This is a genomic window from Zoogloea sp. (assembly GCF_023150065.1).
Taxonomy (GTDB): domain Bacteria; phylum Pseudomonadota; class Gammaproteobacteria; order Burkholderiales; family Rhodocyclaceae; genus Zoogloea.
In genome coordinates this window covers 1-50,256 of the sequence record NZ_JAKLLN010000029.1, presented here as the reverse complement: position 1 = coordinate 50,256, position 50,256 = coordinate 1, and the positions used below count along the sequence as shown (strand labels likewise).

Below are 50,256 nucleotides of genomic sequence, written 5' to 3'. Positions count from 1 at the left end.
CGCCCGGTGCGGACCCGCATGCCGGGTGGTGTGGGAGGGGAACGGTCAGATTATCTGACCGCCCCTATCCCGATGTCTGGCACGGGCAAAAAACCGATCCAGATCAAGGAACGGGGCAGGGTGAAGCGGCAAACTAACGATACCCGACAAATTCAGTCGGACTTTACCGAGCCCCAGGAGCCGTCATGCAAACCATCCACGTCTGCAACCACACCACCCCCGAAGCCATCTACCCCTTCGATGCCCGCGGCATTGCCAAGCGCTTCCGCCACGCCGCCATCTTTGGCGCCCTCGATGCCCTGGTGCCGGGTGAAGTGATGCAGTTCTGCAATGACCACGACCCCCTGCCGCTGCTGGGCCAGCTGCAGCAGCGTTATGGCGAGAAGGTGAGCATCACCTACCGCCAGCGTGAGCCGGGCGCCATCGTCATCGACTTCGCCCGGGTGGCCTGATCCGGCTACAGGCGGTCGTTGCGCACGTAGGCCAGCGCCTCGTGCCGGAACAGTACCGCCGTGATGTGGGGGCGGCTGATCACACCGGTCAGCCGCCCCTGCCCGTTTACCACCGGCAGCAGGGCTTGTCCGCTGCCCGACAGGATCTCGGCGGCCACCGCGATGCCTTCGTCTTCGCCGAGCACGCGGAGCCCGTGGCGCGGGGTCTGCATGATCTGCCCGACCACCTCGGGCTTGTCGCTCGACGGGCCGGGCGTGGGGCGCAGCAGGCGGCGGACGTTCTCACCCACCCGAGGTCCGTCGGCGGGCGCCACATGGCGAAGGAAGTCCTCCAGGCCCAGCAGCCCCTCGACGCGGCCCGACCGGTCCACCACCGGCAGCGCACTGGCGCCGTGGATGCGCATCAGGCGCCAGGCCTCGTTGAGATCGGTGGCGAAGCTCAGGCTGGCGGGGGCGGGTTCGGCGATGGCGCCGCAGGTGAGCAGCACGTGGCGGTGAAAGGCATGGCGGGCCGCCCGGCCGAAGACCTCGGTCAGGTCGTCTTCGCTCACGTCCAGGTAGGTGTCCATCTCCTGCAGCGCGGCGGCCAGGTCGGGCTGGCTGATCCCCGACGTGGGCGGACGGGGCTGGCCGGGCTGGGGCACCGGCGGTGAGCACAGGGGGTAGCGTCGGCCGGGCAGGGCGTTGTTGACGGCGGTGGCGGCGATGAGCATGGCCAGCACGTTCCAGCCGACCGCGGCCAGCCCGGTGGCCGCATCCTGGCCCTGCAGCGCGTGGGCGGCCATGACCAGGGCCATGGCGCCGCCGGGCGGGTGAATGCAGCGCAGCCAGCCCATGATGCCGACCGACAGGCCTACGGCCAGACCGGCCGCGAGAAAGGGGGAGCCGATCCAGGTGCCGCAGGCCAGGCCCGTGAGTGCCGGCAGCAGCAGTCCGCCGGCCACCGACCAAGGCTGGGCGAGGGGCGAGTGCGGTAAGGTGAACAGGATGACGGCGGTGGCGCCAAGGGGCGCCAGGGCACGCCTGGCCTCCGGGCTGACGGGCGCCACAAACAGCACGGCCTCGTAGATCAGCAGGCCGGCCAGGGCCGCCAGGGCGCTGCGCAGGCGCTCGGCGCGGGACAGCGGGGCCGCGTCCGCGATCAGGTAGCGGCGGGCAAAGCGGGTCAGGGGCGTACGCAGACCGTCCATCGGGAGGGGCTTCCGGAAGCTCGGGCCGGCACTCTAGGCATGGACCGCGGCGTCGCGCCTTGATCCGTGATTGCCTGGCATGAACAAATTGAAAGGGTGAGGGCAGTGCTGATTTATCTGGGATGTTGCGCGGTGCTGGCTTTCGCGCTGGCGATCGGGCTGGCCCTGCAGGGAGCGGCGCCGGCCGCGGCGGCCCACGCGGCCTTTGCGGTAGGGGCGATGCCCCTGGTGTTTGCCGCCATGGGCCACTTCGTGCCGGTACTGACCCGCAGCGGGGGCGCCCGGGGGATGGTGCATCGGCTTCCCCTGGTGATGCAGGCGGCCGGCCTGCTGGCGCTGGGCGCCCTGGGGGGCTGGCTGCCTGGCTGGGCACTGCACGGTGCGGTGAGCCTTGGCGTGGTGGCTACGGTGGCCTTTCTGGCCTGGGTGCTGGGCAAGGGGCGCAAGGCCCTGGGGAGGCCCCATCCCGGCCTGAGCTGGTATGTGGCGGCCCTGGGCTGCCTGATCCTGGCCCTCGTGGTCGTCGGGGTCGGGCTGGTGTGGCCGCCGGCCTATCGCCTGGCGCGGCTGGCGCACCTGCACCTCAACACCCTCGGTTTCATCGGCCTGAGCGCCATCGGCACCCTGCATGTGCTGATGCCCACCGCGCTGGCCCGTCCCGACCCCCTGGCCGCCACGCGCCTGACCCGGCAGTTGCCGTGGATGCTGGCGGGCATTGCCGGCGCCGCGCTGGCCGGTGGGCTGCCCTGGCTGGGCGTGCCGGCGGCGGCGCTGATCGGCGGGGTGGTGATGGCGACGGTGGCCGGCTGGTGGCGCACCCATGGCGGGGCGCGGTTGGCGGGCGATGGCGTGTCGGCCTCGCTGCTGGTGGCCACCCTTGGTCTGGTTAGCCTGTGCGTTGCCGGTGCTGCGCATGGGCTGGGTTTGATGCCGGGCCGCCTGGCCGTGGCGGGCTTCTTTGCCGGCTTCCTGCTGCCTCTGGTGACGGGGGCGCTGTCCCAGTTGCTGCCGGTGTGGCGCCACCCCGGCCCGATCACGCCGGCCCGCACGACGCTGCGCGAGCGCCTGGCCCGGCACGGGCGCATCCGGGCGGTCCTGTTTCTGATCGGCGGGCTGCTTCTGCTGGCGGGGCAGGGCCTGGGAGCAGCCCCGGCGGCATTGGGCGTGGCCCTGTTTGCGCTGTCCCTGATGAGTGGGCTGCTGGCCCGGGCACCCGGGCCGGATTGAGCGGGGCCGCGACCCGGCCGCCAAGGGGAGGGGCGCCTGTGCTATCTTCCAAGGCTTTCCGTTTTCAACTCGGCGAGAACCATGCGCTACATCTCCACCCGCGGCCAGTCTGCCCCCCAATCCTTCTGTGACATCCTCCTTGGCGGTCTGGCGCCGGACGGTGGCCTCTACCTGCCGGAGCGCTACCCGCAGATCAGCCGCGCCGAGCTGGATGCCTGGCGCACCCTGTCCTACGCCGAGCTGGCTTTCGCCATCCTGTCGAAGTTCATCGATGACATCCCGGCCGCCGACCTGAAGGCCATCTGCGACAAGACCTACACCGCCGAGGTGTACGGCTATGTGCGCGACGGGGCCAAGGCCTCTGACATCACCCCGGTGCACTGGCTGGAGCCGGGCAAGCTCGGTCTGCTGGAGCTGTCCAACGGCCCGACCCTGGCCTTCAAGGACATGGCCATGCAGCTCCTGGGCAACCTCTTCGAGTACGTGCTCGACAAGCGCGGCGAGCAGATCAACATCCTCGGTGCCACCTCGGGCGACACCGGCTCGGCGGCCGAGTACGCCATGCGCGGCAAGCACGGCGTGCGGGTCTTCATGCTCTCGCCCCATGGCCGCATGAGCGCCTTCCAGCGCGCCCAGATGTATTCCCTGCAGGACGACAACATCTTCAACATCGCCGTGCGCGGCATGTTCGACGACGCCCAGGATGTGGTGAAGGCGGTCTCCAACGACCACGCCTACAAGGCCAAGTACAAGATCGGTGCGGTCAATTCCATCAACTGGGGCCGTGTGGCCGCCCAGGTGGTGTACTACTTCAAGGGTTACTTTGCCGGCACCGGCAGCAACGATGAGAAGCTGGACTTCGTGGTGCCGTCGGGCAACTTCGGCAACATCTGCGCCGGCCACATTGCCCGCCAGATGGGCCTGCCCGTGGGCCGCCTGATCCTCGCCACCAACGAGAACGACGTGCTGGACGAGTTCTTCCGCACCGGCGTGTATCGCCCCCGCAACACCGCCGAGACCCACGCTACCTCCAGCCCGTCCATGGACATCTCCAAGGCCTCCAACTTCGAGCGCTTCGTCTTCGACCTGGTGGGTCGCGACGGCGCCAAGGTGCGCGAGCTGTGGAGCAAGGTAGACGCGGGCGGCGCCTTCGATCTGTCCGGCTCCGCCGAGTTTGCGGGCATCGGACAGTATGGTTTCACGTCTGGCAGCAGCAACCACGCCGACCGTCTGGCCACCATCCGCCGCGCCGACACGGACTACGCCACGGTTGTCGACACCCACACCGCCGACGGCCTCAAGGTGGCCCTGGAGCAGCGTGACCCCACCGTGACCACCCTGGTGCTGGAAACCGCCCAGCCGGCCAAGTTCGAGGAGACCATCGTCGAGGCCCTGGGCCGCAAGCCGGCGCGCCCGGCCGGCCTGGAGAACATCGAGGCGTTGCCCCAGCGCGTCGAAGTGATGGATGTGGACGCCGACGCCATCAAGGCCCTGATCGCCCGGGTGGTTGATGCGGGCTGATGCCTGAACGCGCTTCCCCATGAAAAATGGCCCCGGATGTCCGGGGCCATTTTTTTGGTCGGGCTCGCCTTACCAGGTGTAGCGGGCGTTCACCCCAGCCATCCAGTTGCGGCCCGGGGCGGGCTCGTAGTAGCGGCCATTGGCGTCGCCGACCACCACCGAGCCCACGTAGTTGCGGTCGAAGACGTTGTCGAGGCGGGCAAACTCGGTGAAGCGCCAGGCGCCGGCCTGCTGCTGGGCGGTGAGGCGCAGGTTGGCGATGAAGTAGGAGGGCGCCGGCAGCTGGCCGTTGGTGTCCTCCACGTACATCTTGCTGCGATACACGCCTTCCACCGTGCCGGTGATGGACGGGGCGATCTTCCAGGCCAGGTCGCCGAACACGGTGGTGCGGGGGATGCCGGGCATCAGCTTGCCGGCGGAGACCAGGGTGTTGGTGTTGCCGGTGCGGAAGTCCTCGTCGTAAATGGCGCGCAGGTGAGACACGGCGAAGCGGCTTGTCAGATTGCGCTGCCAGGCGGTGTCGAAGGACGCCTCGACGCCCTGGCGCAGGGTCTTGCCGGCATTCTTGTAGCTGGTGCGGCCACCGGTGGCCGCATCCACCACCAACTCGTCCTCGGTGTTGATCTGGAAGAAGGCCAGGTTGAGGCGGCTGTTGTTGCCGACGAAGGCCTTGGCGCCGATCTCGTAGTGTTCGCTCTTCGAGGGGTTGAGGCCGAAGTTGAAGCTGCCACCGCTGCCCGAGTAGAACATCTCGTTGAGGGTCGGCGTCTCGAAGCCGCGGCCCGCGCTGGCGTAGAGATTGACGGCCGGGTTGAGCTTGTACACCACGCCCAGCACCGGCGTCGTCTTGCTGTAGTCCTTGCGGCCACTGTCGTCGCCATTGACGCCAACGATGTACTGGTCATCCACCTTGAACTTCACCTGGCTGTGGCGCACGCCAGCGGTGAGCGCCCAGTTGCCCCGCGCCCATTCGGTCTGCACGTAGGGGTCGAGGCTCTCGACGCTGTCGGTCTCGTTGCGGCGCAGGCGGCCCTTGACGCCCAGGGTGGTGCCGACGAAGTTCTCGTAGCCCTTGCGCACGTCGGTGCTGGTGTCCAGGTCTACGCCGAAGGTGGTGGTCAGCCGGCCGCCGGCCAGGTCGCCCACGGCAATGTAGCGGGCGCCGATACCGTAGAAGCTGCGGTCGAAGTCGATGATGCCGCCGGAGTGGCGGGCATTGGCCTGCACGTTGAAGGGGATGGACTGGTACTGGATCACGCTGCGCTGGCCGCTGTAGGCCGACAGTTGCAGGGTGTCGCGGCCGATGCGGCGCTCGTAGGCGACGCCGGCCTGCAGGTGGTCGATGCTCTTGCGGGTGTCGTAGGCGAGGGCTGAGCTGTCCACCGCCTTCGGGTTGGCCTTGTAGGCGTTCCAGGACAGGCCGAGGGGATCTTGGGTGTTGTGCTGCCACATGCCGCTGATGGTGAAGGTCAGTTTGCTGACGTCGTCGGGCTTGCCGGTGAGCTTGAGGAAGGCCTGGTCGCGGGTGGCGGCGGAGTGGTCGCGGTAGCCGTTGGTGTCGAAGCGGGAGGCATTGAAGACATAGCCCAGTCCGCCGGCCTTTCCCTGGGCGCCCAGATCGGCCTTGGTGGTGCCATAGCTGCCGGCGGCAAAGCCGCCCTCCACGCTGGGGCGGTCTTCCGGTTCGCGGGTGAACAGCTGGATCACGCCGCCCGAGTGGTTGCCATACACGGCGGAGTAGGGGCCGCGCAGCACTTCCATGCGTTCGGCCACGTCCAGGTTGAAGGTGGCAGCCTGGCCCTGGCCGTCGGGCATGCTGGCCGGGATGCCGTCGGCGATCAGCTTGACGCCGCGCACGCCGAAGGCCGAGCGGGCACCGAAGCCGCGGGTGGAGATCTGCAGGTCCTGGGCGTAGTTCTGGCGGTTGTTGGCCACCACGCCGGGCACTGCGATGAGGGCTTCGGAGGCATTCACCCGGGGCTGGCCGGCGCTGATCTGCTCCCGGTCGAGCACGTCGATGGCGGCGGGCAGGTCGAAGCTGGCGGCTTCGGCGCGGCTGCCGGTGACCACCACCGGGTTGAGGGTGAGCTTGGCGTCGTCGGCGGCCTGGGCCAGACTGGCGCCACCCAGGGCGGCTGCGAGGGCGATGACGAGGGGGCGGGGGGTGAAGCGGGGCGGCATGATTCGTGTCTCCGATGTCTTGTTCTGGTCCGGGAGGTGGCCGGAGCGGGCTCGAAGATACCCGCTGCCGGGGGCCGGCGCCTCAAGAAAATCGTGATTTTCCGGGGCGGGGTGCTTCCCCGGGGTGGGGCTGCGGAGCGGGCCTGTATACTCGGCGCATTGATCGAAGCGTTCATCCCGCATGTTTTCGCCATCCCGGATCCGGATTGTCGTGCCGCGCCCCTGGGGCCATGCCCTGGCGGCCGTGCTCCTGCTGCTCGGTGCCATGCCCCTGCTGGCCCAGACGCCCCTGACCCTGCAGCTCAAATGGAGCCACGGTTTCCAGTTTGCGGGCTATTACGCGGCCCAGGAAAAGGGTTTCTATCGGGAGGCCGGCTTCGAAGTGAAGCTGCTGGAGGCGCGGCCCGGGCTGAACGTGGTGGCCGAGGTGAGCTCGGGTCGGGCGGATTTCGGTGTGGGCACCAGCGGATTGCTGATGGCCCGCCAGGCCGGCGAGCCCGTCGTCGTGCTGGCGGCCATCTTCCAGCATTCGCCGCTGGTGTTGATTGCCCGCCAGGATGCCTACCTCCAGTCGATCCACGATCTGGTGGGGCGGCGGGTGATGATCGAGCCGGGTTCGGACGAGTTGCTGGCCTATCTGCGCCGTGAGCGCATTCCCCTGGACAGCCTCACCCGCGTGGAGCACAGCTTCGAGCCGGAAGATCTGATCTCCGGGAAGGTGGATGCGATTTCCGCGTATTCGTCCAACGAGCCCTACGCCCTCGACAAGGCGGGGATGAACTACCACGTGTTCACGCCCCGCTCGGCGGGCATCGATTTCTACGGTGACAATCTGTTCACCTCGGAGAACCGGGTCAAGTACAGCCCGGAGCTGGTGCGGGCCTTCCGGGAGGCCAGCCTGCGGGGCTGGCGTTATGCCATGGACCACCCGGAGGAGGTGGCGGCGTTGATCCATTCCCGCTACTCCGACGCGCAGCCCCTGGATTTCTATCTCTTCGAAGCCCGCCGGATGGTGCCGCTGGTGCGCCCCGACCTGGTGGAGATCGGCTACATGAACCCGGGGCGCTGGCAGCACATCGTCGATACCTACGGAGACATGGGCATGCTCCCGCGGGATTTCGATTTCCGCGGCTTTCTGTATGCCGAAGGCGGCGCGGGTGATTCCGAGGGGCTGCGCCTTTACCTCGCCGCGGCCCTCGGGGGGCTGGCGCTGGTCATTGCCGTGGCCACCTATATCCACCGCATCAATCGCCAGCTGCACCGCAGCGTGGCGGAGGCACGGCTGGCCGCCGGGGAGTTGCAGGCCAGCGAGGAGAAGTACCGGGTCCTCACCGAAACCATGAAGGACGTGGTGTGGACCGCAGATGCCGACACCCTGCGTTTCACCTATGTCAGCCCGTCCATCGAGCGCCTGCGTGGCTACACCGTGGCCGAAGTGCTGGGCAGCCCCATCGAGAGTGCGGTCAAGCCCAGCGAGCGGAACACCCTGCGCAGCCTCGTGCGTCAACGCAGCCGCGCCTTCCGGGCCGATCCGGATGGGCCGCCGCATTTCTACACGGAAGTCTACGAGCAGCCCTGCAAGGACGGGAGCAGCGTGTGGACCGAGGTGGTGACCACCTACGGCCTCCACCCCCGCAGCGGCATCCTGGAGGTACATGGGGTGACCCGGGACATCACCGAGCGGCGTGCCAGCCAGGAACGCATCACGCACATGGCCGAGCATGACCTGCTCACCGACCTGCCCAACCGGGCGCTGGTCACCGATCGCCTGAGCCTGGCCCTTGCCACTGCCCGGCGCAATCGCCATCGGGTGGCGCTGTTGTACATCGACCTGGACCGCTTCAAACCGATCAATGACACCTACGGGCATGCGGTGGGCGATCTGCTGCTCCAGGAGGCCGCTGCGCGCATGCGTGCCTGTGTGCGGGAGTCCGACACGGTAGGGCGGTTTGGTGGTGACGAATTCGTGGTGCTGCTGCCCGTGGTGGAGGGCGCTGTGGATGCCCTGCGGGTCGCCGAGAAGATCCGGGCCGCCCTGGGGGAGCCTTTCCTGCTGGCCGGCCTGTGCCTCGAGGTCTCGTCGAGCATCGGTGTGGCCCTCTACCCCGAGGATGGCCGGGATCAGGAAGCCCTGCTGCTGAGCGCCGACCGCATCATGTATGAGGCCAAGCGCGAGGGGCGTGACCGGGTGAGCATGTCCGCGGCGGGGTGAGTCCGACAGTCGTCTTTCAGTGTTTAACAACATTTGAAAGTATGCCTCCGGGCTTGCTGTAGCCTTGCCGGGCGTGAACACTCGAATGGAATCCTCCTCATGTCTCCAGTGATCGGGCGCTTGTCCGCCATGCTTTGCTCCGTGCTGATTCTCGGAGCCTGTGCCACCCCACCCGCCAAGACTCCACCCGTGAAGCTGGCGGTCGGCCAGACCGAGCGTGGCGTGCTTGTGTGGTTGCCGGACAACGTGCTGTTCGACTTCGGCAAGGCCACCCTCGACCCGGTCCGCTCGCCCCCCTACCTGGATCGGGTGGCCCTGCTGCTGAAGGAAAAGACCACCAAGTCGGTGTCCCTCGAGGGGCATACCGACTCCATCGGTTCCGAGAACGCCAACCTTGTGTTGTCCGTTGCCCGCGCCACCGCCGTGCGTCAGGCCCTGCTGGAGCGCCAGGTGGCGGAGGGCCGGATCACCGCCGTCGGTTACGGTCTGGCAAAACCGATCGCCCCGAACGATTCGGAGGCCGGGCGGCGCCTCAACCGGCGCGTCGAGATCATCATCCTCGACGAGAAGGTGGACAACCTGACCCGCGGCGAGCCGGCCGGGCTCTTCGAGGAGGCCTTCGGCAAGCTCAAGGCCGAGCTGGACAGCCTGCTCCAGGCCCGCGGCAAGGCTCCCCAATGAGCCACGACGCACTGTCTGCGCGCCGCAGGGCCCTGGTGCTGGGTGGCCTTGCCGCCGTGGCCGCACCCCTGGCGGCAGCGCCGGGTGAGCGGGGGGCGCCGCGCAAGCCGCGGCTGGCCGTGGTGCTGGGCGGCGGGTCGGCCCGCGGCTTTGCCCACATCGGGGTGGTGAAGGGGCTCGAGGCCCACGGCATCCGGCCCGATCTGATCGTCGGGTGCAGCGCAGGCAGCCTGGTGGGTGCGTTCTGGGCTGCCGGCTTCAGCGGTGACCGGATGGAAGAGCTGGCCCTGAGGGTGCGTGACAGCGAGATCATCGACGTGGTGCAGGGCCATGCGCCGCGGGGCATGGTGACCGGGCAGAGCCTGCAGAACTTTGTGAACCAGGCTTTGCGCGGGCGCAGCATCGAGAGCTTCCCGACCCCCTTCGCCGCCGTCGCCACGCGCTACCCGACAGGCGATCTGGCGGTGCTGCGCAGCGGTGACGCGGGCTTCGCGGTCCGGGCGTCGTGCAGCATTCCAGGGGTGTTCGTGCCAGCAGCCCAGGGCGCGCAGGAGTACCTGGACGGCGGGCTGGTCAGCCCGGTGCCGGTGCGGACCGCCCGCCAGCTGGGGGCCGACGTGGTGGTGGCGGTGGATGTGGGTGGGGCCGATCCGGCAGGCGACCAGACGGGGGGCTTGTTCGAGCTGCTCCAGCGCTCCTTCGAGATCATGAGCCACGCCCTGCGCACCAACGAGGTGGCCACTGCTGACATCGCCGTCCGCCCGGATGTGGGGCGGATCTCCAGTACCGACTTTGCCTCGCGCAAGGTCTTCATTGCTGCCGGTTTTCTGGCCGCCCAGCGGCTCGGGCCGGTGATCCTGGAGCGCCTGGCCGCCGGGCCGCGGCGGCGCGGCTGATTCCGCCCCTGGCAGGGGCGAGCTGTCGCCGATCAAGGCGGCGGCAGGGCCGGCGGGGCTAGCATGGTGGCGGTCGATACCGCCCCATTCTCCTGCGCAGTGCTGCCATGACTCTTTCTGCCAAGCCCCTGTGGCTCGTCGGGTTCCGGCCCTTCTTCATCCTCGCCTGCGCGGCCGGGGCGCTCCTGCCCATGCTCTGGGCCCTGGTCTTTTCCGGGGTGCTGCCCGCGCCGGCGGGGCGCTTCAGCCCGGTGCAATGGCATGCCCACGAGATGTTCTTCGGCTTTGGCTGGGCCGTGCTGGGCGGCTTCCTGCTGACTGCCACCAAAAACTGGGTGCAGGTCCGGGGCTACCATGGCGCAGCCCTGGTCGGGCTGGCACTGGCTTGGTGTGTCGAGCGCATCGGCATGGCCTGGGGTGGTGGGTGGCCGACGGCCCTGTTCTGGGCATCCAACCTCGTCTTCCTCGGCAGCATCGTCGTCATGCTGCTGGTCACGCTGCTGCGTTACCGCCACCAGGACAGCTTTGCCGACAACTACTTTTTTCTCCTGGTGCTGCCGGCCTTCCTGGCCGCCAAGCTGCTGCTGCTCTCCGATGCCCATTTTGCTGCCGGCGCGAGCATGAGCCTCGGCCTGTTCCGCATGGCCTTTCTGGTCATGCTGGAGCGCACCCTGACCCAGTTCATGAAGGGGGTGTTCCAGGTGGACATCCTGCGCCGGCCACGGCTGGATCTGGCGATCAAGCTGAGCGCCGCCTGTCTCGTCTTCCAGGCATGGATACCTCCCGCGCTGGCCTTGGCCGTGCTGGTGATTCTCGCGGCCCTGCTGCTCTACCGGTTTGCCTGGTGGCGGCCCGATCTGGGCTTCCGCCGTCTGGAACTGGCGGTGATGTACCTGGGCTACCTGGCCATCGTGGCCCAGCTGCTGCTGGAGGTCCTGGCCCTGGTGGGCCTGCGGGGCTGGACCGGCAGCCTGCCGATGCACGTATTCACCTTCGGTGCGATGGGCCTGATCATCCCGGCCATGCTGGTGCGCATCTCCCTCGGGCATACCGGGCGCAAGGTGGTGTTCGACCGTGGCGACCGGCTGGTGATCCGGATCATGCTGCTGGCCTTTCTGGTGCGCATCGTGCTGCCCCAGGTGTTCCCCGCGGCCTATCCCCACTGGATCCATCTGGCGGCCCTGGCGTGGACGGCCGCCTTCGCCATCCTCGGCTTCCGGCTGATCCCCCGCCTGCTGGCGCCCCGGGTGGATGGGCGGGAGCACTGAGGCGCGAATCGGGCCCGGGGCTCATCGGGCCGATCGGCATATCGCGGGTCAAGGAAAGTGCCCCCCGGCGGGTGATAGGGTGCATCGATGAGCCTGCATTCCCTGGAGGAGCCTTCCGTGCACTACCCCCCGTTTTTTGACGCCGTGCCCCGCGTGCGGGTGCGTGACCCCCTTGCCGAGTTCCTCGGCGCTGTCGACGGTGGTGTCATTGAATACCGCTATCTCGATGCCGTGCGTCTTGCCGGGCATTCCTGTCCGACCGTGGCGGGGGCTTACGGGCTGACCCGGCTGGCCCTCGGTGCCCTGTACGGCGCAGCCATGGCGGAGCGGGGGGGCGTGCAGGTGACGCTGCGTGACGAGGCCCCGGCCGGGGTGGCGGGGGTGGTGGCCAGTGTCGCCTCCCTGCTCACCGGCGCGTGTGGCGATACCGGCTTCAAGGGCCTGGCCGGCCGTTTCGAGCGGCGCGGCCTGCTGGCCTTCGGTGTCGAGCAGGCCTGGGAACTGCGCTTCACCCGGCGCGACGACGGCAGCTCGGTGGATGCGGCGGTCAACCTGCGTGCGGTGCCGGCGGATCCGCAGATGATGCCGCTGATGCAGCGTTGTCTGGCGGGTGCCGCGGACGAGGAGGAGACGCAGCTGTTCCGCAGCCTGTGGCAGGACCGGGTGCGCCGTATCCTGCTCGAGCACGGGGATGACCCGGAAGTATTCGTCATTCGCCACATCGACTGATCAGGAGGCTCCATGTCACCCAAACCCTCTGATGCGGATCTTCCCCCGCAGCCGGGCTGCTCTTCACCACCCTGTTATGCGGCGGAGTTTCCCGGCTATTTCGGTGAGGGCGCCGAGCCGCCCGATCCGGCCGTGATCGATGGCCTGAATGCCCTGCTGGAAGCCGAACGTGCCGGCGCCAAGGTGCTGGCCATCCTGCGGGACGGGCTGGACGCCCGCTCGCCCCAGCGCCTGCTGCTGGAACGCCTGCAGAAGGATGAAGGGGCCAACGCGGTGCGCCTCTACAAGACCATCCGCCGGCTGGGGGGCGTGGCCTCCCACGACACCGGCGCCTTCGTGCAGAAGACCCTCGCCGTCGATGGGCTTGCCGCACGCCTGGTCTTCCTCAACAAGGGGCAGGCCTGGGTGGTCAGGAAGATCGACGAGGTCTTGCCCGGGCTGAAGGACGAGGCGGCCCGGGAGATGCTCGTCGAAATGCGTGTGTCGCACCTGGACAACATTGCCGCCTGCGAAGCCCTGCTTGCCAGTGGCTGAGGGCGGGTGCGCAGCGCCGGGCATTGATCTGGCTCAAGCCTGAAAAAGACTCTGTAGCGCCTGGAATGCAGGCCTTCTGTGCCCTCCGGACCCCCGCCCCGGGTGAGTAAATGGCGTCTGGATCACAGGCAGGAGAGGAAGTGATGGATCTCGCAGCAAGCGCCGTCCCGGTGGAGGCGCCCACCGTACCGGGCAACCGGGGAATCTGGGTCGGCATCCTGTGCGAACTGAGCGAGTTTGCGCTGATGTTCCTGGCCTGGGCGTGGTTCCGCCACGTGCACCCCGATGACTTCCACGCCGGTCCGGCCATGCTCAACGCGGGAGCGGGCATTGCCAACACGGTGGTCATGCTGACCAGCGGCTACCTGGCGGTGCGGGCCGTGCTGGCCATCCGGCGCGGGGATGGGATCGCGGCGCGCAACTGGCTGATCGCGACCCTGTGCGGCGGACTGGCTTTTCTGCTGATCAAGGCTTTCGAGTTCCGGTGGAACATCGAGCATGGCGTGGTGGGCACCGGGAACAGCTTCGTGGCCATGTACTACTACCTGACCTTCAATCACCTCGTCCATGTGGTGTGGGGCTGCCTGGGCCTGATCTGGGCCATCCTGCGGGCGCAGTTTGGTGCCTACAGCGCGGCGGACCATGAGGGGCTTGAAGCGGCGGTGCTGTACTGGCATGCCACCGACCTGGCCTGGATCGTCATCTTTCCCCTGCTGTATGTGCTGCACTGAAGGCGTGTCATGACGAAGATCGATGAAAACCGGGCGACGGTGGTGTGGCTGGGCCTGCTGGCGCTGACCCTCGGAAGTGCCTGGCTCGGGGAGGGGGCTCTGCCGGCAGGCCTCACGGCGGCGGTGGTGGCCGTGATCGTCGGGCTCAAGGGGATGTTGGTGATCCGCCATTACATGGGCCTGGCAGAGCCCGGTTCCCGCCTGCGCATGGCGATGCGCCTGTACTTTGTGGTGGTGCCCGCGCTGATCCTCGTTTCGGCGGCGCAGGGGGCTTGAAGAAGCGGCTTGCGGCGCACAAGAACGGTGCGGCTCCCCGGGTTTCCGGAGGGCCTTCGGGCTGCAGTATTACCCCATTCTGGTGCATCACAAAAACATTCGACGCGCGCGAATTGCCTTGCTATTGTGTGTATGCGCGGACCTCCTCACGGCCGCCTTTATTTCATGGAGCGCGTCAATTGGGTACTAAGCTTTACGTGGGCAATCTGGCCTACAGCGTGGATAAGAGTCGTCTGGAAGAAATTTTTGGCGAGTTCGGCACCGTGGCTTCTGCCCAGGTGATCATGGACCGCGAAACCGGCCGCTCCAAGGGTTTCGGCTTTGTCGAAATGGGTTCCGATCAAGAGGCGCAGAGCGCCATCTCTGCCCTCAACGGCAAGAGCTTTGACGGTCGCAACCTGACCGTCAACGAAGCACGTCCCCAGGAGCCCCGTAGCGGCGGCTTCGGCGGTGGCGGCGGCCGTCGTGGTCCGGGCGGTGGCGGTGGTGGTGGCGGGTTCGGCGGCGGTGGTCGTCGCGGCCCCGGCGGTGGGGGCGGTGGCGGTGGTTTTGGCGGTGGCGGCGGAAACCGTTACTGAGCGTTTCTCCAGCCCGTGTCTGTCGGGCTGACTCCTCCGTTTCAAGTCAGTGCCGGTGACCCTGCGGGTCGCCGGTCGCTGTCTGTTCAGCATTCCCTAGTTGAATCCCTTTTTTATTCCGGCATGACGGGAAGGTGATCTTGGCCAAGACCAATTATTCGTTCGAGAAGCGCCAGCGGGAACTGGAGAAGAAGCGCAAGCAGGAGGAGAAACGCCTGCGCAAGCTTGAAGGCAAGGGAGCATCTGACGAGGACGAGGCGGAGGCCGAGCTTCCGGACTCCTCGCCAGCAACCGGAGATGACTCCGGCACGGCAGCGTAAGCCGCTTCGGCTGACCGGGCCGCGGCCCGGACAAGGATTTCACAAGGCCCCGTCTTCGGGGCCTTGTTGCGTATGGAGCCGATGAGCACGGGCCCTGGCCCCGCCTCAGGCAGGGTCGAAATGCTCCAGCATCAGCTGGATGCTGGCGACGCCGTTGTACTCATTGACGGCCAGGCGGAAGGCCGCGTGGATGGTCTGGGCCGCCGGCTCCGCGTGGTTGAACTGGATCGCGTCGATGCGGGTGTTGCCCTTGCGCAGTTGCAGCTTGAGGTGCTTGTCCTTGAGGATACGCTGGTTCTCCACCCGGAAGGTGTCGTCGAACACCGGTGCCGAGAAGCCCTGACCCCAGATCTCCCGCTCCAGCAGGCGGGCGGTTTCCAGGTTGTAGAGACTGTCCTCCAGCGGGCCGTCGGTTTCGAGGCTGCGGGTCAGGTCGGCGGGGTCGATCAGGCCTTGCACGACACTCTCGAACAGGGCTTCAAAGCGTCCAAGGTCGTCCTCCCGGATGGTCAGCCCGGCCGCCATGGCGTGGCCCCCGAACTTGAGGATCAGCTCCGGTGCCTGCTTGGTTACCAGATCGAGGGCATCCCGCAGATGCAGACCGGGGATGGAGCGGCCCGAGCCCTTGAGTTCTCCCTCGCTGCCCCGGGCAAAGGCGATGGTGGGGCGATGGAACTTCTCCTTGATCCGCCCGGCCAGGATGCCGATGACCCCCTGGTGCCATTCGGCCTCGAAGAGCACCAGGGTTGAGCGGGCTCCCGGGTCGATGGCGTCCAGCTCGGCCATGGCGCCTTCCTGCATGTCGGCTTCGATGGCCCGACGCTCCCGGTTGAGCTTGTCGAGCTCCTGGGCGATGTTCAGGGCGCGACCCATGTCGTCGGTGATCAGGCATTCGATGCCCAGGGACATGTCCGCCAGCCGGCCGGCGGCGTTGAGGCGGGGGCCGAGGGCAAAGCCCATGTCGAAGGTGGTGGCCCGGCTGGCGTCGCGGCCGGCCGCCGCAAACAGGGCACGCACGCCGGGTTGCATACGGTCGGCGCGCATGCGCTGCAGCCCCTGGGAGACCAGGATGCGGTTGTTGTGGTCGAGCTTGACCACGTCTGCCACCGTTCCCAGGGCGACCAGATCGAGCAGGTCCGCCAGATTAGGCTCGGTCTTGCCTTCGAAGGCGCCCCGGTCGCGCAACTCGGCGCGCAGGGCCAGCATGGTGTAGAACATGACGCCGACGCCGGCCAGGGCCTTGCTCGGGAAGGGGCAGCCGGGCTGGTTGGGATTGACGATCACATCGGCCTCGGGCAGCTCGTCGCCGGGCAGGTGGTGGTCGGTGATGACGGTGGCGATGCCGTGCTCCCGCGCGGCAGCCACGCCTTCGACGCTGGCGATGCCGTTGTCCACGGTGATCAGCAGGTCGGGCTCCATGCCGGCAGCGAGCTCGACGATGGCCGGGGTGAGGCCGTAGCCGTACTCGAAGCGGTTGGGGACCAGGTAGCCGACCTCGGCCCCGAAAGCCCGCAGGGCGCGCACGCCGACGGCACAGGCGGTGGCGCCGTCGCAATCGTAGTCGGCGACGATGACCATGCGCGCACCTGCCTCGATGGCGTCGGCCAGGATCTGTGCAGCGTCATGCACGCCCTTCAGCTGGGCGGGGGGCAGCAAGGCCTTCAGGCTGTAGTCGAGCTGCTCGCGATTGTCGATGCCGCGGGCCGCATAGATGCGAGCCAGCAGGGGGTGGGTGCCGGCGTCGAGCAGGCGGCTGACGGCGCGGCCGGGGACCGGGCGGGGCAGGATGCGGGTCATGGGGTGCTTGATTTGGGTTGAGGGGCGGTCGCCAGCAGGGCGTCGAGGGGCTGGGGTTTGCGCCAGAACTTCCACAGGCCGGAGGCGGCGATGTCGGCTTCGAGCAGGTGTCTGTCGTCGGGTACCCGGATGCGCACGCCGTCGAGGCGGCGGGCCTTCAGGTCGGCGAGCAGGGGCGCGAACCAGTGGGTCTCGAGCTGCCGGAGTTCGTGCAGCCAGGCGTCCCGATCGTGGTGCAGGGCAGGGCGCTGCAAGGCGTCGAGCAGGGCCAGGGTCGGGCCGGTGGGCGTGGTGTAAGTGCTGCATGCCGCGGGCGTCAGCCCGGCCAGGCGGGCCAGGCCGACGGCGTAGGGCTGGCCCGCCTGCAGCCGGGTGATCCGCGGCGTGCATGGGGCCTGGGCCGGGCCGCCACCCCACAACCAGATGCCGTTGATCTTGCGCTGGCCGGCTTCTTCCCGAGCGGCATTCACCGGGTGGCTGTACAGCCACACCTCGATCTCGTTGGACAGGCGTGCCCACGGGCGGATGTCCTCGCCTTCGGGCAGAAACAGCTGCACCGGGCGGCCATTGACGTCTGCCAGGGGGTGAAAACGCGGGGCGGGCTGCTCGGCCAGGTGCAGGTACCAGCGGTCCGGGGCCGGGGCCTCGAAGTGTCCGATGTCGGCAAAGGTGTCGTTGAGCCCGGCCATGAGGATGTCGGCCTCCTGCCGGGTGATGGCCAGCCCGCTGGCGTCGGCGAGGAGCAGGGTGTCCCGGGCAAAGTGCAGGTGCACCGGGTCGCAGCACAGCCAGTGGCCGCCGGCTGCCATGTCGGGGCCTTCTTCACCACTGCGGCGCAGCAAGGCGTGGGAGACGCTGCCGTTGAGGCCGAGGGCTTCGGCCAGCAGCGCGTCGGTGCTGGTCGGTCCGGTCCAGCGGCTGCGTGCGAAGCCGAGCAGGGTGGCCAGCGCCGGCAGGGGCTGGGCATGGGCAGGGTGTTGGCCGGGAGCGGCGGCGAGCCAGCTCAGGCCGGGAATGATCAACTCGAGTTGCATCGGGAAAAGCCGGGTTGGCCCACCCGTGGATGGTGGAATGGCCATCTGACCGGGGGGCGCGTGGGTGCCATAGGTGATGTTGTTCGGGGCGTCCGCCTGAGGGTGCCTGTCCGCTCGGGAGATAAGCTGCCGAGGGGGAGCGACATTCTAGTGGAGTGCCGCAGGCCTGCGGGGCCGGGCTGCACCCTGGCGTGCACGGCCCTTGGCGGACGGCATTTCCCTACGGAGCGGTGATCCATCTGGCGGCAAAGGCGCTGGAGCACTGACGTGCCTGGGTCGCACCCAGATTGCGGGTTTCGCTGAAGCGGCATTGGGGGGCCACGTCGCCGCCGAGGAATTCTTCGGTGGCGCTGCGCAGGCCGCGGGCGTCCGGATGGGTGGCCGAGATGGCTCCCGTGGGTGCAAAACCACCGCGGTACGGGGTTCTCGGTCCGTCGGTCAGCAAAAAGAGCAGGCGGCTACCTGCCAACGATTTGCGGCCCTCAGGGGGCAGGAGGCTGATCCGGGCGCCGGGTTCCAGGCGGGTGTCGGGGCTGTACTGGTTGGGGTAGAGCAGGCTCAGGCCGCCGTCGCCGGCCATCAGCACATACAGATGCCCGGGGCGGTCACTGGTGATCTGCATCGGCGTGCCTGCAGCCGTGGCGCGGCCTGCGGGGCGGGCATCGAAGCGCCGACGCTGGTCACGCTGGGCGTGGATGGCCTCCAGGCTGCGTCGGGGGGCATCGGTGCCGGTGGGGTCGGAGGTCCATGAGAAGGGGGCGGGAATCAGCGCCGGATTGCCGGCGAGAGCCAGCTGCTGTTCACCCGGTTTGCGGTCCAGGAGCGGCTGGGCGCAGCGGCGCAGGGCGTCGCCGTCGGCCAGGCCGCTGTTGCCCGGTGTCGGCGCCCGGCCTTCGAGGCAGGCCAGCAGGGCCTGGGTGGCCAGACCGCCATTGCCGTCTTCGAAGGCCGCCCGGTTGCGCGGGGCCGCCAGCAGGATCTGGACATTGGCAGGCAGCGGCGTGCCAGCCTGGCCGAAGCTCTCGCTGCTGCAGGCGCCGTCGGCAACGGGCTGGCGGCTGAAGCGGCTATGCACCGCGGTGGTGGGCTTGCGCTCGTCGCCGCGGCCGGCATCGATGACGACGAAGACCTTGTCGGTCCGGGCCGCCAGGCCCTGCAGGTAGCGGTGCAGTTCTGTGGCGGTGAACAATTGCTTGTCGTCGCTGAGAATGGCGTCGCCGCAGTCTGCGCCGCTTCTCGGGCGGGCGCCGAAGGCCGCGATGTGGATGAACACCCGGTCCTGATCACCGATCCGTGCGTCGAGTTCGGCCAGGGCCTGGCGCAGGCCGTCCAGGCTGAGGGCGGCAAGGTAGCGGGTGTTGGTGTCGGGGACGCCCATCAGCGCGGCAATGCGGCCGGCACTGCTGGCATCGGCCTTGGGGTCAGAAGGTGTCAGGCTGAGGATCAGGGCGTGGTTGCTGGCCCTGGCCGCGCTGCGCGGTAGGGCGGCGGAGCTGCCGCTGCGCAGCGGGGAGGACGGGGCCGGGGAGGCACTGTTTTCGGGTGGTGCGCTGCCCAGGTCGGTGCTGTCCCGTTGAATCCAGCCGGTACGGTTGCCGGAGATCTCCACCCGTACCCACTCGCCGCGCACTTCCAGCACCTGGACGCTGCTGCGCCGGTGCACCTCGGCGATGCCGAAGGCGAAGGACGAGGGGGTATCGCGGAGCTTGTCGGGCCGGGTCATGAGCGCCGTTTGGGCGCTTGCCAGGGCGGGCAGGGCGAGAAGCAGGGCGGCAAGGGTGGCTCGAAGCATGGTCAGGTTCCTGGCGGGGCGGGCGGGGGCCATTGCCGCAAGGCCATCCCGGCGCATGCGGCATGGGATTGTAAGCCCGGCGCAGGGCAGGATACCCAGTCCTTGCCAACTCCGGCACAATGCGCCCTCGCGCCGTGTGCCGGCGTTTCCGGTTTCGTGCTGATGTCCTATGAATTTCTCGTCGGCCTGCGCTATACCCGCTCCAAGCGGCAGGCGCAGGGCCGCAATCGTTTCATCTCCTTTATTTCAATGGTGTCCATGCTGGGGATCGCCCTGGGTGTGGCGGCGCTGATCGTCGTCCTGTCGGTGATGAACGGCTTCCAGAAAGAGCTGCGCACCCGCATCCTGGGGGTGGCGTCCCACGTCCAGGTGAGCGGGTTCGACGGGGAGCTGAGCAACTGGCAGCGGGTTGCCGACGATGCCGCCAAGCACCCGCAGGTGCGTTTTGCCGCGCCCTTCGTGCAGGCCCAGGGCATGTTGTCCTATGACCAGACGGTGCGTGGCACGCTGATCCGCGGCGTCGTGCCCGACGCGGAAGACAAGGTGGCAGATTTCGCCCAGCACATGCGCTTCGGGCGGCTCGGTGACCTGCGTGCCGGCGAGTTCGGCATCGTCCTGGGGGCCGATCTGGCCCGGGCGCTGCGGGTGTCCATGAACGACAAGGTCACGCTCATCGCCCCCCAGGGCCTGGTGACGCCGGCGGCCATCCTGCCGCGCCTCAAGCAGTTCCGGGTGGTGGGCATCTTTGAAGTGGGGATGTACGAGTACGACTCCAGCCTCGCCCTGGTGCATCTCAACGACGCCCAGACGCTCTATCGCATGGAGGACCGGGTGTCCGGCGTGCGCCTCAAGCTCGACGATCTCTTCGAGGCGCCCCGGGTGGCGCGGGAGCTGACGGCCTTTGTGGATGCGGATGCGGTGGTGTCGGACTGGACCCGCAGTCACGCCAATTTCTTCCGGGCCGTGCAGATCGAGAAGAACGTGATGTTCATCATCCTGCTGCTGATCGTGGCCGTGGCGGCCTTCAACATCGTGTCCACCCTGGTGATGGCGGTGCAGGACAAGCAGGCCGATATCGCCATCCTGCGCACCCTGGGGGCCAGCCCCGGCTCCATCATGGGGATCTTCGTGATCCAGGGGGCCCTGATCGGCTTCATCGGGCTGGCACTGGGGGTGCTGGGCGGCGTCAGCCTGGCCCTCAACATCGACGTGGTGGTGCCGGCCATCGAGCGGGCCCTGGGCATCCAGTTTCTGGCCAAGGATGTTTACTACATCTCCGATCTGCCCTCCGAGCTGCAATGGGCGGACGTGATCACCATCACCAGCGTGTCCTTCGTGCTGACCCTGGTGGCCACCCTGTATCCGAGCTGGCGGGCGTCGCGCCTCAATCCGGCGGAGGCCCTGCGCTATGAGTGATGTGACGATGCGAGCGCCGGTGATCGAGTGTCACGGCCTGTCCAAGTCCTTTCGCGAGGGCGACGACGCGGTCCAGGTGCTGAGCAATGTGTCCCTGGCCGTGGCCCGGGGAGAGCGGGTGGCCGTGGTGGGCTCGTCCGGGTCTGGCAAGAGCACCCTGCTGCACCTGCTGGGCGGGCTTGATGCGCCCTCGGCCGGGGGCGTGAAGCTGCTCGGCAAGGACTTCTCGACCATCTCCGATGCGGAGCGCGGCCGGCTGCGCAACGAGTCGCTGGGTTTCGTGTACCAGTTTCACCATCTGCTGGCCGAGTTCTCGGCCCTTGAAAACGTGGCGATGCCGCTCTTCGTGCGGCGCCTGAAGAAGGACGAGGCCCTGGCCCGGGCGGCGGAGACCCTCAAGGCGGTCGGGCTGGGCCACCGCCTGAGCCATACGCCGGGCGAGCTGTCGGGCGGCGAGCGCCAGCGCGCCGCCATCGCCCGGGCGCTGGTCACCCGGCCGGCCTGCGTGCTGGCCGACGAGCCCACCGGCAACCTGGACCGGCAAACGGCGGAGAAGGTCTTCGCCCTGATGCTGGAGCTGGCCGAGGAGCAGGGCACGAGCTTCGTGATCGTCACCCATGACCCGCTGCTCGCCGCCCGCACCAGCCGGGTTCTGAATCTGCGTGACGGGGTGTTGTCGGCGGGAGACTGAGGGGCAGCCCGGCTGTGTTGCCGGGCGCGGGCCGGATTTCGGGTTTCCCTTAAGTTTGCAGGCGCCGGGGCCGATAGGTGGTCAGTAGCGAGAATCACGACCACGACCTTGTCGGAGCCTCTATGAAAACCCTTTTCTTACCTGCCGTCGCCATGCTCAACCGCATGCGCTACCCGGCAAAGTTCTCCCTTCTCGGCGTGATTGCCCTTCTCGTGGTCGGCTTCCTGCTGACTCAGCTGACCTTGTCGCTGCGTTCCAGCATCACGTTCACCGAGAGCGAACTCGTTTCGATCCAGCGGGTGCCCCGGCTGCTCAAGGTGCTGGAACTGACCCAGCAGCACCGGGGCTTGTCGTCCGGGGTGCTCAACGGTAATGAGGAGTTGCGGCCGCGCCTGCAGAAGAAGACCGACGAGCTGGTGGAGGCGATGAAGGCCGCCGACGAGGTGCTGCAGGCCGATGTCGCTCCGAGTGCGAGCCGACGCTGGACCGAGGTGCGCAGCGGCTGGGAGACCCTGCTCGGCAAAGGCCTGCAGATGGCCCCGCGGGACAACCTGGTGGCGCACACCGGGCTGATCCGCAAGATCGTGCTGGCCCTGCACGATCTGGGTGACGATGGAAACCTGACCCTCGACCCATCGGCTGATACCTACTACCTCATCGACAACACCCTGCGCCGTGTGCCCGACGTGTCGGAGCGCCTCGGGCGCCTGCGTGCCATGGGGACTGGCGCCCTTGCCGCAAAGGCGGTGGATGACCAGCGGCGCTTCGACCTCAGCTCCCAGCTGGGCGAGTTGAACATGGCGGTGCTGGATCTCAACGAGAACTTCGAGCGGGCCGCCGCTGCCAACGCCAACATCCGTCCGACCCTGGATGCCCTGGGCAAGGATTTCAACACCTCCACCTCGCAGGTGGTCGATCAGCTGCAGAACCATGTCCTCAAGGGCGATCTCGAGATGGCGCCGCCGGCCTACTTCGACATGGTCACCAAGACCATCGATCTGGTGTTCTCCAAGACCTACGGCACCCTGATTCCCGAAGCCACCTCCCTGCTCGAGAAGCGGCTCGGCAAACTGAAGCAGGATTTTTACGTTGCCGCGGCGCTCTCCGGTTTGTCCCTGCTGGCGTTGCTCTACCTGTCAGTGGGTTTCTGCATCGCGGTGATGCAGTCAGTGCAGGAGCTGCGGGCCGGCGCCCAGGAGCTGGCTGCCGGTAACCTGCGCAGCCGCATCGACTTTTCGGCGTGGGATGAACTGAGGCAGGTTTCCGACCAGTTCAACCAGATGGCCCAGTCCTTCTCCGATGTGATCGCCAAGGTCCAGTCCGGGGCCAATGACGTGGCCGGGGCTGCGGTTTCCCTGTCCAGCTCGGCCGCCATGGTCTCGAGCGGGTCCGATCAGCAGAGCTCGGCGGCCTCCAGCATGGCGGCGGCGGTGGAGGAGATGACTGTCGGGATCGAGGAGATTGCCTCCAGCGCGTCGTCCGCAGAAGGCATCTCGTCCGAGTCCGGGCGGCTGTCCAGCGATGGCGGTGCGGTTGTGGCGCGCACGGTGGAGGAGATGGAGCGCATCGCCACCTCGGTGCGCGAGTCCGCTTCCGTGATCCAGGATCTGGGCGACCAGTCGGTGCGGATCTCGACCATCGTCAACTCCATCAAGGAGATTGCCGATCAGACTAATCTCCTGGCCCTGAATGCGGCCATCGAAGCGGCCCGGGCCGGCGAGACGGGGCGTGGCTTTGCCGTGGTGGCCGACGAGGTGCGCAAGCTGGCCGAGCGTACCGCCAAGGCCACGGACGAGATCACCAGCATGGTGATGGCCATCCAGAAGGGCACCAGCCGCGCGGTCGATACCATGCAGGACGGGGTGACCCGGGTTCAGGAGGGCGTGGTGCTGGCGGGGCAGGCCGGCAGCTCGATGGACCAGATCCGCGAAGGCGCCACCCACGTGGTGCGGGCGGTCACCGATATTTCTGCGGCCCTCCGGGAGCAGGGGGCGGCCAGCACGGATATCGCCCGCAACGTCGAGCGCATTGCCCAGATGGCGGAGCAGAACTCCAATGCGGTGCGGGAGACGGCAGGGACGGCCCGCCGGCTGGAGAACCTGGCCCAGCAGCTGCGCTCGGAAGTGTCCCACTTCCGCATCTGAGCCATTCTTCGCCGAAAAAACAAAACCGGAAGCCCAGGCTTCCGGTTTTGCTTTTTATGGCTTCTTCAGCGGCGTCGGCGCCGGTGCCAGTGGTGGATCAGGTAGGTCCGCCAGGCAAGCCGGGTGAGCAGGTAGCCGGCAAGGGCGAGGCCCGAGGCCAGTACGATCAGGCCCAGGGCCAGGGGGCGGCCAAGATCGGCCATCCAGGTTCCGAGGGCAGAAATCCAGTTCAGCAGATCGCCACCAGCCCATTCGGGCGGGGGCGTGAAGCCCACCGTGCCGGCGCCCAGCAGCCCTTCGCCGATGGAGAAGGCCAGGATGTAGAGCGGGACGATGGTGAAGGGGTTGGTGTAGAGAGTGGTGAACAGGGCCAGGGGCAGGTTGACCCGGAGCGCCATGCAGGCCAGCGCCGCGCCGAGCATCTGGAAAGGGCCGGGGATCAGGCCGCAGAACAGGCCGATGGCAACGGCGCCGGCGGCCGAGTGGCGGTTCAGGTGCCATAGCCGAGGGTGGAGCAGGGTCGTGCCGAAGGGCGCGAGCCAGCGGTTGGCGGCAAGCGACGTGGGGTCGGGCAGGTAGCGTTTCAGCAGTCGTCGCATGGGCGGTGGGAGTGGGGCAGCCGGAGGCGCCAAGGCTGCGTGGATTCTAACCGAGGCCGGGGGCCTTGGTGATTCGGGCCGCTCGGGCTAGATTTCGCGCCATGCGGATTATGTGTTTGGGATTTTTGTTGGGCGTCCTGCTGTGCCAGACGGGCGCCAGCCTGCCTGCGGGTGGGGCACAGCTTGCGGCGGCGGCCGGGGCGATGCTTACCCTTGGCCTGGCCAGGGCGGCGCGTCCCTGCTCCGGTGCCACGATGCGCCGGGCCCTGCTGGCGCTGATGCTGCTCGGGGCTCTCCTGGCTGGTTGGGGCTACGCCGCCTGGCGTGCCGACCTGCGGCTGGCTGACAGCCTGCCGGCCGAGTGGGAAGGGCGCGACGTGGCGCTGACCGGTGTCGTGGCATCCCTGCCCCAGGACTTCGAGCGGGGCGTGCGTTTCGATTTTCATGTGGAAGACAGTGCGGCCCCGGTGCCTCCGGTGATCTCCCTGGCCTGGTACCGGGGTTTTCGGGACGGGGAGATGCACACTCTGCCCGGGATACATGCGGGTGAGCGCTGGGCGCTCACCGTGCGCCTGAAGCGCCCCCACGGCAACGTCAATCCCCATGGCTTTGACTACGAGGGCTGGTTGCTGCAGCAGGGCGTCCGGGCCACGGGCTATGTGCGGCCGGCGGAGGGCAACCTGCGTATCACGGCCCGGGTGCCGGGCCTGATGTACGCCATCGAGCGTGTCCGTGAGGCGGTGCGTGAGCGCTTTCGCCAGGCACTGCCCGACGGGCCCTATGCCGGAGTTCTGGTGGCCCTGGCGGTGGGGGATCAGCGTTCCATCCCGGCCGGGCAATGGCGGCTCTTTGCCCGCACCGGCATCTCCCACCTGGTGGCCATCAGCGGCATGCACGTCACCATGGTGGCGGCCCTGTTTGCCACCCTGGCGGGGTGGGGCTGGCGCCGCACACCGGCCCTGGCCCTGCGTTGGCCGGCCCAGCAGGCGGGCGTGCTGGTGGGGTTCTGCGTGGCGCTGATTTACTGCCTGCTGGCGGGGTGGGGCGTGCCTGCCCAGCGCACCCTCTACATGCTGGGCTGTGTGGCTCTGGCCCTGGTGCTGCGCCGGGATACGGCCCCCAGCCGGGTGCTGGCCCTGGCGCTGGGGGTGGTGCTGGTGCTCGATCCCTGGGCGGCCACGGCTGCCGGCTTCTGGCTGTCCTTCGGGGCGGTGGCCTTGCTGTTTCTGGTCAGCACCGGGCGGATCGGGCCGGAAGGGCGTCTGGTGGGTGTGCTGCGCACCCAGTGGGCGGTCACCCTCGGCCTGGTCCCGGCCTTGCTGGTGCTCTTCCAGCAGTTCTCGCTGGTTTCGCCCCTGGCCAACGCGATTGCGATTCCGCTGGTGAGCTTCATCGTCACGCCCCTGGCGCTGCTTTTTGCGCTGCTGCCCCTGCAGATCCTTGCCGATCTGGCCCATGGCAGTTTTGCGCTGACCATGGTCCCCGTGAGCTGGTTGGGGAGCCTGCCTTGGGCGGCCTGGCATCAGGCCGCGCCGCCGCCGGCCCTGGCCGTGACGGCCACCCTGGGTTGCCTGTGGGCCCTGCTGCCCAGGGGCACGCCGGCCCGCTGGCTGGGGCTGGCGACGCTGATCCCGCTGGTGCTGTGGACTCCGCCGCGTCCCCTGGCCGGTGAGGCCCGGGTCACCGTGCTGGATGTGGGGCAGGGCCTCGCCGTGCATGTGCAGACGGCCACCCATGATCTGCTCTACGACACCGGGCCGGCCTTCTCGGCGGACGCCAACAGCGGCGAGCGCATTCTGCTGCCGTATCTGCGGGCCACCGGGGTGCGGCGATTGCAGGCGCTGGTGGTGACGCATCAGGACAATGACCACGCCGGGGGCGCCGAGGCTGTGCTGGACGGCATTCCGGTGGATCAGGTGCGCAGCTCCCTGCCGGAGAATCATCCCGTGCGCCTGATTGCCGGCGTGCGGGATGTGCCCTGCGCCGCGGGGCAGGCCTGGGTGTGGGATGGCGTCCGCTTCGACATGCTGCATCCCGCGCCCGGTGCCGTGGCCGGCAAGACCAATGACCAGGCCTGCGTGCTGCGGGTGGAGGCTGCAGGCCGGCGCCTGCTGCTGACCTCGGACATCGAGGCTGTTTCCGAGGCCGGTCTGCTGCAGCGGGACGCAGCGGCCCTCGCCAGCGACGTGCTGGTGGTGCCCCATCATGGCAGCCGGACTTCGTCCACGGCGGCCTTCATCGCCGCCACTTCGCCGCGCTGGGTGGTGTTTCCGGTGGGCTACCGCAACCGTTTCCGGCACCCCAACCCCGAGGTGTGGGCCCGCTGGGCGGCCAGTGGTGCGGGCATGCTGCGCACGGATGAAGCCGGGGCGGTCAGCTTCGAGCTGGGCGGCGCCGGGCTGCTGCCCGAGGCGGAGCGGGGCCGGCAGCCGCGCTATTGGCACGGGCGCTGAGGCTTTAGGGGTGGTCGGTGGATGCTATCCTTGGCCCGTTCCCTTCAAGTGCCCTGCCATGAGCTTTCCTGACAGCCTTCGCCAGACTTCTTCCAGTACGCCGGCCTCCAGCCTGTTGCCTCGGCAGCACAGCGTCCAGTGCATCGGTGCCCATGGCCTGCACCGCATGGCCTACACGGAATGGGGCGATCCGGCCAATCCCCGGGTGCTGGTATGCGCCCATGGCCTGACCCGCAACGGCCGGGATTTCGACGACCTGGCCCGGGCCATGGCGCCCCATTACCGGGTCGTCTGCCCCGACGTGGTGGGGCGTGGGCGCAGCCCCTGGTTGCCGGTGAAGGACGACTACCAGCTGCCCACCTATGTGGCTGACATGGTCACGCTGATCGCCCGGCTGGGTGTGGATAGCGTGCACTGGGTGGGCACCTCCATGGGCGGCCTGATCGGCATGCTGCTGGCCAGCCTGCCCGATACCCCGATCCGCCGGCTGGTGCTCAACGACGTGGGGCCGCTGGTCACCCTCAGCTCCATTCAGCGCATCGGCCAGTACGTGGGGCAGGCTCCGGTGTTTCCCAGTCCGGAGGCGGCGGAGGCCTACATCCGCGCGGTCAGCGTGCCCTTCGGGCGCCTGACGGATGCCCAGTGGCGGCACCTCACCGAGTTTTCGATCAAGGAGGCGGAGGGTGGCTGGGTGATGCGCTACGACCCGGGCATCGCCGAGCCCTTCCGCAAGTCGCCCCTCGTTGAGGACGTGGATCTGTGGCAGGTGTATGACGCCATTGCCTGCCCGACCCTGGTGGTCCGAGGTGCCGAGTCCGATCTGCTGCTTCCCGAGACGGCGGCCGAGATGAGCGCCAGGGGCCCCCGGGCGCGGCTCGTCGAGGTGCCGGAGGTGGGGCATGCCCCGGTGTTGATGGATCCGGCACAGATCGCGCCGATCCATGACTTCCTTCTGGAGGCGGGCTGATGCAGGGGGCCTGGCTGACGGCCTTTACGGCCGTGGATTGGCTTGCCCTGATCTGGTTCCTGGTGTGCTGGTTTGGCTACGGCTGGGTGGTGGAGCATGGCCCCGGCGGCACCATGCGCGGCCTGCTCGGGGCCAGCCACTGGTTTCGTGAGGAGTGGGGGCGCCAGCTGCTGCGGCGCGAGGTGCGGGTGGCGGATTCGGCCCTGATCGGCAACCTGATGCAGAACGTGTCCTTCTACGCCAACACCACGATCTACGTGATCGCCGGCCTGCTGGCCCTGCTCGGTACCATGGACAAGCTGATCGATGTGGCGTCCGACCTGCCCTTTGCCCGGCATGTGTCGCGGGAGGTGTGGGAGGTGAAGCTGATCCTCTTGCTGCTGGTCTTCGTGGTGGCCTACTTCAAGTTCACCTGGGCCCTGCGCCAGTTCAACATGCTGTCCATCCTGATCGGTGCGGCGCCGCCGCCGGGTGAAGGCACCGAGGAGGATGCCCAGCGTTTCGCCAAGGTGAACTCCCTTGCCGGTGACGAGTTCAACCGGGGGATCCGGGCTTATTACTTCGGCCTCGCGGCGGTGTTCTGGTTTGTCCAGCCGTGGGCCTTCGCGGCGGTGACCACCCTGATCGTGCTGGTGCTCTACCGCCGGGATTTCATGTCCCAGACCTACGCCGCGATGCGGCGCTAGTCATTCGTCCTGCTGGAGCTTGACCGACACCGAGTTGATGCAATAGCGCAGCCCGGTGGGGGCGGGGCCATCCTCGAAGACGTGGCCCAGGTGGGCGCCACATTCCCGGCACAGCACCTCGGTGCGCACCATGAAGTGGCTGCGGTCCTCGGCTTCTTCAACGTTCTCGGGGGCCGCTGCGCTGTGAAAGCTCGGCCAGCCGCAGCCCGAGTCGAACTTGTGGGCCGACGAGAACAGGTCGGCGCCACAGCATGTGCACACATACTTCCCAGGCTCGGAGCAATCCCAGTAGCGCCCGGTGAAAGCGCGCTCGGTGCCCTTCTGGCGGGTCACTGCGTATTCCTCGGGCGTCAGCAGGGCACGCCATTCGGCATCACTTTTCTGGATCTTGCGGGGCATGAAGGTTCTCCAGGGCGGGCGGGGCGAGCCCCGCCCGGTTGCTTCAGTGCAGGTGCTTGGGCATCTGCTCGGCCTGCTCTTCCGGCAGTTCGGCGTGCACCGCCTCGCCCTCGGGGGAGGGGTACATGGGGGCGCCGCAGTCGTCGCAGTATTCCATCGGAAACTCGTTGTCGAGGATCAGGATGTCGGTGATGCCGCAGGCCTGCAGGGTGGCTTCGATCTGGCCGAGGGTCTCGCTGCTTTCGTCCTCGGCGCCCAGCAGGGGCCACACCACGCCATGCACCACGTCGCTCTGGCCGCTCAGGGTGAAGCCGATGCGGAACTCCTCCACCTGGCGCTCGAAGAAGGGCGCCACCACGGCCCGGACCCCGGCAGCGGGGGTATCGAGGGTGGTGCTCAGGAAGGCCACCGAGGCCTGGATCGAGTAGGGGCGGGAGGCCTTGTCGGCTTCGCGGCTGGCCGCAAAGTAGGCGTTGGGCAGCACCACTTCAAAGGCGCAGCCGGTGAGCAGCGGGGCCACGCAGGCGCCGCCCTGGGCGCGCCACTGTTCCAGGGCCTGGTCACGGCTGCAGTCTTCTTCCTGCCAGCGGAAGATGGGGGCGCCCTTGGGCACCATCACCGCGCCCAGCAGGTAACGGTTGTCGGAGAGGAACTGGGCGGTTTCCGGCAGGTTGTCGGTCTTGATGTGCAGGTCGGTGTCGGCTTCGGCGGCCTTGCCCAGGTGGGTGGCGAAGTCGGCCGTGGCGCAGTAGCCCTGGGGCAGCTGATCCGGGCTGAACAGGAAGTCGGCGAGGGCCAGCTTGACCCCGGTGGCCAGTACGTGGGCCTTGAGATGGACCCGCAGGTTGGCCATCACGGCGGCGGCGATGGGGGCGGCCGGAATGCGGTAGCGCGACCAGGCCATCACCGGTGCGGCGATCAGCAGCACGTCGTGCTGATCGTCCGACTTGAGGGCGCCTTCGGCCCGCGACTCGATCATGTCGGCGAGTTCGTCGTAGGCGTGGACGCTGGAAGTAGCCGAGCTGAGGTGGTCGAGGGCGGTGGTGAGGGCTTCTTCATCCTCGGCCCGCAGCAGGCCATCCACGGCGTCGGCCAGGCGCTGGTCCCAGAAGTGATCTTCGGCGCGGCTGCTGGAGTCGGCCAGGCCATTGGCGAGCCACAGGAGTTGTTCGGCGTCGCGCGGCAGTCCGCCGCGGCGCCCGAGTCGGTTGCGTTTCATCGGGGCTCTCCTTGTTATATGAATTGGACAGGGCAGGGAGGATGGTGATTCCGTACTTCAGTACGAGGCGGGATCGAGCCGCACTTCCTGCAGGATGATGGTGGAGATCTCTTCGATGGACTTGGCGGTGGAGTCCAGCCACTTGATGCCTTCGCGCTTCATCATGCGCTGGGCGGCCTCGATTTCGTGCAGGCAGTTGTCGATGGAGGCGTAGCGGCTGTTGGGGCGGCGTTCCTGGCGGATCTGGGACAGGCGGTCGGGGCCGATGGTGAGGCCGAAGAGCTTGCTGCGGTGACGGGTCAGCTCGACTGGCAGCTTGTTGCGCTCGAAGTCTTCGGGGATCAGCGGGTAGTTGGCGGCCTTGATGCCGAACTGCATGGCCAGGTACAGGCTGGTCGGGGTCTTGCCGGAGCGGCTCACGCCCACCAGGATCACGTCGGCCTCTTCGAGGTCGGCGTGGGAGACGCCGTCATCGTGGGCCAGGGTGAAGTTGATGGCCTCGATGCGCCGCTTGTAGTCCTGGCTTTCGGCAATGCCGTGGAAGCGCCCGGCGGTGTGGGTGGAGCGCTGGCCCAGCTCACTCTCCAGGGGTTCGATGAACTTCTCGAACAGATCGAGGAAGAGCGCGTCCGCCTCGCGCAGGGCGGCTACCGCCAGCGGGTCGACAAGGGTATTGAAGACGATCGGCCGGATGCCGCTCTCGATGGCCGCGTCCTTGATGCGCAGGGCGCAATCGTGGGCCTTTTCGGGGGTGTCCACGAAGGGCAGGCGGTGGTGGCGGAAGCGGGTTTCCGGAAACTGGGCGAGAAGACTGTGACCAAGGGTCTCGGCGGTGATGCCTGTGCCGTCGGAGATGAAGAAAACGGGGCGGGTCTGGGTCATGGAAGTGCCAACAGGGGAAAGGACATGAGCGCCGGACCCATCCAGCAGGGCCGACGCCGCATCTTATCCCATTCCGGCGATCCGGCCGCCAACAGGCTGACCCGACCGGAAAAACCGGCTCGCGTGGCGCTTCGTGATCGAGTCGGCAGGGCCGGAAAGCCCCGGCGCGTTAGGATAAACCCTGCATGCGGCAGGGCAGCAAATCGCTTTACAATGCGCTCCAACAAAAATATTCACATGCCGCTTTCGACCCTTTTTTCCCTTTTCTCCCAGGAAGATCCCCATGTCCCGTAACGTCATTCCCTTCCAAGAACTCCGCATGACCGATGTGGAGCAGGTTGGTGGAAAGAACGCCTCGCTCGGCGAGATGATCAGCCAGCTGCCCGCCAGCGTGCGCGTGCCCGGCGGCTTTGCCACCACGGCCGATGCCTACCGCGAGTTCCTCGCCTATCAAGGCCTGGCCGAGCGCATCAGCGGCGCCCTCGAGAGCCTGGATGTGGATGACGTGGTGGCCCTGGCCCGCACCGGCGCCCAGATCCGCCAGTGGATCGTGGACACCCCCTTCCCGCCGGCCCTCGAAGCCGAGATCAAGACTGCCTACGAGAAGCTCACCGCCGAAGGCGAAGGCAGCTTCGCCGTGCGCTCCTCCGCCACCGCCGAAGATCTGCCCGACGCTTCCTTCGCCGGCCAGCAGGAATCCTTCCTGAACATCCATGGCTACGAGAACATCCTCCACGCCATCAAGGAAGTGTTCGCATCCCTGTACAACGACCGCGCCATCGCCTACCGCGTGCACAAGGGCTTCACCCACGCTGAAGTCGCCCTGTCCGCCGGCGTGCAGCGCATGGTCCGCTCCGACATCGGCGCCTCCGGCGTGATGTTCACCATGGACACCGAGTCCGGCTTCGACGGCGTGGTCTTCATCACCGCCTCCTACGGCCTCGGCGAGACCGTGGTGCAGGGCGCGGTGAACCCCGACGAGTTCTACGTCCACAAGGCCACCCTGGCCCAGGGCAAGCCCGCCGTGATCCGCCGCAACCTCGGCTCCAAGCTCATCAAGATGGTCTTCGCCGAGAAGAAGGAAGCCGGCAAGTCCACCCGCACCATCGACGTGGCCGAAGCCGAGCGCAATGTTTACTCCCTGACCGACGCCGACGTGCTCGAGCTGGGCCGCTACGCCATGATCATCGAGAAGCACTACGGCCGCCCGATGGACATCGAGTGGGGCAAGAGCGGCGACGACGGCAAGCTCTACATCCTCCAGGCCCGCCCGGAAACCGTGAAGAGCCAGCAGTCCGGCCACGTCATGGAGAAGTACCGCCTCAAGCAGTACAGCAAGTCCCTCACCCACGGCCGCGCCATCGGCCAGAAAATCGGCGCCGGCCAGGTCCGCGTGGTCAAGGACGCCTCCGAGATGGACCGCGTCAAGGCCGGCGACATCCTCGTCACCGACATGACCGACCCCAACTGGGAACCGGTGATGAAGCGCGCCTCCGCCATCGTCACCAACCGCGGCGGCCGTACCTGCCACGCCGCCATCATCGCCCGTGAGCTGGGCATCCCCGCCATCGTCGGTTGCGGCAACGCCACCGAAGTGCTGGAAGAGAACGACGAAGTCACCGTGTCCTGTGCCGAAGGCGACACCGGCTACGTGTACCGCGGCAAGCTGGAGTTCGAAGTCGTCACCACCGACATGGGCAACCTGCCCGACATCCCGGTGAAGATCATGATGAACGTGGGCAACCCGGAGCTCGCCTTCGAATTCGCCCAGATCCCCAATGGCGGCGTCGGTCTGGCCCGTCTGGAGTTCGTCATCAACAACATGATCGGCATCCACCCCAAGGCCATCCTCGAGATCGGCCAGGTGCCGGCCAGCCTGCGTGCCGAGATCACCCGCCGCTCCCGCGGCTACGCCACCCCCAAGCAGTTCTTCATCGAGAAGCTGGTGGAAGGCGTCGCCACCATCGCCGCGGCCTTCTACCCGAAGCCCGTGATCGTGCGCCTGTCCGACTTCAAGTCCAACGAGTACCGCAAGCTGCTGGGCGGCGAGATCTACGAGCCGGAAGAAGAAAACCCCATGCTGGGCTTCCGTGGCGCCTCCCGCTACATCTCCCACAGCTTCCGTGACTGCTTCGAGCTCGAATGCGCCGCCATGAAGAAGGTGCGCAACGAGCTGGGCCTGACCAACGTGCAGCTGATGGTGCCCTTCGTGCGCAACCTGGACGAAGCCAAGGGCGTGGTCGACCTGCTGGCCGAGCACGGTCTCAAGCAGGGCGAGAACGACCTCAAGCTCATCATGATGTGCGAGATCCCCTCCAACGCCCTGCTGGCCGAGCAGTTCCTGCAGCACTTCGACGGCTTCTCCATCGGCTCCAACGACCTGACCCAGCTCACCCTGGGCCTGGACCGCGACTCCGGCCTGGTGGCCCACGCCTTCGACGAACGCGACCCGGCCGTGAAGATGCTGCTGTCCATGGCCATCAGCGGTGCCAACAAGCTGGGCAAGTACGTGGGCATCTGCGGCCAGGGCCCCTCCGACCACGCCGACTTCGCAGAATGGCTGATGGACGAAGGCATCCAGACCATCTCCCTCAACCCGGACACCGTGGTGGATACCTGGCTGAAGCTGGCGGCCCATAGCAAGGGCGAGTGATCCCGCTTCTGCGCTGAGCAGCAAATAAGGCCGGCCCGTCGAAAGACGGGCCGGTTTTGTTTTTGGGGTTGGCGGCGTGGATGCCGGGGGGCTTTCTGGCATAGTCTGTGCCGTCGTCATTGTTTGTCTTGCCGCCGCCATGTCACCCCGCAAGCTCCGTAAGCAGGTCTACGTATCGTCCACCTTTTCCGATCTGGAGCAGCACCGGGCTCACCTGAAGCTCGCGCTGGAGAAGGCCGGCTACGACGTGGAGTGCATGGAGCGCTACTCCGCCTTCGATACCCGGCCGGCGGACAAGTGTCTGGCCGACGTGGCTGCCTGCGATGTGTATGTGGTGCTGGTGGCCCTGCGCTACGGCCATATCCCCGCGGACGACAACCCGGCTGGCAAGTCGATCACCGAGATGGAGTACGACAAGGCGGTTGAAACGACACGCCCTAAGCTCGCCTTCGTGCTCGACATCGACGACGAAGACTTCGGCTGGCCGCTCAAGCGCTGCGACAAGGACTGTCAGGACGCCAACTCAAACATCGCCCGTTTCCGCGAGCGGGTCGGCAACGAACTCGGCCGGGCACTCTTCACCACCCAGGAAAGTCTTGCTACCGCGGTCCTTCAGGCCCTGCGCCAGCAGGAGATTACGGAGATGCCCGCCGGCGAGCGCGACCAGGCTCAGATCCGCGAGGCCTACCTCGACTGGTTGCGCCGCGAGTGCGACAGCGTAGAACTCCTCGGGCTTGACCTGAAGGAAAGCCGCAACGTTGGCCTTGGCCACGTCTATGTACCGGCGGTGACCAACGCGGACGTGAAGGGCAACCGCAAGGGTATCAACCTGGACAAAGGCCCCTTCCTGCTGCTCGACAATCTGGGGCGCAGTCCGCTCTACGTGCCCGGTGCCGCGGGCTCGGGCAAGTCCACCTTCTGCCGCTGGCTGGCCCTGGTTGTCGCCGAGGGGCGGGTTCCCGTGCACCGGCAGATCGCCGTCGATGAAGAGAAGTTCGCCGAGACGCTGCCGGATGCGCTCGCCGGGCGGCTGCCGCTGCTGGTCCGCCTGCGGGACTGGGCCAGCCACGGGGAGTTTCTTGCCGGTCGTGGCCGCTGGACCCGCGCGCAACTGGAAGCCAGCTTCGCCGGTTGGCTCGATAAGACCCGCCCCGGCGAACTCACGGGGGAAACCTTCCGGGCCGAGCTCAAGGCGGGCCGCTGCCTGCTGATCCTCGACGGCGTGGACGAAGTGCCCGAAAGCCGGGGCGACGATCTTCCCCGGCGCAACCTGCTCACTGGCCTTGCCGACGCTTTGCCGGCGTGGCGCAAGGCCGGCAACTGGCTTCTCCTAACCAGCCGCCCCTATGGGCTCGAAGCGGAGGATCAGCGCCGGCTTGGCCTGCCCATAGCTGAACTTGCCGATCTGCCGTATCCACTGCTGCGGCTTTTCGTACGTCGCTGGTTCGATGCTGCCGATCCCGCCAATGCTGAGGCCAAGTCCGACGGGCTATTGACGCACCTCGCCCAGCGGGACGATCTGGCCGAGATGCGAGCTAACCCCATGCTGCTCACCGCCCTGTGCGTGAAATACGACGAAGGCCGGCGCCTGCCCCAGGATTTCTACGCCCTCTACGACGCGGTGGTGCGACAGGTGCTCTACAAGCGTTGCGACACCGAGAGCGAACGGGATCAGGCCCGCAACCGGCTGGCGGCCATCGCTCTGGGCATGCACCGCGGCGAATCAGCTACGCCCAGGCAGACACCCGAGGCCGAGGTGACGGTTGAAGAGGTGGACCGCATCCTCGCAACGCTGGCGGAGGTGGATTGGGTCAGCGAATCCGGTGCGGCCGATGCGGGCGCCAAGCGTGAGTTGCTGCTGTCCGACTCTGGCCTGCTCCTGCCCCGCGACAACCGGCGTGCGGCCTTCTATCACCTGAGTTTCCAGGAGTTCCTGGCCGCCGAGCGCATCCGGACCTTGTGCGAATTGCCCGAGAGCATCCTCGCCCGCTACGCCGGTACCCCCGCCTGGCGGCGTACCCTGCGTTTCCTGTTCTGTGCCATCGTCGAGCGGGACAAGGCCGAACGGGCCGTCACCGCCTGGCAAAGTCTGCTTCCCGCCCTCGAACCCGTGGCCCTGGAGGCCAATCCAGCGCCGGCCCTGGTGCTTGCCGACAGCCTGGAGATCATCCATGCCAAGGGTTGGTCGCTGAACGAGGTCTCCAAAGCGCCGCTGCTTCGCGCCTGCGATCACGCCCTGCATCATCTACCGCCCGACATACGTGCCCAACTCTGGCTGACCCGGGGGCGCCTCGGTCTGGATGACCGCCCCGGCGTCGGATTGCGCTCCGATGGCTTGCCGGACATTGCCTGGGAAGCCTGTGAAGCGGGGGACTTTCTGTACGGCAGCGCAAAAGAGAAGCGCACGCTGACAACACCCTTCCACATCGCCCGCTACCCCGTCACCCACCGCCAGTTCCAGGCCTTCATCGACGCCGGGGGCTATGGGCAGGATGAGTGGTGGGCTGGCTTGGCAGAGCGGCCCGAGGTGACCCCGGCCGGGTGGTCCGAATCCAATGCCCCTCGTGAGAGCGTCTCTTGGTACGAAGCGACGGCTTTCTGTCGCTGGCTGGATGCACAACTCAGGGCTGCGGGTTTGCTTCCGGCGGGCTGGCGGGTGAGGTTGCCGACGGAGGAACGGTGGGAGCGGGCGGCGCGTGGCACCTATGGCCGGGAATATCCCTGGGAAGGGGATTTTCGTTCGGGGCTGGCGAACATCGACGAAACCCGGGGTGATGTCGGCCCCTGCAATCTGGGCCGTACATCTCCGGTAGGCCTCTACCCCGAAGGGAAGGCTCCGAGCGATACGCTGGACATGGCCGGCAATGTCTGGGAATGGTGCAGCGATGAGTTCGCTAAGCCGGAGATGTTTGGCCATGTGGGCGAGCGCCCGAGGGTTTTGTGTGGTGGTTCCTGCTTCGACGGCATGCACGGCTGCGGTGCAGCCCAACGTGGCGGGGCCGCCCCCGACTTACGCAGCCGCATTCTGGGTTTTCGGGTGTGTTGCGCAGCCCCCATCGATTGAGCCAGCCCGGATTATGTCATTTCCGTGGCCTCTGCTCGTTCCATCTGGCCCGCAGTAAGATGCGAGCGGGCTTGCCGCCCCACGACAACACACCCGGAGACCCCCATGACCCGTCTTGCCGCTTTCACCCTCGTCGCCCTTGCCCTCCCTTCCATCACCCACGCCATCTGCCCGACCGACCTGGAAGCCGCCGCCGTTGCCGCCGCCATCGTGGCCCGGCAGCCGGTGCCGTTGCCGGCGGGGGAGATGAGTATGGCGGATGGGCTGTGCGGGCAGGGCAAGGTGGTGCGCTTTCTGGGGCAGGCCTTTGGGCCGGTGGTGGGCTACAAGGTGGGGCTGACCAACCCGGCGGTGCAGAAGCGCTTCAAGCATGACGCGCCCCTGCGCGGCACGCTGTTTGCCAGCATGCTGGTGCAGGACGGAGCCGAGCTGTCGGCGGCCTTTGGCACGCGGCCGGTGATGGAGGCCGATCTGCTGGTGGAGGTGGGCGACCCGGTGGCCCTGGCCTGGGCGCAGACACCTGTGGAAGCGCTGAAGGCGCTCAGGACCTACACGCCCTTCATCGAGCTGCCGGACCTGATGGTGGACGATCCGGCGAAGCTGGGCGGGCCGATGCTGGCCATGATCAACGTGGGAGCGCGGGCCGGGGTGGTGGGCAGGGCGGTGCCGGTGAAGGCCACGCCCGGGCTGGCCGAGGCCTTTGCGGCGATGACGGTGACGATGAGCGATGACGGCGGTGCGGTGCTGGATTCGGGCAAGGGCAGCGCGACCCTGGGAAACCCGCTCAATGCGGCGATCTGGCTGGCGCGGGATCTCGCGGCGGCGGGGACTCCGCTGCAGAGGGGCGACCGCCTTTCCCTGGGCTCCTTTACCAAGCTGGTGCCGCCCAAGCCTGGCCTGAGCGTGCGGGTGACCTACGAGGGCCTGCCCGGCAACCCTTCGGTGGGGGTGCGCTTCCGCTGAGCGAGAAAAAGCCCCGGCCGGAGCCGGGGCGCAGGGGCCCCCGGGAGCGGGGGCCGGGAAGGGACTGTTGTTTTACTTGGACAGATCGATGGCGTAGACGCCCAGGCCCTTGCCGCTGCCGTCGTCGTCCTTCACCACGCTGATATTGCCGAGGCCCAGGGTCTGGGCCACGCCGAGCCTGCCGCTGGCCGACTTGAAGGTGACTGGGCCGGTGGTGCTGACCTTGGTGAAGCGCCAGCTGCGGGCGGCGCCGTCGGCGGCGAGGGTCAGGTTCTTGCGGGCCTTGATGTACTCGATGAGCACGTCCCGGTTGGCGTCGGGGGAGGCGTAGATCACGTTGCTGCCGTCCAGACCCGGGAAGCTGCCGCCGCCGGAGCCCCGGTAGTTGTTGGTGGCCACGATGAACTCGGCGGCCGGGTCGATGGCGGCGCCCTTGTAGGTGAGGTTGCGGATGCGGCTGCCCTTGGCCTGGGTCACGTCGATCTCGTAGCTCAGGTCGGCCGAGGTAAACATGTCGAAGTTGTAGCCCGGGAAGCTGGAGATCAGGCCCTGCTCGGTGCTGAGGCTGGGGTCGATCTGGTTGAAGCGTTCGGCGGCCTTTTCCAGCCAGGCCTTGATGCCGGCGCCGTTCACCTTCACCGCATAGACGGTGTTGGGGTAGAGGTAGAGGTCGGCGGCGTTGTTGATGGCGATGTTGCCGGCTGCCACGTCGGTGAAGTCTGACCCACCGGCAAAGCCGCTCTTGAAGGGGGCGCTCACCGACAGCACCGGCAGGCTGGCGTAGGCGGGCAGGTTGGCGGCCACGTACTTGCGCACGTAGTCGGCCTGGGCGGCATTGACCACCTGGATGGCGGACACGTCACCCACATCGGCAAAGTAGCTGGACAGGGCGAAGTCCGACTGGCCGATGGGCGTCTTCACATAATCGATGGCGGCGTTGTGTTCGGTCTGCACGGCGGCGGTGATGCTGGCGTCGGCGGCCACGTAGGTGCGGGCAGTAGCGTCGAGCAGGGTCTTGCGCAGGCTGACCTGGGTCTTGCTGGTGTCGATGGTCCACTTGCCGTTCTTCACCACCAGGTTGAAGTGGATGACGCCCAGGGCCTTGCCCCAGTAGCTGGGCATCACCGCGGGGATGCCGTGGAGGGTGCCCTTCACCTTGTCGACGCCGGTGGCGTTGCAGTCGGTGGTGGCGCAGCCGGCGTTGGGAAATTCGCTGTGGGAGTGGCCCATCAGGATGCCGTCGATGCCGGCCACCTTGGCCAGGTGGTAGTTGGCGTTCTCCATGGTGGCCGAGTAGGCCCGGGCGTCGAAGCCCCCGTGGGAGGCGGCGATGACCAGGTCGGCACCTTCGGCACGGGCCATGGGCACGTACTTCTGGGCGGCTTCGACCACGCCCTGCACATCCACCTTGCCGTCGAGCCAGCGCTTGTCCCAGGACAGGATGGGGGGCGGGGTGAAGCCGATGACGGCGATCTTGACGGTGCTTTCGATGTCCTTGCCGTCCTTGTCCTTGCCCTTGATCTTCCGTTCCAGGATCACATACGGTTTGTAGAGGGTCTGGCCGTCCTTGCGGCTGGTGACGTTGGACAGTACGAGGGGGAAGGCCGGGCCGACGCAGCTGGGCTGGCTGGCCACCGCGGCCATGCCATCCACGTTGAACTTGCTGCCCGTCACCTGGGCCAGGTAGGGCAGGCCGTAGTTGAACTCGTGGTTGCCCAGGGTGCCGGCGTCGTAGCCGATGCTGTCCATGGCCTTGTAGGTGGCCAGCTTCTGGCTGCAGCTCACGGGATTCACCAGGGCCTGGTAGTCGGCCAGGGCGGTGCCCTGAATGGTGTCGCCGTTGTCGATGAGGACCGTGTTGAGGTAGTCCTGCCGGGCCTGACGGATCAGGGTAGCGGTGCGCTCGAAGCCGATGGACTTGTCCTCGGCAAGCTTGAAGTAGTCGTAGCTGACGATGTTGGCGTGGAGGTCGGTGGTCTCCAGGATGGTCAACGGGGCGGTGGCGGATTCGGGGGGCGTGCGGTCATCGCTGCCACTGCCGGCGCAGCCGTGGAGGACGAGGGCGGAGGCGAACAGGGCGCCGATGGCGCGCAGGGGCAGGCGCGGCGTGTGGGGTGCGTGGGTCATGGTCGGGTAGGGGCGGATTGACGTCGGCGCACGGTAACGCCCGGGCATGACAGCGCGTTGAAGGGTGAGTGACGCTGACATGGCGCCGGGATGGCGGCGAAGTGGCGGTGAAGTGGTGGTGCCTTCGGCAGGCTCGCGGAGCGGCACGCTTTCGATTAGATTGAAGTGGTGACCCGTCGTGGAGTGGCCGATGACTTCCCCCGAACTTCTGGATCCCGAGCTGGCGGCCTTCATCACCGGCAACCTGTCCCTGCAGCTGGCGGCGACGGATGCGGCGGGTCTGGCCACGGTGGTGCGCTGCGTGGGGTGCCGGGTGTCGGCCGACCGGCGCCGGGTGACCCTGCTGATGCCCCGCTCCCAGGCAACGCCGGTGCTGGCGGGGATTGCCGCCAACGGGCGGGTGGCGGTGGTCTTCAATGAGCCCTCGAGCTATCGCACCCTGCAGCTCAAGGGGCGCGACGCCCGCATTGAGGCCCCGCTGCCGGAAGATGCGGACGCCCTGCAGCCCTATGCGGCGGGCTTTGCCCGACGCCTGGCGCCGCTGCAGGTGCCCGAGCCCTATGTGCGCACCCTGGTCAGCTGTTCGCCGGAGGATCTGGTGGCGGTGAGTTTCACCCCCCTTGAGGCCTACGCCCAGACGCCGGGGCCCCACGCTGGCCGGCGCCTGGCCCCGGGGGAGTCCGGCGCATGAGCCAACCCCTGAGCCTGGACCGCCTGCGCCCCTGCCTGGAGGGCATCGTGCCATCCGGCATCGCCACCTGCGGGGTGGATGGCATGCCCAACATCACCTACGTGTCGCAGCTGATGTACGTGGACCCGGAGCATGTGGCCCTGTCCTTCCAGTTCTTCAACAAGACCCGGGAGAACATCCTCGCCAACCCGGTGGCGACGGTGCTGATGATGGACCCGGACACCGCCGCCCGTTACCGGCTGACCCTGCGTTACCTGCGCACAGAGACGGCCGGGCCGCTGTTCGAGCGCATGAAGGCCAAGCTGGCGGGGATTGCCTCCCACGAAGGCATGAGCGCCGTGTTCCGGCTGCTGGGGGCGGACGTCTATCGGGTGCAGGCCATCGAGGCGGTGCCGGGGCGGGAGCTGCCGCCCGTCGAGGAGGGGCCGGCCTTGCTGCCGGCGCTGCGACGCAGCGTGGATGCCCTGGCCGCCTGCCCGAGTCAGGAGAGCCTGATTGACTGCTTCTGCACCTGCCTGGAGCGCCACTTCGACATCCGCCACCAGATGCTGCTGATGGCAGATGTCCCCGCGGCACGTCTTTATATCGTGGCGAGCCGTGGTTATGCCCAGCCGGGTACCGGCGCGGAGGTGCCGTTTGGCGTGGGGGTGATCGGGGTGGCGGCCCGTGAGCAGGTGCCGATCCGCATCATGTTTCCGGCCAGCGATTACGCCTACAGCCGCATGTTGCGGGACCAGGCCGCCGCCAGTGAGCTGGCCGGGCAGCTGGAAACCCGCATCCCCTTGCCCGGCCTGGCCGAGCCCGCAAGCCAGCTGGCAGTGCCGGTGATGGCGGGAGGCCGTCTGGTGGCCGTGGCCTATGTGGAGAGCCGCCAGGAATGCCACTTCGGCTACGACCTGGAGGATGCCCTGGTGGCGCTGGCGGCGACCCTGGGCCTGTCGATGGCGGCCAGCCTGTGTGCCGAGGCAGCGGAGGAGCCGGTGGAGGTCCGGGGGGCGCCACCGTCCGCCATGCCGGCCGGCGAGCCGGTGCAGGTGCGCTACTTCAACCGGGACGGCAGCGTCTTTCTGGGGGACGACTACCTCATCAAGGGGGTGGCCGGGGTGATCCTGTGGCGCCTCCTCGGGGATCATCAGCGGACAGGGCGCAGCGAGTTCTCCAACCGGGAGCTGCGTCTCGACCCGGCCCTGCGCCTGCCGGACGTGTGCGACAACCTGGAGGCGCGCCTCATTTTGCTGCAGCGTCGCCTGCAGGAGCGCTGTGGCTGGCTGGGCATCGAGAAGACTGGACGCGGGCGCTTCCGGCTGGTGCTGGCGCGCCCGGTGATCCTGCTGGCGGAGGAGCCCGCCTGAGCGGCCCGGCATCAAAGGTCAGCGCTGGCTGGTCTTCTGGGTAGTGGGGGGCTGGGGCACAAAGACAAAGTGCGGGGTCGGAATCGCCTGCCCCGGGGCCAGCGCGGCGGGGGCTGCCTCGCCCGCGGGGCCGAGGGCGCGCAGATAGCGGTAGATGGCACTCAGGTCGTCCCGGGTCATGGCCTGCAGTGCGCTCCAGGGCATGGGGGGCAGGCCGTTGCCCCGGGCCCGGGTGAGCCAGGCCTCCTCGTCCTGGCTGGCGGCCGTCAGGCGCAGGTTGCCGGGGTAGCTTACGCCCCAGGGGCCGCTGAAGCCGATGGCTGCGCCGGTGAGGCGGGTGGACTCCGGGATCTTGTCGCCGTGCTGGGCGTAGCCGGGCGTGTGGCAGTCGTTGCAGCCGCCAATGGCAATCAGGTAGCGGCCACGGGCCATCGGGTCGGTGTCGGCACTGTGGCCGGGGGCGGACTGGAGCAGGGCGGCGAGCAGGGCTGCCTGAAGGGCGAGGGTGCGGGGCATGGTGTTTCTCCGTGAGGGTTGATGTCCTCAGCGTAATGGGCGGGCCGCAGTCGCGTTCTTAAGAGTCTCGTCGGGAAATCCTAAATAAATGCTAAGGGGGGCCGGAACGATCTGTTTTGGGGTGGGTCTGACCGGCCGATGCCGTGGGTGATGGATGCGCTGCAACACGAAAGGAGTTCAGGGTGAATCTGGAGTGGTGGCACTGGATCGTGCTGGGCGTGGCACTGGTGGTGGCCGAACTGGCCGTGCCAGCCTTCTTCATCATCTGGTTTGGCCTCGGCGCCCTGTTGGTGGGGCTGGCCCTGCTGGTGCTGCCATCGCTTGGGGCGACCGCGCAGGTGGTGCTGTGGATCCTGGCCTCGGTGGCCATGGTGGTGCTGTGGTTCCGGGTGTTCCGGCGTGGTGATCACAAGACCCGCGTCGGTCAGTCGGATGGCGAGGCGATTGGCGAGATCGGCCTGATGGCCAAGGCGGCGGCGCCCTTCGAGCGGGGCCGGGTGCGCTTCCAGAAGCCCTTGCTGGGCTCGGAGGAGTGGGCCTGCGTTGTCGATGAGGCCATCCCGGCGGGCGAGCGGGTGCGGGTGGTGGTGGTGGAAGGCAGTTTCCTGAAGGTTGAACGGATCTGATCCAGGTACAAGGAGCGCGTGATGAGTGATGCAATGGTAGTGGTGCTGGCCATCCTGATCTTCGTGGTGGTGACGATCGCCAAGGGGGTGCGCATCGTGCCCCAGGGCGAGGAGTGGATCGTGGAGCGGCTGGGCAAGTATTTCGGGACGCTGAAGCCGGGCCTCAACATCATCATCCCTTACCTGGACAAGGTGGCTTACAAGCTGGTGACCAAGGACATCATCCTGGATGTGCAGGAGCAGGAGGTGATTACCCGGGACAACGCGGTGATCCTGACCAACGCCATCGCCTTCGTGAAGGTGACCGACCCGGTCAAGGCGGTGTATGGCGTCACCGATTTCTCGGAGGCGATCCGCAACATGATCATGACCACCTTGCGCTCCATCGTGGGCGAGATGGAACTGGACGAGGCCCTGTCGAACCGGGACAAGATCAAGGCCCGCCTGCGGGAGAGCATCGCCGACGAGGCGGTGGACTGGGGGCTGACCGTGAAATCGGTGGAGATCCAGGACATCCGCCCGTCGGATTCGATGCAGAAGGCCATGGAGCAGCAAGCCTCCGCCGAGCGGGAGCGCAAGGCCGTGGTGACCCGGGCCGAGGGGGCCAAGCAGGCGGCCATCCTGGAGGCCGAGGCGCGGCTGGAGTCGTCCAAGCGCGACGCCAATGCCCAGGTGATGCTGGCCGAAGCGTCCGCCGAAGCGATCCGCCGGGTGACGGCGGCGGTGGGTACCGAGACGGCGCCGATGCTCTTTCTGCTGGGTGAAAAGTACATTGCCTCCCTGGAGCGCATGGGCTCCACCGATAACGCCAAGATCGTGGTGCTGCCGGCCGACCTGCAGGAGGCGGTGCGCGGGCTGATCGGGGGTGCAACCCGTCGCTGAGGTGATGAGGGTTGGGGCGGGGGCCTGCTCATCGGGGCTTCGTCATCGGGGCCTGTCCATGTAGGATAAGCGCCCATGTTTGCCTACATCGTCCGACGACTGCTTTACGCGCCGCTCATCCTGCTCGGCGTCAATCTGCTTACCTTTGCCCTGTTCTTCGTGGTCAATACCCCGGAGGACATGGCGCGCATGCAACTGGGCGCCAAGCGGGTGACGCCGGAGGCCATCGAGCGCTGGAAGGTGGAGCGGGGCTACGACAAGCCGCTGCTGTTCAATGCGGCGGCGCCGGGGGCGTCCAGCCTTACGGATACCATCTTCTTCGAGAAGTCCCTGCGCATGTTCGCCTTCGATTTCGGCCGTGCCGACGACGGGCGAGACATCGCCACCGAAATCCGTACCCGCATGGGCCCGTCCCTGGCCATCGCGCTGCCGACCTTCGCGCTGGGCCTGATAGTCACGGTTTCCTTTGCCTTGCTGCTGGTGTTCTTTCGCGGTACCTATCTCGACTTCCAGGGGGTGGTGCTGTGCGTGGCGATGATGTCGATCTCCAGCCTGTTCTACATCATTGGCGGTCAATGGCTGGTGTCGAAGATCTGGCACCTGGTGCCCATCTCGGGCTACGGTGGGGGGCTGGATGCATCCCGCTTCCTGGTGCTGCCGGTGGTGATCGGCGTGATTGCGGGCATCGGTGGCAGCGCCCGCTGGTACCGCACGATCTTTCTGGAGGAGGCCGGCAAGGACTACGTGCGCACGGCGCGGGCCAAGGGCTTGTCCGAACTGCAGGCCCTGTTCCGGCATGTGCTTAAGAACGGCATGATCCCCATCCTCACCGGGGTGGTGGTGGTGATCCCGTCCCTGTTCATGGGTAGCCTGATCACCGAGTCGTTCTTCGGCATTCCCGGCCTCGGCAGCTACACCATCGACGCGATCAACGCCCAGGATTTCCCGGTGGTGCGGGCGATGGTCTTCATTGGTTCGCTGCTCTACATCCTTGGGCTGATCCTGACGGATCTCTCTTATACCCTGGTCGATCCGCGGGTGAAGCTGGAATGATTGACGTGCAACCCGTGTTCCTGTGGACCGATCTGCTCCTGTTCGGCCTGATCACCTGCATTGCGCTGGCGGCCTGGAGCGCGCGGCGCAGCGAGCCCATGCGCGCCGCTTGGCGCCGGGTGGGGGAGAGCGCCGTCGGCATGACCTCCCTGACCATCCTGCTGCTGTTCCTGGTGGTGGGGCTTGTGGACAGCCTGCATTACCGGCCCTACCTGCCGCCGGCGAAGGACGACAAGGTGGTGGCCGGCCGTGGGCCGCTCTCGACAGAGGTGCGGAGCGCCCTCGATGCCCTTGCCGAGCCCCTGCGCACCCGCACCGAGAAAACCTATTCCGCGCCCCTGGCCTATGTGCTCTTTGCCAAGCAGACCATCGAGAAGGCCGATGGTACCCAGCAGCGGGAGTTTCCCCGCCTGAAGTTCGGCGGCAGCGGTCTCCAGTATCCCGAGGAAGATCACACGGGCGATGTGCTGGGTCGGATTGGACTGGGCCTTGCCCTGGCGGCCGGGGCGTGGGGTGTGCTGGCCGGCGCGCTGGTGCAGGGCGTGGCCATGTCGCGGCAGGTGCCCTTTGGCGCGGCCTGGCGGGCCGTGTGGCGTGGCAAGGGTGGCTTGGCCTGGCGGGCGGTGCTGGTCACGCTGGGGCTGGTCTTCCTGTTCGCCGGGCCTGTTGCCGTGCTGGCGGGCGAATATCACGTGTTCGGCACGGACAAGGTGGGGCAGGACGTGCTCTTCCTCACCCTGAAGAGCATCCGTACGGCCTTGGTCATCGGGACGCTCACCACCCTGGTGACACTGCCCCTGGCGGTGGCTTTGGGGATCATGGCGGGTTACCTCGGCGGGTGGGTGGATGACCTCATCCAGTATGTATATACCGTGCTCAACTCCATTCCCGGTGTGTTGCTGATTGCGGCTGCGGTATTGATGATGCAGGTGGTGATCGACACCCATCCCCACTGGTTCGAGACGGCCGCTGAGCGCTCCGACGCCCGCCTGCTGGCCCTGTGCCTGATCCTCGGCATGACCAGCTGGACCGGTCTGTGCCGCCTGCTGCGGGGTGAAACCCTGAAGCTGCGGGAGCTGGAGTATGTGCAGGCAGCCCGGGCTTTCGGTGTGTCCACGGCCCGCATCCTGAGCCGGCATGTGTTGCCCAATTTGATGCACCTGGTGCTGATCGCGCTGGTGATGGACTTCTCGGGCCTGGTGCTGGCCGAGGCGGTGTTGTCCTACGTGGGGATCGGCGTTGATCCGAATACGGTGAGCTTCGGTACCATGATCAACGCCGCCCGCATGGAGCTGGCGCGCGAGCCGATGGTGTGGTGGAGTCTGATGTCGGCCTTCATCTTCATGTTCGTGCTCGTGCTGGCAGCAAACCTATTTGCCGACGTGGTGCGCGACGCCTTCGATCCACGGGCCAGCTGATTGCCGTCAGGGTTTGCGTTTGCGGGCCCGCCGCTGACCTTGGGGCTTGGCGGGGGCGAGCAGGGCCAGCTCGACGCCCAGCCGGTCGGTGATGGCTGAGGGGTCCGGCAGCATGGCCAGGTCGGCAAGCACGCCAATCCGGCAGCTCTCGCCCTGATCGATGATGCTCATCGTTACGCCAAGGTCTCCCGGTGCCGGGCTCCAGTACATTTCCTCGATGATCCTCGCACCGCAGAGCGTGTGCGGGTCGGGTGCAGCGGGAACCCGATAGAGCAGGGCGCTGGTCTTGCTGGCCAGCAGTTTCAGGGTCTGAAGCTGGACGGCCCGGGGTGTCTGGCCCATCAGGCTGAACAGGCCGAGGGCGCGCTGTGCCTCGTAGGCGTCGTTGAAGCTGCGGATCCGACGATCGATCTCCAGCAGCCGGGCGTCAGGTGCGTCGAGGCCGATCGGCAACTCCAGGGGAATCAGCCCGCTGCGATTTCCAAGAACATCGTCAGACGCTTCGTTGCGCAGGTTGACGGGCATCAGCGTGCGCAACTCGCTGCCCCGGGCTGTCGCCTCCTTGCCCAGGCAGTGATGAATCGCGCCGGCCAGTGCCGCCAGGATCACCGCATCTATCGTCGTCTGATGTGCCCGGGCGACCGCGCTGATGTCGGCGAAGGGTAAGGGGGCGCTCCAGCTGGCCCGTTTGTATCCGCTGGCCTGCCCCTTGAGTGGCGAGGCGCTATCGTCCGGCAGGCTGTTGAGCTTGCTGATCTCGAGGGCCAGCGCGGTGCTGGCGCAGGCGTAATCGAAGACCCGCTGCGGATTGAACAGCAGGCCCCAGTATCTGCCCCAGAACGCCCCGGAGAGCTTGATCCCTTCAATGACCGCCCGGGTGAGGGGGGCATACAGCTGATCGAGGAGTCCCTCGGGCCGGAGTCCGCTGTTATCGGGTCGGGCGGTGTCATCGCGCGCGGTAGCCATTGCGCGGAGCAGGCCGGTGATGGCAATGGCGTCCGCAAGCCCCTGATGTATGCGGGCGATGAGTGCGCTGCCCCCTTGGTAGTCTTCGACCAGATGAAACTGCCAAAGGGGCCTGCCTTGATCGAGCGGGCAGGTTGCCAGGGTGCCAACGAGCGTTTCGAGGGCCTCGTGCTGCGCTCCAGGGGGCAGGCTCGTGCTGACAAGGTGCTGTTGCATGTCCACCGGGCAGCTTTCCCAGACGGCGCCAACCCTGTCGTGCAGCACTCGCTGACTGAATCGTGGCAGGGGCAGCAGGCAGTTCTGCAGTTGCGACTCCAGCTGCTGCCTGTTCACCGGCGTTTGCGTGATCATCAGCCCCACCAGCTGCATGGGGCTGCTTGCCTGTTCGATCTGGAACCACACGGTGTCCAAGGTGGCGACGCGTTCCACTGTACTCATGGTGTTTCCTTCCGCGGATGTCCACATGAGGATGCCTGACGTCTTCTTCGGAATCCTGCTGCTTTTCTGAAGCCGTCGCGCAGGCCTGATCTGGCCCGTCCATTAAAGACAGCACGGTGTCGTGCCGTTAGCTGAGGTCTGATCTCGGTAAGCCGACCCGCCCTCGATTGTGGACAAAGCCTCGATGAACATGTTGGCCAGCACTGCCCAAGACGAGTTTGTTGTCTTCCACGATGAGGAGGCGTTACGGCCCATTCCGGATGCTGTCGCGGCGTGGAAAGTGCTTGTCGTGGATGACGATCCGGAAGTTCATCAGGCGACCACCTTTGCGCTCAAGGGGCTGCTCGTCTGCGGCAGACCGCTGGTGCTGCTTCATGCCCGGTCGGCGGAAGAGGCTATGGTGTGCTTGGGGGGCACTGCGGATGTGGCGGTGGTCTTTCTTGATGTCGTGATGGAAAACCACGATTCCGGCCTCGCGCTTGTGCCACGCATCCGGAAGGAGCTTGGCCTGGTCGATACCCGGATCATCCTGAGGACAGGGCAGCCCGGTTACGCCCCGGAGCTGAACGTGATCCGCGATTACGACATCAACGACTATCGGACCAAATCCGAGCTGACCCACACCCGGCTGATCACCACCCTGACAACGGCGATCCGATCCTACGATCAGATCCGGACCCTCAACGATGCCCGCCGAGGCCTCGAGATGCTGGTGGAGACGGGGAATCAGCTCTTCATTCCGCGGGACTCCCGCTCGTTTGCCGAGGCTGCCCTCGGGCACATCGAGGGACTGTTTGGCCACAGGGTGGATGCGGCCTTTTGTGGCCCGGTGTCGGGAAGCAGCGGAGACGGTGAGCAGGAGACCCTCGGCATCCTTGCCGCGACGGGTGCGTTGTCCGGGTTGCTTGGGTACGGCTTCGATGCGCTCGGAGAGCAGCCTCTGGCTGCAGCCCTGCGCAAGGCTCGGGCGCAGCGGGCACATGTCTTCGATGCGGGTTCGGTGTGCCTCTATCTGGGTCGGATGCATGGCAAGGAGGCGCTGGTCTATCTCGATCTTCCAGGGAACGGGGTCGGACCACTGGTGCGTCAACTGATCGAAATCCTGTGCGCCAATCTCCGGGTGAGCTTCGAAAATGTCGTCCTCTTTGAACGCCTTCATTTCTTTGCCTATTTTGATCCCCTGACGAAACTGCCCAACCGGACGCGATTCCTCGATCGTCTGGATGAAGGGCTTGCTGGCTTTGCCGGCGAGCGCTGGACGGTGGGAATCATCGATATCGTGAGGTTCTCGGAGCTGAATGACGCCCTCGGGCATCGCAGCGGCGATCTGCTGCTTACGGAGGTCACACGCAGGTTGAAAGCCCGCCTGGGGGCCGAGGCGCTCGTTGCCCGGGTTGCCGGGGACGCGTTTGGAATCTGCTGGCGTCCTGATGATGAAGAGACGTCGGCGGTGCTGGATGTGTTCTCCGCGCCCTTCGTCGTGCGCGGGCATGCGGTACCCATGCGTGCCCGTGCCGGGTTTGTCCACGCTGCATCCCTTCCTGGCGGGGCGGTGGAGCTGCTGAAACGGGCCAACCTGGCGCTGAGTCATGCCAAACTCGAGGGCGATCAGCACTGGCGCTTCTTCAACTCCGAGATGGAGGCCAACACCCAGAGTCGGGTGCAACTTCTCAATGAACTGCGTTCGGCACTGCACTTGCGCAAGGGGCTGGAACTCCACTACCAGCCCCAGGTATCCCCGAAGACCGGGCGTATCGTGGGTTGTGAGGCGCTCATCCGTTGGGTAAAGCCCCAGGGCGAAAGCGTGGCGCCGGATGTATTCATTCCCCTGGCGGAATACACCGGGCTGATTGTCGAGATCGGCGACTGGGTGTTCTCAGAGGCCTGCAGGCAGATTGTCCAGTGGGATCGGAGCGGGCTGCCGGCCTTCCGTGTCGGTATCAACATCTCCGCGGCCCAGTTCCGGGAGGCTGACTTTGTCACAAAGGTCTCCAGCGTCATTGCGCGCTCAGGTGTCGATCCTGCACGTCTCGAGCTTGAAATCACGGAATCGGTCGCCATGGAGGATCCTGATTCCGTTGCCAGGCAATTGAGGGAGTTGAAGGCGCTCGGATTGAAAGTGGCCGTGGATGATTTCGGATGTGGCTTTTCGTCCCTGGGCAGTCTCAACCGCCTGCCATTCGATCGAATCAAGATTGATCGGGCCTTCGTGCGGGAGCTGACGCCGACCACATCCCAGGACTGCATTGCCCGACTCATTGTCAAGCTTGCGAAGAGCCTTGGCCTGGAAGTGATCGCAGAAGGGGTGGAAACCATCGAGCAGGCGCGCCTGCTCGAAGACATGGGATGCAAGGAGATGCAGGGCTATCTCTATGGACGGCCGATGTCGGCAGAGGCCTTGGAGGGCTGGATCAATCGTGATGCGGCAAGTGAAGACAGGGGGTGGGCGTGACGTTCAGGATTTATTTTCTTAATCTTGTTGACACGTGGTGATTGTTCTTTATAATTCGGCCTCTCTTCGCTGCGGCGCACGATGAAGTGCTTCGGAGCGGTGAAGAGGGTGGTTGGAGCAGGTAGTTGATGTAGAGCTCTGATTGCGGCGTTAAGCGGTTTTGTTTCGGTGTTGGATTTC

Annotated in this window: 41 protein-coding genes; 29 read left to right on the top strand and 12 right to left on the bottom strand. The window is 67.0% G+C overall.

From position 1 onward, the window contains the following. Positions 1-185: 185 nt before the first annotated feature. Entirely contained in the window at positions 186-452 is a 267-nt protein-coding gene (locus tag L6Q67_RS21545; RefSeq protein WP_296574725.1) for a DUF2249 domain-containing protein, read from the top strand. Between the two features lie 5 nt (positions 453-457). Here L6Q67_RS21545 and L6Q67_RS21540 read toward each other — a convergent pair whose 3' ends face one another. Next, complete coding sequence (locus tag L6Q67_RS21540) at positions 458-1,642, bottom strand: HPP family protein (protein WP_296574723.1); 1,185 nt, start codon at positions 1,640-1,642, stop codon at positions 458-460. Between the two features lie 105 nt (positions 1,643-1,747). Here L6Q67_RS21540 and L6Q67_RS21535 point away from each other — a divergent pair, with 105 nt between their 5' ends. Both L6Q67_RS21535 and thrC read left to right on the top strand, forming a co-directional pair. Then, positions 1,748-2,869 carry a hypothetical protein gene (locus tag L6Q67_RS21535; protein WP_296574720.1) on the top strand — a complete coding sequence of 374 codons (1,122 nt, stop codon included), beginning with the start codon at positions 1,748-1,750 and terminating at the stop codon, positions 2,867-2,869. An 81-nt stretch (positions 2,870-2,950) separates the two neighbouring features. Next, the gene (gene thrC / locus L6Q67_RS21530; protein ID WP_296574717.1) at positions 2,951-4,390 is read left to right on the top strand and encodes a threonine synthase; all 1,440 of its coding nucleotides are present in this window, start codon (positions 2,951-2,953) and stop codon (positions 4,388-4,390) included. Positions 4,391-4,459: 69 nt separating this feature from the next. On the opposite strand, the gene L6Q67_RS21525 is transcribed toward thrC, so the two are convergent. Continuing rightward, a complete protein-coding gene (locus tag L6Q67_RS21525; RefSeq protein WP_296574714.1) occupies positions 4,460-6,571 on the bottom strand; it encodes a TonB-dependent receptor in 2,112 nt (703 codons plus the stop codon). Between the two features lie 211 nt (positions 6,572-6,782). Here L6Q67_RS21525 and L6Q67_RS21520 point away from each other — a divergent pair, with 211 nt between their 5' ends. The 10 genes from L6Q67_RS21520 (at position 6,783) to L6Q67_RS21475 (ending at position 14,796) form a co-directional block, all read left to right on the top strand. Beyond that, a complete protein-coding gene (locus L6Q67_RS21520) occupies positions 6,783-8,783 on the top strand; it encodes an ABC transporter substrate-binding protein (protein ID WP_296574711.1) in 2,001 nt (666 codons plus the stop codon). 99 nt (positions 8,784-8,882) lie between these two features. Continuing rightward, positions 8,883-9,464 carry an OmpA family protein gene (locus tag L6Q67_RS21515; RefSeq protein WP_296574704.1) on the top strand — a complete coding sequence of 194 codons (582 nt, stop codon included), beginning with the start codon at positions 8,883-8,885 and terminating at the stop codon, positions 9,462-9,464. After that, positions 9,461-10,360 carry a patatin-like phospholipase family protein gene (locus tag L6Q67_RS21510; RefSeq protein WP_296574702.1) on the top strand — a complete coding sequence of 300 codons (900 nt, stop codon included), beginning with the start codon at positions 9,461-9,463 and terminating at the stop codon, positions 10,358-10,360. Before L6Q67_RS21515 ends, L6Q67_RS21510 begins: the two co-directional genes overlap by 4 nt. A gap of 107 nt (positions 10,361-10,467) precedes the next feature. Beyond that, positions 10,468-11,628, top strand: a complete 1,161-nt coding sequence (locus L6Q67_RS21505) for an NnrS family protein (RefSeq protein ID WP_296574700.1) — start codon at positions 10,468-10,470, stop codon at positions 11,626-11,628. Positions 11,629-11,745: 117 nt separating this feature from the next. After that, positions 11,746-12,357, top strand: a complete 612-nt coding sequence (locus L6Q67_RS21500; RefSeq protein ID WP_296574698.1) for a hypothetical protein — start codon at positions 11,746-11,748, stop codon at positions 12,355-12,357. A 12-nt stretch (positions 12,358-12,369) separates the two neighbouring features. Continuing rightward, on the top strand, positions 12,370-12,891 hold the full coding sequence (locus L6Q67_RS21495) for a DUF6306 domain-containing protein (RefSeq protein WP_296574695.1): 522 nt from the start codon (positions 12,370-12,372) through the stop codon (positions 12,889-12,891). Between the two features lie 143 nt (positions 12,892-13,034). Beyond that, positions 13,035-13,622, top strand: a complete 588-nt coding sequence (locus L6Q67_RS21490) for a cytochrome c oxidase subunit 3 family protein (RefSeq protein ID WP_296574693.1) — start codon at positions 13,035-13,037, stop codon at positions 13,620-13,622. Positions 13,623-13,631: 9 nt separating this feature from the next. Then, complete coding sequence (locus L6Q67_RS21485; RefSeq protein ID WP_296574690.1) at positions 13,632-13,898, top strand: cytochrome C oxidase subunit IV family protein; 267 nt, start codon at positions 13,632-13,634, stop codon at positions 13,896-13,898. Positions 13,899-14,077: 179 nt separating this feature from the next. Next, a complete protein-coding gene (locus tag L6Q67_RS21480) occupies positions 14,078-14,476 on the top strand; it encodes an RNA-binding protein (protein WP_296574687.1) in 399 nt (132 codons plus the stop codon). A 140-nt stretch (positions 14,477-14,616) separates the two neighbouring features. Next, a complete protein-coding gene (locus L6Q67_RS21475; protein WP_296574684.1) occupies positions 14,617-14,796 on the top strand; it encodes a hypothetical protein in 180 nt (59 codons plus the stop codon). Positions 14,797-14,901: 105 nt separating this feature from the next. Here L6Q67_RS21475 and recJ read toward each other — a convergent pair whose 3' ends face one another. From recJ to L6Q67_RS21460, 3 genes are all read right to left on the bottom strand, one after another. Then, positions 14,902-16,593, bottom strand: coding sequence for a single-stranded-DNA-specific exonuclease RecJ (recJ, locus tag L6Q67_RS21470; protein WP_296574681.1), 1,692 nt, complete (start codon positions 16,591-16,593; stop codon positions 14,902-14,904). Beyond that, positions 16,590-17,627, bottom strand: a complete 1,038-nt coding sequence (locus tag L6Q67_RS21465; protein ID WP_296574679.1) for a hypothetical protein — start codon at positions 17,625-17,627, stop codon at positions 16,590-16,592. Before L6Q67_RS21465 ends, recJ begins: the two co-directional genes overlap by 4 nt. Positions 17,628-17,847: 220 nt before the next feature. Beyond that, positions 17,848-19,419, bottom strand: coding sequence for a caspase family protein (locus tag L6Q67_RS21460; protein WP_296574677.1), 1,572 nt, complete (start codon positions 19,417-19,419; stop codon positions 17,848-17,850). A gap of 162 nt (positions 19,420-19,581) precedes the next feature. On the opposite strand from L6Q67_RS21460, the gene L6Q67_RS21455 reads away from it, so the two are divergent. The 3 genes from L6Q67_RS21455 (at position 19,582) to L6Q67_RS21445 (ending at position 23,670) form a co-directional block, all read left to right on the top strand. Beyond that, positions 19,582-20,835, top strand: coding sequence for a lipoprotein-releasing ABC transporter permease subunit (locus L6Q67_RS21455; RefSeq protein WP_296574676.1), 1,254 nt, complete (start codon positions 19,582-19,584; stop codon positions 20,833-20,835). Next, positions 20,828-21,526, top strand: a complete 699-nt coding sequence (gene lolD / locus L6Q67_RS21450) for a lipoprotein-releasing ABC transporter ATP-binding protein LolD (RefSeq protein ID WP_296574673.1) — start codon at positions 20,828-20,830, stop codon at positions 21,524-21,526. The genes L6Q67_RS21455 and lolD overlap by 8 nt, the downstream gene beginning before the upstream one ends. Positions 21,527-21,648: 122 nt before the next feature. Continuing rightward, positions 21,649-23,670, top strand: a complete 2,022-nt coding sequence (locus L6Q67_RS21445) for a methyl-accepting chemotaxis protein (protein ID WP_296574670.1) — start codon at positions 21,649-21,651, stop codon at positions 23,668-23,670. A 65-nt stretch (positions 23,671-23,735) separates the two neighbouring features. Here L6Q67_RS21445 and L6Q67_RS21440 read toward each other — a convergent pair whose 3' ends face one another. After that, a complete protein-coding gene (locus tag L6Q67_RS21440; RefSeq protein WP_296574665.1) occupies positions 23,736-24,269 on the bottom strand; it encodes a DUF2062 domain-containing protein in 534 nt (177 codons plus the stop codon). Positions 24,270-24,472: 203 nt separating this feature from the next. Between L6Q67_RS21440 and L6Q67_RS21435 the strand changes: the two genes are divergently transcribed. The 3 genes from L6Q67_RS21435 to L6Q67_RS21425 are packed head-to-tail and all read left to right on the top strand — an operon-like array spanning position 24,473 to position 28,375. Continuing rightward, on the top strand, positions 24,473-26,722 hold the full coding sequence (locus L6Q67_RS21435; protein WP_367171661.1) for a DNA internalization-related competence protein ComEC/Rec2: 2,250 nt from the start codon (positions 24,473-24,475) through the stop codon (positions 26,720-26,722). 58 nt (positions 26,723-26,780) lie between these two features. Continuing rightward, entirely contained in the window at positions 26,781-27,689 is a 909-nt protein-coding gene (locus L6Q67_RS21430; RefSeq protein WP_296574660.1) for an alpha/beta hydrolase, read from the top strand. Further along, positions 27,689-28,375 (top strand): DUF599 domain-containing protein, encoded by a 687-nt coding sequence (locus tag L6Q67_RS21425; RefSeq protein ID WP_296574657.1) that lies wholly within the window; start codon positions 27,689-27,691, stop codon positions 28,373-28,375. Before L6Q67_RS21430 ends, L6Q67_RS21425 begins: the two co-directional genes overlap by 1 nt. Here the strand turns inward: L6Q67_RS21425 and msrB are convergent, their stop codons facing one another. From msrB to L6Q67_RS21410, 3 genes are read right to left on the bottom strand one after another with little or no spacing between them, the layout of a single operon-like run. After that, entirely contained in the window at positions 28,376-28,774 is a 399-nt protein-coding gene (msrB, locus tag L6Q67_RS21420) for a peptide-methionine (R)-S-oxide reductase MsrB (protein WP_296574654.1), read from the bottom strand. It lies immediately after the preceding gene. A gap of 43 nt (positions 28,775-28,817) precedes the next feature. Beyond that, the gene (locus tag L6Q67_RS21415; protein ID WP_296574650.1) at positions 28,818-29,993 is read right to left on the bottom strand and encodes a DUF2863 family protein; all 1,176 of its coding nucleotides are present in this window, start codon (positions 29,991-29,993) and stop codon (positions 28,818-28,820) included. Positions 29,994-30,050: 57 nt separating this feature from the next. Beyond that, positions 30,051-30,875, bottom strand: a complete 825-nt coding sequence (locus L6Q67_RS21410; protein ID WP_296574648.1) for a pyruvate, water dikinase regulatory protein — start codon at positions 30,873-30,875, stop codon at positions 30,051-30,053. Positions 30,876-31,158: 283 nt separating this feature from the next. Between L6Q67_RS21410 and ppsA the strand changes: the two genes are divergently transcribed. The 3 genes from ppsA (at position 31,159) to L6Q67_RS21395 (ending at position 37,555) form a co-directional block, all read left to right on the top strand. Further along, positions 31,159-33,528, top strand: a complete 2,370-nt coding sequence (gene ppsA / locus L6Q67_RS21405; RefSeq protein ID WP_296574645.1) for a phosphoenolpyruvate synthase — start codon at positions 31,159-31,161, stop codon at positions 33,526-33,528. Positions 33,529-33,667: 139 nt separating this feature from the next. Continuing rightward, the gene (locus tag L6Q67_RS21400) at positions 33,668-36,592 is read left to right on the top strand and encodes an SUMF1/EgtB/PvdO family nonheme iron enzyme (RefSeq protein WP_296574642.1); all 2,925 of its coding nucleotides are present in this window, start codon (positions 33,668-33,670) and stop codon (positions 36,590-36,592) included. 105 nt (positions 36,593-36,697) lie between these two features. Beyond that, on the top strand, positions 36,698-37,555 hold the full coding sequence (locus L6Q67_RS21395; protein WP_296574638.1) for a hypothetical protein: 858 nt from the start codon (positions 36,698-36,700) through the stop codon (positions 37,553-37,555). Positions 37,556-37,627: 72 nt separating this feature from the next. Here the strand turns inward: L6Q67_RS21395 and L6Q67_RS21390 are convergent, their stop codons facing one another. Further along, on the bottom strand, positions 37,628-39,730 hold the full coding sequence (locus L6Q67_RS21390; RefSeq protein WP_296574634.1) for a bifunctional 2',3'-cyclic-nucleotide 2'-phosphodiesterase/3'-nucleotidase: 2,103 nt from the start codon (positions 39,728-39,730) through the stop codon (positions 37,628-37,630). Between the two features lie 142 nt (positions 39,731-39,872). On the opposite strand from L6Q67_RS21390, the gene L6Q67_RS21385 reads away from it, so the two are divergent. Continuing rightward, positions 39,873-40,373 carry a pyridoxamine 5'-phosphate oxidase family protein gene (locus L6Q67_RS21385; RefSeq protein ID WP_296574631.1) on the top strand — a complete coding sequence of 167 codons (501 nt, stop codon included), beginning with the start codon at positions 39,873-39,875 and terminating at the stop codon, positions 40,371-40,373. Next, positions 40,370-41,725: a pyridoxamine 5'-phosphate oxidase family protein gene (locus L6Q67_RS21380; RefSeq protein WP_296574628.1), complete on the top strand. Its 1,356-nt coding sequence runs from the start codon at positions 40,370-40,372 to the stop codon at positions 41,723-41,725. The genes L6Q67_RS21385 and L6Q67_RS21380 overlap by 4 nt, the downstream gene beginning before the upstream one ends. An 18-nt stretch (positions 41,726-41,743) precedes the next feature. Here L6Q67_RS21380 and L6Q67_RS21375 read toward each other — a convergent pair whose 3' ends face one another. Further along, positions 41,744-42,241, bottom strand: a complete 498-nt coding sequence (locus L6Q67_RS21375) for a cytochrome C (RefSeq protein WP_296574624.1) — start codon at positions 42,239-42,241, stop codon at positions 41,744-41,746. Positions 42,242-42,423: 182 nt separating this feature from the next. Between L6Q67_RS21375 and L6Q67_RS21370 the strand changes: the two genes are divergently transcribed. From L6Q67_RS21370 to L6Q67_RS21355, 4 genes are all read left to right on the top strand, one after another. Continuing rightward, positions 42,424-42,867, top strand: coding sequence for an NfeD family protein (locus L6Q67_RS21370; protein WP_296574616.1), 444 nt, complete (start codon positions 42,424-42,426; stop codon positions 42,865-42,867). A gap of 21 nt (positions 42,868-42,888) precedes the next feature. Further along, positions 42,889-43,749, top strand: coding sequence for an SPFH domain-containing protein (locus L6Q67_RS21365; protein WP_296574613.1), 861 nt, complete (start codon positions 42,889-42,891; stop codon positions 43,747-43,749). 75 nt (positions 43,750-43,824) lie between these two features. Next, positions 43,825-44,802: an ABC transporter permease gene (locus L6Q67_RS21360; protein ID WP_296574611.1), complete on the top strand. Its 978-nt coding sequence runs from the start codon at positions 43,825-43,827 to the stop codon at positions 44,800-44,802. After that, positions 44,802-46,220 carry an ABC transporter permease gene (locus tag L6Q67_RS21355; protein ID WP_296574728.1) on the top strand — a complete coding sequence of 473 codons (1,419 nt, stop codon included), beginning with the start codon at positions 44,802-44,804 and terminating at the stop codon, positions 46,218-46,220. Before L6Q67_RS21360 ends, L6Q67_RS21355 begins: the two co-directional genes overlap by 1 nt. Before the next feature lie 6 nt (positions 46,221-46,226). Here L6Q67_RS21355 and L6Q67_RS21350 read toward each other — a convergent pair whose 3' ends face one another. Then, complete coding sequence (locus tag L6Q67_RS21350; protein WP_296574606.1) at positions 46,227-47,624, bottom strand: wax ester/triacylglycerol synthase domain-containing protein; 1,398 nt, start codon at positions 47,622-47,624, stop codon at positions 46,227-46,229. A gap of 184 nt (positions 47,625-47,808) precedes the next feature. Here L6Q67_RS21350 and L6Q67_RS21345 point away from each other — a divergent pair, with 184 nt between their 5' ends. Continuing rightward, on the top strand, positions 47,809-50,076 hold the full coding sequence (locus L6Q67_RS21345) for an EAL domain-containing protein (protein WP_296574604.1): 2,268 nt from the start codon (positions 47,809-47,811) through the stop codon (positions 50,074-50,076). The last annotated feature ends 180 nt before the right edge of the window (positions 50,077-50,256 follow it).

What these genes read in the sequence shown, in the direction of transcription:
- L6Q67_RS21440 (WP_296574665.1), bottom strand. Translation starts at nt 24,269, where the DNA reads ATGCGACGACTGCTGAAACGCTACCTGCCCGACCCCACGTCGCTTGCC.
- L6Q67_RS21465 (WP_296574679.1), bottom strand. Translation starts at nt 17,627, where the DNA reads ATGCAACTCGAGTTGATCATTCCCGGCCTGAGCTGGCTCGCCGCCGCT.
- L6Q67_RS21360 (WP_296574611.1), top strand. Translation starts at nt 43,825, where the DNA reads ATGTTTGCCTACATCGTCCGACGACTGCTTTACGCGCCGCTCATCCTG.
- lolD (WP_296574673.1), top strand. Translation starts at nt 20,828, where the DNA reads ATGAGTGATGTGACGATGCGAGCGCCGGTGATCGAGTGTCACGGCCTG.
- L6Q67_RS21375 (WP_296574624.1), bottom strand. Translation starts at nt 42,241, where the DNA reads ATGCCCCGCACCCTCGCCCTTCAGGCAGCCCTGCTCGCCGCCCTGCTC.
- L6Q67_RS21345 (WP_296574604.1), top strand. Translation starts at nt 47,809, where the DNA reads ATGAACATGTTGGCCAGCACTGCCCAAGACGAGTTTGTTGTCTTCCAC.
- L6Q67_RS21525 (WP_296574714.1), bottom strand. Translation starts at nt 6,571, where the DNA reads ATGCCGCCCCGCTTCACCCCCCGCCCCCTCGTCATCGCCCTCGCAGCC.
- L6Q67_RS21380 (WP_296574628.1), top strand. Translation starts at nt 40,370, where the DNA reads ATGAGCCAACCCCTGAGCCTGGACCGCCTGCGCCCCTGCCTGGAGGGC.
- L6Q67_RS21545 (WP_296574725.1), top strand. Translation starts at nt 186, where the DNA reads ATGCAAACCATCCACGTCTGCAACCACACCACCCCCGAAGCCATCTAC.
- L6Q67_RS21490 (WP_296574693.1), top strand. Translation starts at nt 13,035, where the DNA reads ATGGATCTCGCAGCAAGCGCCGTCCCGGTGGAGGCGCCCACCGTACCG.
- L6Q67_RS21495 (WP_296574695.1), top strand. Translation starts at nt 12,370, where the DNA reads ATGTCACCCAAACCCTCTGATGCGGATCTTCCCCCGCAGCCGGGCTGC.
- L6Q67_RS21505 (WP_296574700.1), top strand. Translation starts at nt 10,468, where the DNA reads ATGACTCTTTCTGCCAAGCCCCTGTGGCTCGTCGGGTTCCGGCCCTTC.
- L6Q67_RS21395 (WP_296574638.1), top strand. Translation starts at nt 36,698, where the DNA reads ATGACCCGTCTTGCCGCTTTCACCCTCGTCGCCCTTGCCCTCCCTTCC.
- L6Q67_RS21385 (WP_296574631.1), top strand. Translation starts at nt 39,873, where the DNA reads ATGACTTCCCCCGAACTTCTGGATCCCGAGCTGGCGGCCTTCATCACC.
- L6Q67_RS21390 (WP_296574634.1), bottom strand. Translation starts at nt 39,730, where the DNA reads ATGCCCGGGCGTTACCGTGCGCCGACGTCAATCCGCCCCTACCCGACC.
- L6Q67_RS21435 (WP_367171661.1), top strand. Translation starts at nt 24,473, where the DNA reads ATGCTTACCCTTGGCCTGGCCAGGGCGGCGCGTCCCTGCTCCGGTGCC.
- L6Q67_RS21510 (WP_296574702.1), top strand. Translation starts at nt 9,461, where the DNA reads ATGAGCCACGACGCACTGTCTGCGCGCCGCAGGGCCCTGGTGCTGGGT.
- L6Q67_RS21515 (WP_296574704.1), top strand. Translation starts at nt 8,883, where the DNA reads ATGTCTCCAGTGATCGGGCGCTTGTCCGCCATGCTTTGCTCCGTGCTG.
- L6Q67_RS21415 (WP_296574650.1), bottom strand. Translation starts at nt 29,993, where the DNA reads ATGAAACGCAACCGACTCGGGCGCCGCGGCGGACTGCCGCGCGACGCC.
- L6Q67_RS21485 (WP_296574690.1), top strand. Translation starts at nt 13,632, where the DNA reads ATGACGAAGATCGATGAAAACCGGGCGACGGTGGTGTGGCTGGGCCTG.
- recJ (WP_296574681.1), bottom strand. Translation starts at nt 16,593, where the DNA reads ATGACCCGCATCCTGCCCCGCCCGGTCCCCGGCCGCGCCGTCAGCCGC.
- L6Q67_RS21455 (WP_296574676.1), top strand. Translation starts at nt 19,582, where the DNA reads ATGTCCTATGAATTTCTCGTCGGCCTGCGCTATACCCGCTCCAAGCGG.
- ppsA (WP_296574645.1), top strand. Translation starts at nt 31,159, where the DNA reads ATGTCCCGTAACGTCATTCCCTTCCAAGAACTCCGCATGACCGATGTG.
- L6Q67_RS21410 (WP_296574648.1), bottom strand. Translation starts at nt 30,875, where the DNA reads ATGACCCAGACCCGCCCCGTTTTCTTCATCTCCGACGGCACAGGCATC.
- L6Q67_RS21540 (WP_296574723.1), bottom strand. Translation starts at nt 1,642, where the DNA reads ATGGACGGTCTGCGTACGCCCCTGACCCGCTTTGCCCGCCGCTACCTG.
- L6Q67_RS21425 (WP_296574657.1), top strand. Translation starts at nt 27,689, where the DNA reads ATGCAGGGGGCCTGGCTGACGGCCTTTACGGCCGTGGATTGGCTTGCC.
- msrB (WP_296574654.1), bottom strand. Translation starts at nt 28,774, where the DNA reads ATGCCCCGCAAGATCCAGAAAAGTGATGCCGAATGGCGTGCCCTGCTG.
- L6Q67_RS21445 (WP_296574670.1), top strand. Translation starts at nt 21,649, where the DNA reads ATGAAAACCCTTTTCTTACCTGCCGTCGCCATGCTCAACCGCATGCGC.
- thrC (WP_296574717.1), top strand. Translation starts at nt 2,951, where the DNA reads ATGCGCTACATCTCCACCCGCGGCCAGTCTGCCCCCCAATCCTTCTGT.
- L6Q67_RS21365 (WP_296574613.1), top strand. Translation starts at nt 42,889, where the DNA reads ATGAGTGATGCAATGGTAGTGGTGCTGGCCATCCTGATCTTCGTGGTG.
- L6Q67_RS21460 (WP_296574677.1), bottom strand. Translation starts at nt 19,419, where the DNA reads ATGCTTCGAGCCACCCTTGCCGCCCTGCTTCTCGCCCTGCCCGCCCTG.
- L6Q67_RS21350 (WP_296574606.1), bottom strand. Translation starts at nt 47,624, where the DNA reads ATGAGTACAGTGGAACGCGTCGCCACCTTGGACACCGTGTGGTTCCAG.
- L6Q67_RS21430 (WP_296574660.1), top strand. Translation starts at nt 26,781, where the DNA reads ATGAGCTTTCCTGACAGCCTTCGCCAGACTTCTTCCAGTACGCCGGCC.
- L6Q67_RS21400 (WP_296574642.1), top strand. Translation starts at nt 33,668, where the DNA reads ATGTCACCCCGCAAGCTCCGTAAGCAGGTCTACGTATCGTCCACCTTT.